Consider the following 56054-nt stretch of genomic DNA (forward strand, 5'->3'; position numbering starts at 1 on the left):
TCTCCACCAGCTCCCGCAGCACCGCCCCGTACCCCAAGTGCGTGAACAGCCACATCGTCAGCGTGAAGTACACCACCAGATGCGACGGCAGCGCCTTCGTGCGCTCCTCCCGTACACCGGTCTCCTCAATCGCCAGATGTACCAGCTCCGGCGTGAAGGTCCGCGACAGCAGCCCCATCCGCGTCCGCTCGGGATACGTCTCACCAGCTATGTGCCCGCTCGCCACAAGATCAGGACCCTACCCGACCAAGATCACACTACGGAAGCGACGTTGGGCGGCGAGACGGTCGTACTCTCGACGTGCCTCGGTCGCCTTGACACGGTGATACTCAGCCTGCCGGTTGTGGTCCCCGATCGACTTCTCAAGTCGGGTGAGCTCGCAACGGAGGCTGTGCTCTTTGTCGCCCCAGTAGATCTCGCGTACGGCGGCCGTCAGTTCCGATTGATGCATCATCAGCCACTCACTGGGGATCCTGGCCTGGATCTTGGGCATCATGCTGTGCTTTTCGAGCTGGAGCACGATCTCGCCGTCGCCTTTCATGGACGGCCTCGCGAACGCAACACTTGGTGAGCCGAGGAACGGCTTGAGCCGCTGGGGCACGGTCTCGGCGGGGAACTTCGCGAGCACGCGCGAAATCAGGCCCACCATCTCGTCGAGTTCGGCGAACAGCTGGATCGTGGCGTCGACGATCTCTGTGGTCTTGGGCTTCATCACTTCTGGTCCTTGACACTCGGGGAACCGGGATAGGACCGTCCCACCCCGATTGGCCTCCCCCTCATGACGTAGAGGAAGGCGCTGCCCTCGACGCAGAGGATGGAGGCGCTCTGTTCCTTCATGTCCATGGCTAGACCCGTCGTCAGGGCGCGCTCATGGAAGGCCGTTAAGGGTCTGGTTGGAGGCCGATGCATGTCTCGGCTGGTGCATTGACGGGTCTCATCGGTGTCTTGCTCGGGGCTTCGGCGATCAGCGTCGTTTTCGCGTCCGGCCGGTGGCAGCAAAACGTCTCCTCGGGGACACCACCGGAGCCCGGGGATGTCCATGACGGGACGCCGACTTATCAACGGGGAACAGGCCGATGCATGAACAGCCGACCCGTTCCGGTATCGATCCCGCACCCGGGTCGGCTATGCCGACCCAGACACCCAGAGGCCAGCGCCCTGTCAACGACCATGTCGTTCCCCGTAGACGGCCAGGAGTTCACCCCACTGCACAGTCAGCGCCCGGAGGGCGCGAAGCCGAGAGGGTCACCCTGTCACCCGTCGGAACGTGACGCGAAGCGATTGTTCCACCGGAGGGCGGTGATCTTCTTCAGCTTCGTTGGTAGATGCGCCGACTACTCGAAGGGCACGACCAAGCCCTCGGCCTCGTCGCCGAACCGGTCGGCGTTGACCAGGGTCGGCGGGAACCACTTCACCTTCTTGAGCGCCTTGGCGACCCCGTACAGGACGATGTGCGGGTGGCCGCGCCGGACATGCGGGATCACCGTCTTGCCCGTGCTTGCCCCGGCCCGGCGCAGGCGCTCGATGCCTGCATTGAAGCGGCGGATCGCCGGCCCCAGGTGCCAGCCCAGGCGCAGCACTGTCGTCTGCCGCTTCGGCCGGCCGCCCTTCTTGGCCCGAGTCGCCTGCGCAGGCGCGGAGGCTTCCTTGACGTCAGGGTTGGCGCAGCAGGCATACAGCATGTGCGGCACTGCGAGCAGCGCCATCTCGTACATGAAGGTTTTCAGCGAGCCGTCGTTGTTCGGGGTCACGTAGCCGTCGCCGGTTCCGTAGGACACCCGGACCTCGTCGATGATCTTCCGCACCGTCGTGCTGCCGCTCCCACGAGGGATCAGCAACTCCACGAAGGCGCGTTCCTTGACCTTTCCGGACTTCGGCAGTAGATCCAGGATCATCACGACCCGATACGATGTGTCGTCATCATCCTCTCCTACGTCCATGGTGCTGACGACGAGGTTCGGGCGCGGCTGACAGGTGACGAGGAACCCGCGTACGGCGACTTCCCCACCCCCGTCAGAGGGCGCCTTGCAGATGCGCGGCTCTCGGAAGACGAACACCGGGTCCGGGTGAGGGAGGTGCTTGAGTACCTCATTCGGAAACTCCGTGTCCAGTTCCATGTCCACGAGGCTGGTTGCGAAGTCGGGGTTGACGTCGTAGACGATCCTCGTGCGCTTCCACACCTTCACGGAGCCGACCATGCTGGCTGAGGCCAGCAGCGACTCGAACTCGTCCATGTCCTTTGCCTTCGGCGGGAGCTTGGACTCGTCGACATCCTGCCCCAGTACCACGCTGACCAGCGCGCTCGCACCTAGCCGGCGCAAGCGGCCACCCATGTACTGGTCGACAGAGTCGACCAAGCCCTCCCCGATCGCGACGCCAGACATCCAACTCGGCATGCGCACGTCAGTAGAACTCATTGCTCTCTCCTCTCAGCTTTTAGACCCGCTCGGAAGCCCAGAGGTCGTTGAGGTCCTCGCGGATCTCTTCCTCCAGGGCGGCGAGAAGTGCCTGCTCGGCGTTGAAGTCCCCGGAGACGGCCTCGATGAGGTCGTCCTGGACCTGCTGCTTGCCAGCGAGCACCGAGGGCATCCGCTCGTCCTGCGTGCCCTTGGCGATGAGCCGATGGACGGTCACCGGCTTCGTCTGGCCCGTGCGGAAGAGTCGGCCGTTGGTCTGCAGGTAGTGCTCGAGCGAGAAGGGCAGCGTGTACCAGATCATCGTCGAGCCGCCGTGCTGCAGGTTCAGGCCGTGCCCCGCGGCGGCAGGGTGTAGCAGCATCACCGGGATCTGCTTGGCATTCCACCGGCGGACCATGTCGCGCGAGCCGTCGAAGGCATGCGCGTCGATGCCGGCCTTCCGGAGCCGCGTGAGCAGCTGCTCCTTGTCGGACTTGAAGTGATAGGAGATGAGGACGGGTTCGCCGCCATTGTTCCGCACCAGGTACTCGGTCATCTCGATCTTCTTGTCGTGGATGACCTCGTACCGGCCCTTCGTGGCCGGGTCGTCAGGATCCGCGGTGTAGAGCGTGCCCGAGGCGAACTGCATCAGCTTGCTCGCCAGCACCGCCTGGTTCGCGGCAACGATCGATTCGACGCTCTGCGTCAGCTTCCCGTCGTCGTCGGTGTAGGTCTGCACGATGTCCAAGACCAGGTCGCGCTTGAAGTCCTTGTAGGCCTGGAGCAGGTCCGGCGGGAGCGTGACATTGACGTCCTGGATGCTGAGCGCCGGGAGCTGCAGGCTCGTGTTCTGCGCGCTCATCACCAGGTGCGAGACGGCCTGATGGATCTCAGCCTCGGCGTTCGCCGTGGGGATCCACTTCGCCGGCGTCGTCATGCCGGGCACCATCTTCGGCGTGAACCACCGGTTGCGGAACGCGGTGATGTTCTGCCCCAGCGTCTGGCCCTGGTCGAGCAGGTAGACCTGGCTCCACAAGTCGTGCAATCCGTTCGGGCTCGGTGTTCCCGTCAGCTCGATGAGCCGGGTCATGGCCGGCCGCACCGTCGCCAGGGCCAGGAAGCGCTGCGAGTCGTGCGACTTGAAACCCTGGGACTCATCGATGATGACCGTCTGGAACGGCCAGATGATGGTCCTTCGCCCGCTGATGTTCTGGATGGGTAACTGGTCGATCAGACCGAACCGGCATTCGGGGCAGCCGTCACCGGAACACGTTCGGCAGCCATAGACTTCCCACGTCACCAGGGCCGATTTGAGCAACTCCTGAATCCAGGCGCGGATATTGGCCTTGGCGGGGACCGGGTTGTTGGCGATGCCGGTGACCAGAGCACGGTACTCGTCGATCAGCTCGTCTCGGCCCAGTGGCCCCCGTGCCTGGAGCAGACCCAGGATCGCCGTCGCCTCCGGTGAGACGGTCGGGGCAGGCACTGCGCCCGGCACCGGCGTGATCAACTTCGTCTCCTGGGACGGCTGAGTCAGCAGCTCCTGGTTGATGAAGTACATCGTCGGCGGATCGGTGAAGACTTCCTGGAAGCGCTTCAGACGCTTGGCCTTGGAAAGCTTCCTGTCGTTCTCGTCGACAATGAGCGACTTCGTCCGGATGGGGAAGCCCCACTTCTCGATCTCGTCGATCCAGGTGGAGCGGGCGATCGCCACGGGCGCTATGACGAGGATGTGACCCATCGGGCGGACCGTCTGCAGGACACTGAGGGTCGTGAGCGTCTTGCCGGCCCCGACGCCGAGCCACGCGCCGGCGAAGGGGTGGTCAACGAGGAAGTCGTGGATCTGCTGCTGATGCGGCATCAGCGAGATCGAGGATGGAGCAGTAGCCGTAGTCACGTCGCTGGTCATCCCTTCTCTTCGAGTGAGTAGTCAGGCATGGAATGCCTCTTGAATAAGGGCGAGTCGGGCTGGGCCTCGTCAGCTCTCTGTCCTTGCTGCGCGACCTCGGTCCCCAACTCGGCGCCCCTCGCTTCGAGCTGCGTGACGCGCGGGTCGGGTCCGAGGGCTTGTCGCACGCGTTGCAGCACTGCCACCGGGCCGTCAGGCTGCTCGGCTGCGCCAACCGGTGTTGCCTGGTGCGTGGGTGCCGGCAAGTCGTGCTTCGCTTTCTGCGGAATCTCGCGAGTGATGTCGGAGTCGGTTCTGGTTGCGGGGACCGACGCGGCACGATCGCGGTGGACTCGCCGATGCGAGCCCAGAGCAGCCACAGTGCTGAAGGGCTGCCGGCAGACCTCGTATCTGAACCCCCGCGCCCGGGGCGTGGATTTGGCCTCGGTCTCGGCTTCAGCCCCTCTCTGTCAGCCTGTGGTGAGACGCCCCGCTCCGGCGGGTTAGCCTGAGAGGGCACGACAGGAGAACCACCCCCTCATGACCAGCACCAAGCCCGCCGGATCCGGCCCGGCTCCCCGGCCGAAGCGCCGCACTTTCAGCCCCGAGTACAAGCTGAGGATCGTGGCCGAGTACGACGCCGCACCGAAGAACGAGAAGGGCGCGATCCTGCGCCGCGAGCGGCTGTACCACTCGCACGTGAAGGAGTGGCGGGCCGCGCGGGATGCCGGGGCCCTGGAGAAGCTGGTCGACAAGCGCACCAGCCCGGTTCGGCCGAAGAAGTCGGCCGCCGAGGCGGAGAACGAGAAACTGCGCCGCCAGGTGGAACGGCTGGAGAAGGAACTGGCCCGGAACAAGGCCGCGTTGGAGGTAATGGGAAAAGCCTCCGCGCTCTTGGAAATGATCTCCGAGGGCGCGGACTGAAGGCTGCTGTCGGCGTACACCCGAACGTGCACCGGTCGGTACAGCCCAAAGCGCACCACTTTCCCAGAGCTTCGAGCCGGTGGGGGCGCCGGGGCCACCCTCCTCGTCAGGATGCGGGACAGAAACCGCCGTCAAGGGCGCCCTACGGGCGTCGCCATGCGATGGGGGCTTCGCCCCACCCTTGACCGCGTCCCCTGTCCCGAAGGCGGCTGGCTATCGGGTGGCCCCGGCGCTCTGGAGTACGGCGCGTTGTGCACGTTCGCGTGTACCGGGCGGTGCACTTACAAGTGAACGCCGACAGCTGCCGCCGACCCGGTGGTCGATGACGCATTCACCGGCGTCGAGGGCGAGCTGGGCATTACGGCCGCGTGCCGGCTGACCGGCCGCTCCCGGGCGACCCACTACCGCCGGATGCGGCCGGCACCACCGCCAAGGCCCCGCTCGCCGCAGGTTCAGCCCTCGGCTCTGACGGCCGAAGAGCGGGCTGCGGTACTGGAGTTGATGAACTGCGACGAGTACGCCGAGCTCCCGCCCGCACAGATCTGGGCCCGCGAGCTGGATGCCGGGCGCTACCACTGCTCCGTCTCCACGATGTACCGGATCCTGCGCGAGAAAGGGCAGAACGGCGAGCGCCGAAGACAGGCCACTCACCCCGCCAGGACGGTGCCCGAGCTGGTCGCCACCGCCCCGTCGCAGGTGTTCACCTGGGACATTACCAAGGCGGCCGGACCGGCCAAGGGCGTCTGGTACCACGCCTACGTCATCATCGACATCTTCAGCCGCTACATCGTCGGCCACACCGTCGAGGCCGCCGAGTCCGCCGAGCGGGCCGAGGAGCTGATCCGCGAGACCATCGCCCGCAACGGGACCGTGCCCGAGACCGTGCACGCGGACCGCGGCACCTCGATGACGAGCAAGAAGGTCTCCCAGCTGCTGATCGATCTCGGGGTGACGAGATCGCACTCCCGGCCGAAGGTCTCCAACGACAACCCCTACAGCGAGGCCCAGTTCAAGACCACCAAGTACATGTCGGACTACCCCGAACGGTTCGACTCCCTGGCCCACGCCCGCGAGTGGTTCGACGCCTTCATCGCGTACTACAACCACGAACACCGGCACTCGGGCATCGGCTGGCACACACCCGCCTCCGTCCACTTCGGCACCGCCGAGGAGGTCCGCGACCAGCGGGCCGTCACCCTCGCCGAGGCATACACCCGCCACCCCGAACGCTTCGGCCGACGCCCCCGACCACCCGAGATACCCCAGCAGGCGTGGATCAACAACCCTGCCAAGCGCAGGGAACCCGCACCACAAACCTCATAGCATCACAACCGTCTCATTGGACTTGAAATCTTCCGGCCGCGCGTATGACCTCGAATAGCGGCTGATCGGACTCGGCGAAGGTCACCTTCAGCGGCGTATCCGTAGGAAGGCTGCCTTCTTGGGTGTCGAACCAGGCGGTGAAGGCTGTGCTGTGCTGGATGAACGCCTGGGCCACCGTGATCTCTTGGGCCGGTCTGGGTTCCTGAGCGGAGTCCGACGATGGAACCTCAGCATGGTCCTCGGCCATGAGTCGGCGCATGTCGAGACCGGCGTTCTGCGCCGTGCGGTTCTGCGAGGTCAGGTTGGGCGGCTATGGGTCATGGTGCTGCTCTCTGCTGGTCGGATGAGGTCTTGAGGAGGTTCGCGATGAAGATGTCGACGCTCGGCTTGTCGTCGACGACGTGAACCTCGGCCCCGTGGCGGCGCAGCTTGGCGTGCGTGAGCTGTTGCAGCTTCCGCAGCTGGCCGCCGGGGCGTTTGACCTCGACGAACACGGTGCCGCAGGGGGCGACGACGATCCGGTCGGGCACTCCCCCGCGGGCTGGTGAGACGAATTTCAGGCACAGGAAGCCGTGCGCCCGGCACTGGCTGAGGAGGTAGTCCTCGATGGTGCTCTCGCGCGTGCGAGCCATCAGCGCTGTGCCGTCTCGTCCGAGGAGACCGTCGGCACGCCGTACTTCAGCTCACCGGGCTCGACGAGGCGGAAGCCCGTGGAATGCTTGTGCATCCGGGAGACGCTGATGGTCGAGCGCCTCGTGCCGTAGTGGGCCCGGACTCGGGCCCTGCCGTTTTTGACGAACTCGACGACGACGCGACGCTGGTCCTGCCGGGTGTCGAGGTCCTCCCAGATCTGGCCCCGGCGGACCAGGATGCCCTCGCGGGTTGTGTTCTTCTCCTGCTTGGCCTGGGCGTCGTCGTCCTGGGCGGAGGTGTCGGTCGGCACGGCATCGGACACGAGCTCGTACTTCTTCAGGAACGAGTCCAGCTCGGTGACCGTTCGACGCCGCGCCCGGTGCTGGACCGAGCGCCGGAACCGCAAGGGCGAATCCACGTGAATGACCGTGGTCAGGATCCTGTCGCTTTTGCGCCGCCAGCGCTGACCGGGCTGGACCGTCTGGCCTGTGCTCCCGGTTCCTCCGGTGGCGGCGCTCACAGCTCGTCCTCGTCAGCGTCTTCGAAGTAGGCGAAGGCGGCATCGTCGGCTTCGACGGCAACCCACCACTTGGCCGTGTTGCCGAAACGGGAGACGCCCTTTTCGGAGTCCTCGGTGGCGAGGCCGGTGTTGCCGGGCTCCTTGAGCCGGGTGCGGATGCCGGATTCGGAAGCACAGGGTGCGTCCGGGTTCATGACGATGCGGGTGTGGTACGCGGCGATGAGCTCGTCGTGAGTGAGCGGGCCGGACTCGCTGAGCACCTCCGGGACGACGGGGCGGACGCGGGACGCGCCCGACACTGCCTTCAGGGCGGCCTCGCAGGAGGTGACGGGGTCGTCGGTGCGGACGGAAAGTGCGGTCTGGGACATGACACCTCTAACTCTCTTGTCGCGACGAGCCAGACTCGACTTTCGCCGCAATTACGACTTAAAGTGAATTACTTGCGAGGATTCATTTGGGAATAGTCATGGAAAGCCGCAATGTACCGGGTTGCGTCATATCGACCCGGCTCGGCACCTTGCAGTCCGGCGGTGGTGCAGGCGCTGATCAGGCGGCGTTTCTCCAGTTCTTGGTGAACGTCTCGTCGAGCATCCGGGTGTAGATGACGAGATCGATCGCCCCAATGAGCTGCTCGATTCGGGCGGCCGGCAGCGCGCGGAGGTCGTCGTTGACGACGATCACCGACCAGTGCGGGTCGATGCCGTTGATCCGGCGGATCACGACGTCCTGGTCATCGGGCAGCAGCGTGAGGCCGTCGGAGGTGCTGGCCTCGCTGCGGTTCTTCGCCCACCCGTGGTGGCGCAGGATCTCCAGCGCGATCGGGTCACGTCGCACCCCGGCCCTGCCGGACTCGCGCCGCTTGTTCTGGCTGGCCGGGCTCACCTTCCATGCGCCGGCGTTGTGCAAACTCACGGCACCATCGGTGCCGTCGTGGACGATGAAAACCCGGTTGACCATCTGCAGGGCCCGCGGGTTCACCAGCTGCGCATCGGAGTCCTCGTTGTCGTCACGGTCGGGTCCGGCGCTGACCGGGTCGGCGGCGAACGGGTAGGTGATTGATCCACGCGAGGCGGCGAGGACGTTCTGGAACAGCAGCAGCGTCCGCACGGGATCGACCGGGTCTATCGCCTCCTCGATCATCTTCCGGCCCAGCACGGGATCGAACGGCTCGGCGAGAGCCTCCTCTCCCCTGTTGGCGACGGTCTGCAGGTAGCGGGCCAGAGCGAAGTCGATCACGGCCGGGTGGGCCAGCGACTTCGTCGGGGTAGGACCCGCGTGGCAGGCCAGCGTCCCGCCGGAGGCAGTGATGATCGGGCTGTCGGCGACGCTCCGGTCCTCACTGGGCGACTCCAGCTCGAGCCGGTTGTTCGAGTCCTTGCTGATGAGGAACATCAGCTCCGGTTCGATGTCGATGCCGATGGCGGACTGTTGCTCGGCGAGCACCCGGTTGTTGGTGGTCTCATCGAAGCCGTTCTCACCGCCGACGACGGAGTAGAGGCCGTCGGTGTTCGTCGAGATGATCCGCGCGCCAGCCAGCGTCTGGGCCTGCCCGATCCGCCAGCTGAACAGCTGGCCGATGATCCGCATCGAAATGGTGCGGTTGTTCATCCTGATCGGGGTCCGGTGCGCGGCGTCAGCAGCTCCAGAGGCCGAGTTGAGGATCAGCTTCGTGCCGTTGCGCAAGGTCGTGAGCCGGGCCTTCTCCTCGGCGGAGATCCCCGGTTTCTTCATCTCGAAGCCCAGGCGCTCCTTCTCGAAGAAGATCGTCGTGTAGCGGTCCTCGCCCAGCTCGGGATTGTAGAACGCCCTCATGTTGCGCAGCAGGTTCGGGTAGTAGCTCGTGAAGTCCTCGTGGACGACGAGGCCTGCCGAGGTCCGTGCGAACCTCGGGTGCAGCTTGGTGGACTTGTCGGCCTTCGCAGTGAACAGCGCGGGTGCCTTCTTCGCCGGCTCATCGCGATAGACGGCCTTGATTGCCGAGGTGACGGCCAGGACGACCTTGCCGTCGAGCACGGTCCCGTCGGCCAGGCGCACATGCATCGCCTCGGTGTCCGGGCGCTGAGTGTCCAGCAGCTGGGCCGGATCCGGCACTTGGGCCTGCGCACGCGCGAGCTTCTCGGCCTGGTCCGGGTCGTCCTTCTTCGGCTTGCGGTACTTCACCTTTTTCGGGTCCGAGCCCAGCAGCACGAGCCGCTTGTCGACGGTCGTGCCGTCGGGCAGCGCGAGCAGGTTGTGCTGGCGCTTGGCCTCGGCGACGAAGTCCTTCGCGTCCGGGTAGAAGAGCTTGGCGAGGCCGATCATGGCTGCCTGTTCTCGGTGCTCGAAGGAGTCGGCGTAGAAGACTGTCATGTCCGCTTCCGCGCCGTGGATGCCGCCTGTGCTGAACGTGGCGAAGCACGACGACGGGGAGGCGTCACGGTGGAAGTAGGGCACGTTGTTCGGCGTCTTCGGCAGCTCACGCAAGGACTTGGCCGGGAGGTCGAACAGGTCGCGGTACTCCTCGGAGTCGTTGAAGTTCTGCCCCTCGATCGAGCGGTAGTAGTTGACGACCTGCATGAACTGGCGGTGCGCCTTCGCCTGTGCCGGCGTCGTGGCTGGGCCCTTGGCAGGGTCGGAGGCCACGTTCTCCTCGAAGAAGCGCACGCACTCGTCGAGCACGTTGACCTGGGAGATGCCCTGCTCCTCGGCCACCTCCTTGGCCGGATAGAGGAACGACACGGCCTCGATGTCGTTCAGCGAGGTGTACGGCGCGAGGATGCGGCCGACGAACTTCGCCGAGGACGAGTCGACGGTCAGGCGGTCCCGGCGCACCGAGCCGTTCTTGGCGTAGACGGTCTCGGAGTACTGCGCCAGCAGACCGGCCTTGAGGTCGAAGTTGCTGGCGTAGGCCGGGTGCTGGAAGAGCTGGGCCAGGCCCAGGCAGTCGGAGACGTTGTAGGCCAGCAGCTCGTAGAGATCCTCGATCGCGGCGATCGAGGTGTCGTGGCTGAGCTTTTCGGACTCCTTGATCTGGCGGCCGAGCATCCCGAGCAGGCGCTTGAGGCTCACCTTGGTTTGCAGCTCGTTGAGACGGGCGACGTCCAGGTGCCGACCCGAGTGCATCATGGCGCGGCGGATCTTGGCAGCCGGGCCGTCCCAGCCGAGGTAGCCGGGCATGTACTCGATGTGCTCGTTGAACAGCTTGTCGTTGTGCTCGCGCATCTCGCGCGCGGTGGTCGGCTGGACAAGACGACCGGAGTGCGGAGCCGGGAAGGTCTCCATCAGGTACAGCGCGAGCATGGTCATGTCGTAGTTCAGTGAGTTGTACCCGGCCAGGAACGGGTGCTTCAGCGGGTCGTACTCGGGATCCGTGTCGCAGACCGGGCGCAGGCTCGCCGGATAGGACGAGACCTCGCTGCGGTCGTTGACCTGGTCCGCGTTCGAGAGGCCCATCAGCTCGGCGAGGCGGAGGTTGCCCCGCTCGCCGTGCAGGTTCCACAGCTGGACGCTCACCGCGGGCAGGCCCGGGTTGGAGCGCACCACGGCTTCATAGAGCGCCTGCGGGTCCACGGCGTCGGAGAGCTGATGGTCGTCGGCGAGGAAGAAGATTTCCAGGTCGTCGACGGCTCTGTCGGGCCGCGGGGTGTAGGCGCACAGAGTGAAGACGTCCGACAACGACTCGATGTCGTAGAAGGTGAAGCGCGCCTTCGATGCCGTGACGGGTGTTCGCTGTGTGGTCATGATGGGGATCTCTTTTCGTCGGTCCGACCATCACGGCCGGTGTCTGGGGAGGAGGCGCGCGTGGCCTCAGAGGGAGTCGTGAGGAGAGCGCCGGCGCGGGGTATCCATGCGCCGGGACGCCTCACTCATGAGCCGGGCCTTCTCCACGGGATCTGCCGTGACCTGCGAGCGGACGATGAGGTTGGTGATCCGCTGCTCGCGCGCGACGTCGTACATCGCCGTGATCAGGCGGCCGTGGCCGCGGGCGAGTTCGAGTACGGCCTGAGTGAGTTCGCCGAATGCGCCAGCAGTTTTAGCCATGGGTGCATCAGTCCTGTTCGCCAGTGGTGTCGTCGGTCGGGGCGGATGCGCCCGTGTGCCGGAGCAGTCCGCGGTAGTTGGCCTGCAGCGTCGGCTGGGATTTCTTCTTCGGGTCGCTGCCGGTGTAGCTCGGGTGCATCCACTTCTTCAGCTCGTACTCGGCGATGAGCACTTCGGGGGTGTGCATCATCTGGCCGGGCCGGATCTTGCGGTTCTTGTCTGGGCAGTGCCACAGGGCATCCGGCCGGACGATCGCCACAAGGTCGGTGATGAACTGCTTGTTGCTCACCGGGGAGCCCGACGGCGAGACATCGGCGAACCAGGCCTTGTACAGGTCGTAGAGGAACGTGAACGGTGCCAGGTCCCAGACCAGCCGCCCGCGGAACTCTTCCCAGAAGGCGCGCACGGGGTCGTTGGCCTCCTTGTACTCGGCCAGGACTTCCTTGGTGGCCACCGGCTCTGAGAGCTGGTAGTAGTCACCCGGACATGAAGCGCCGGCGCGGTTGATCGCGTACCAGAAGACGTACTCCAGGACCTCGCGGCGCTGGAGGTAGTCGTCCTTGATGTACTTCTTCTCGGCTCCGGTGAAGCTCTTGGTGAAGGGCACGAAGAGCTGCCGGCGGTAGAACGACTCGGACTTGTCCTTCACACGCGGGAACTCGTTCAGGCACTGGACCATGAAGCCGAAGAACTGGTAGGCGATCGGCATCCGGTACTTGCGGTTGATCTGGATGACGTCGTTGGTGACGATCGCCTTCAGGTTGGCGGCCTTGTCGATGAAGGTGCCGACGTCGTTCTCGTCGACGATGATCGCGTTGGCGCGCACCAGCGGTTCGAGCGCGAAGTCCTTGCCGAAGTCCGAGAGCGGAATCGAGGTATGCGCGCCGCTGCCAACGAGGTTGCGCATGAGCGCGCAGAGCGTGCCCTTACCGTTGTTGCCCTGCTCGGAGTAGAACCAGGCGGTCTTGCCCCAGCGCACGTGCGGCCGGATGATCGCGCCGATGATCTCCCAGATCAGGTCGGCGAGGCCCTCGTCACCAGGCTGGTCGAAGAGCTCGTCGATCCAGGCGACGACTTCCCAGTCTCCGTCCTTGGGGTGCGTGATGACCTGCTGCGGGGCGTCGTCCACGTAGTCGACGTCGTTCTTGGTCAGCAGCACGATGGCGGGGTCGAAGGGGTGGACCTGCTTGGGCTCGAAGTGGAAGTCCTTGCCTAAGATCGTGACGTCCAGCGGCTCGGTGCCGTAGAAGACGATGCCGTTGCGCGCGGCGATGAAGTCGCGGTTCGTGCTCTGGTGCCGACGCGGGCTGTCCTCGCGCAAAACGGCCAGGACCTCGGCGAACTCCTTGAGGGTCAGCTGGGTGTTGTACATGCGCGCCGTGGTGCGGATGTCGTCCTCGCTGGTGGTGTACGTCCCGCGCGCGCGGGACGTGGCCTGGTACATCGCCAGCAGGTCGTACTCGCGGTCGGTGTCCTTGGCGTTGGGCGCGATGCGGATGACGTGGTGCAGACGCAGGAGGATCTGCGCGACCTGCCAGTACGTCAGATATCTCGGCAGGGGGTACTTCTCGGCGGCCACGGCAGCCTTGAAGTTCTCGGCCTTGATGACGCCGCCCACGATCGCCAGCAGCTCCTTCTCCAGCACGCGAGGTGTCGGAGGATCGGTCGGGTCGATCTGGTCGAGGTAGGCGGCGGTGACGTAGGTGACGATCTCGTTCTGCGGAGCCATGTCGTCGCGGTTCGAGAAGTACCCCATGACACTGGCCAGGACGTCGGCGACGGGGTTGGTGCGCGGTCCGGCGCTGGAACCGGCGGCAGGTACGGATGTGGGGGCATCAGGAGGCGTCATGTTGCTGCTTTCTCGATCGTGATCGAGCTCCTGCCGGCGATGAGTGGGAAGCCGATTGAACTCGTAATCGAATGGAACGCGATCTTGACTCTATGTCATCAGAGCAGCCTTTCGCAACGATTGAGCCACCAGTCAACAAGAGGGGCGACTGAGGTCATGGATGGTTACTAAAGGGGTCACGAAAGGGTCGTCGACAGGGGCTAGAGAGGGCGCGCGCGACCACCACGGCCATGCCACACGCGTTGCAAGCCTGGATGAGATGCGAGAAGCCGGTGACTCCGTCGGGTGCATGCCCCACGGAGTCACCGGCTTCTCGTGCTCGACCACACACCCGCGGGCGGCGTGAGCCGCCCGGCCTGTGGTCGAGGTTCGGAGGAGTTCTTCTGACCGGCCGAGCCCGCCGTCACCAAAGCATCGGCTGGACGCCCTCCAGGAGGGCCCCGAGGGCCACATACCCTCTAGGGGTATCTGAGCCTGTACCACTTGACGTGGTACATCTGTTTCCCCAGGTCAGAGCAGGAATTTCAGGAGTTCAAGAGGAAGGTGTACCACGTAGCATTTTCTACGTGGTACAGGTGTTTTCCCAGCTCAGGCAGGTTTTATATACCCCCCGTACCACTTGTACCAGGAAATAGAGCCTAGATACACGCGCAGGGGGGATATGCGAGCAGACTGGCGAGCTGGGGCTGGAGCTGTCTGGATCGCTCCCGAACGCGTCCCCTATGTAAACGGTCAAAAAGACGTGGTACTCGTGGTACATGGGCGGGAAACACTGGTTGACCAGACAAAACGTCGTACCACGTCGGCGCTCTCACGTGGTACACCCGATGCGGAAAAGAGCCTCGCGGTACAAATATTCGCCCAGGTCAGACGCGGTTTTCAGGGGTGTACCACGTCTCGTGGTACAGCTAGCAGCTCGATGCGCCCCCTGGCTGTCCTGCGCTACTGAATCTTGACCGTTTGCCACCGAAGTCTGACCGGTGCCGTCAGCCAGCTCGGAGGGCTTCGTTACGCAGGGCGCGCAGCAAGGTCAACGCGTCCTGGTTGTCCGCGTCGGTGAAGGCGTGGATCGCGAGCAGGATGGATCCGCCGATCCGTTTGGCGGTGACGAGGTCGTCGCCAGCGAGGACGGCCTGGTGGTGCAGGGAGTCGGTCAGGAGGAAGACGATGCGCGCCATGGGATCGCCGTTGAGCTCCGCGAGGCGCTGGCCGGTCTCGTCGTGGGTCATGGTGGCCTCAATGCCAAACGCGGCGAGCAGGACACGGTGAAGCGTGTGCTGTCCGTACGCGGCGAGCAGGGCCGCCAGCGGGCGCTCGTGCGCGCCACCCGCCAGGACCTCCAGGGCGCCGTCGTTGTTCTGGACAACGGCCTCCAGCGCGGCCAGGGCCCGAAGATGGTCGTCGTTGGTCAGCTCATCATCCATGGCACCGAAGAGTAGGTCGATGCCTGGAGTGCGCGGTGATGCTCGGCAAGAAACCACCCGCCACTGTCTTGGTAGTGGGCTGCCACCGGTCAAAGTCCGGTGGCAAACGATCAAGATTCAGTGGTGTCCCGTCTCCCCGGATCTGGTCTCTGTCTCGGACGATCTGGTTCCGCTGGCCGGGTTGGTTGAGACGCCCTGGCCGGCAGCCAGGCGCACGCGGCGCATTCGCAGCTCCGAGACCAGATCGTTTGAGATTCTCGCGCCGCTTCCGTCTCCAATGATCTGGTCGCCGCAGGTCACAGCCACGGCCACGACCCAGATCGTTTGAGACGGGACAAGTGGCACCGGACACTGGCGACCAAGTCGAGGCAGACTTCCACGCTGTCCCGTCTCAACGAACCGAGTCGAACGTCGATCCGTCTCATCGAAACCAGTCGTCGCAGGTCGCCTGGTCGGGGCGACGATGACGTCCCAAGGAGCGGAGTCGCAACGAAGTTAGTCCGCCCTGGTCAGCGGCTTGGAGGCGACTGGGTTCGTTGAGAACGGACACACGCCGAGCCGCCGTGCGGCTCCCAGGCGGTGCGGCCGAGCCTCAGCGGGACTGGAAGCCGCATGGAACATCCTCGGCGCCCTGAGGCTCACAGAAGGCTCCTGACGCATCCTCCGGGCGCGAGTCAGAACTCTGTCCGAGTCGTTCACTCATAAGGCTCCACTCGGCAAGAGAGGACATTGGACTAACATTCGCTACTCATTGCGAGTGGCCCACGACAGCTGCTATCGTTGACGCCAGGTGATCGATGTTGCACTGGAACGCGAGAACAGAGAGGCCGGATAGCATCCCCGTGGGAAGGGAGCTCTCCGGCCTCTCTGCATGTGCTGATGAGTGCGAGGCGTGAATGGCGCGAATCACTCAGGGGTGACTGTGCTTCAGCCTCGCTGGTGTCCCGCATTGGGGGACTCGGGACTGCGGCTACGGGATCGCTCGTCTGCTTCGACGACGTAGAGGATCTCGTAGGAAATCGTGGTGTTGAGGTTGAGCCGGTTCTTGCTCTGGTTTCTCTTCATCGTGATTTCGCGGAAGCCGCGAACGGCCTCAGCGCGATCGAAGAACCGGCGCAGCCTCGCGTTCACTCGCTCACGGGCCTGTTCGGCCGTGACGCCCATGTCGGAGACGACGAAGACGTGCGTGTGACCGCGATCGAAGGTGGGCTTCTCACCAGTGAGCCTTTGCCAACTTGCTGGGTGAGCAGGTCGGTTGGTTCGACAGATGAGTGAAGCCCCTGGTAGACGGGTTCACGACCAAGATCACCCGGTACCCACCAGAGGCTTCACGTGCTTGTCTACCCGTGCGGGCTGGACGTGTCCAGTCGGTCCCTGTCCTTCCTCGCCGCTCGCCTGCGAGAACACCGTCGTCGGATCAAATGCCGCTGGCGCCGGCTCCCGGCCGGCCGTCAAGCCCTGCTGGTGTTGGCGCATCTGCGGAACGGAACCACATACGCCCAGCTCGCAGCTGGTTTCGGGGTGGGGACGAGCACGGTATACCGCTACATCAGCGAGGCCGTCGACCTCCTGGCCGCACTCGCACCGACCCTCGATGAGGCCGTCCGGGCTGCTTCGACGAAGGCGTACGTCCTGCTCGACGGGACGCTCCTGCCCATCGACCGGATCGCCGCCGACCGGCCCTTCTACTCCGGGAAGCATAAGAAGCACGGCATGAACGTGCAGGTCATCGCCGATCCGTTCGGCCGACTGCTGTGGGCCTCGCCCGCGCTGCCAGGGGCCGTTCACGATATTCGAGCGGCCCGCGAACACGGCATCATCGACGCCCTCGACCAGGCCCACATCCCTTGCTGGGCGGACAAGGGCTACCAGGGTGCCCGCGGCACGGTCCGGGTTCCGTTCCGCGGCCGATGGGAAACGCTGTCCGCAGGTCAGCAGGCGGTGAACCGATCCCAGGCCAAGATCCGGGCCCTCGTCGAACAAGCCATGGCCATCCTCAAGAACTGGCGACTCCTCCGCAAACTCCGCTGCTCGACCACCCGGATCACGTCCCTCGTTCAGGCCGTCCTTACCCTGCATCACGCCAGCTCAACCGCAGGTTGAAAAGGCCTCAGTGTCGAGGTCCAGGCGGATCTTCGCACGGCTGATGTCGAGCGTGTCGGGACGGACGAGCTGTCCTCGTGAGTCATACGTGCAGGTGCCGACGATAGCCATGATGAGATCCTCTCCTCTCCTGATGAGTATGACTGAACAATTACTTTCAGTCACACCCCGGTGACCGGAACACCCCGGTCACCACGAGCATGCCCTCCGCACGAGGGACCGGCGGCTGAAAGGCCGCCGGTCCCGCAGGGAGGGCACCATCGCTTTTCAGAAGAGGCTGAGTACCTCGATCACTGCATCGCGGACTCGCCTCCCGCGCCCTGGACTGCGCTTGGCGCAGTCCCGTCGGCGACCCGCCGGTAGAGCCCCAAGGCACAACCAGCAAAGGCCAGGCACAGGAACACCGCGGAGACGGCGTTCGCCGGAGCGCCGAGCGCCTGCGCCGGGGCGAGAGCCGCGGCGAGGTTGAAGCCCAGATGCAGGAGCACGCACGGCCACAGCGCGCGCGTGTGCTCGTAGACCAGGGCCAGGAGCACCGCCAACGGCAGGGTCGAGGCGAACTGCACGGCATTACCGTGCACCAGGCCGAACACCACGGCGGTGACCAGCGTTGAGACGAGGATGCTCACCCGCTTGCGCAGCAACGGGTAGATCAGCCCTCGGAACAGGAACTCCTCCCCCGCGGGAGCCGCGACCAGGGTGAGCAGCAGGGTCGTCAGGGCTCCAGCCGCGTGCCGGGTCTGGTTCGAGGCGTCGAAGCCGGCGGACCCGACCGTGACATAGATCCACAAGGCCAGCGACTGCCCGGCGAGGAAGGCCAGGACCGCGCAGCAGAGGACGATCCACCCGAAGCGTGGGATCTCCGACCCCGGCTGCGGGGCCGGCGCATGCGCGAGCCACCGGGGCCGCTGGATCCTCATCGAACCGACCAGGACGACGACAAGCATGCCCAGGACGGCGGTCGCGACGATCGGCTCTCCGATGAGGAGGACTGCGAAGGCGCCGAGGCCGAGGTAGACCGCGACGGCGGCGAACGGCACGAGGACGCACCACCCGATGCTGAGCAGACGCGAGGTGATCGGTGAAGTCGTCAAGGTCTCCTCCTCTACGGGGCTCAAGCAGCCGTGGTGATCTGTTCGTTGATGATGGCCTGGACGCGGGTGTCGCCGCGGAAGGTGTTCAGCTGCAGCGTCGCCGTGAAGCGCAGCGTGCCGAGTTCGGTGCGGCTGGCGCGCTGCACGAAGCCCCGGAGCATGTCGAACTTCTCCTCGGCGACGTTCCACCACAGGCAGGACAGGCCGGACCGGGTGACCAGGCGCAGGTGCTGCGATTCGGATCCGATCCGGTCCACGCGCAGGCCCAGGGGCTCGATCGCGATCTCGACGACCGGAGCGGTGAAGCCGTGCCCGAAGGGCTTGAGTCCCTCGGTACGGCGCACCAGCTCGAACAACGGCTGCAGGTCCTCGAGGCTGGCGTCGCAGTCGGCGTCCGGGCCTAGCACGAGATCACTGTTCGGTCCGTCGGTGCTGACGGCGAGCAGGGCGACCTGGGTGGCCTCCTGCAGCACGGCGACGAGGTCGCCGAGCTTCTCGGCCTTCGCGACGCGGACGCCGCAGGCCTGCTGGTGCCCGATGGCACTGAGACCGTCGTGCGGCTCCAGGCTGGTGATGATGTCGAACCAGCCCGGCGCGCGACCGGAACCGCTGACGAAATCGTCGGGACTGGTGGGGCGGTTGAGAACGACGACCGGGTGACCGTTGAGCTCCAGCATCCGGCTGGCCAGCAGCCCGTGCATGCCGGGGTAGGTGTCCGAGAAGTACACCCACGGGGCCAAGGGCTGGTCCCCGGTGGTGAGTTCTTCCATGTGTTCGATGACCAGCTGCTTGCGCAGCTCGTTGCTCTCGATCACCTGGTGGGCGGCCTTGAGCTTGACGTCAGCACCGGCGGCCGTGAACACCGCGAAGCACGGCTCAAGCGAGGCCCCCGTGCGCCGGGGGCTGTTCATCGCCGGGGCGAGGTAGAAGCCGAAGAAGCCCTCGTCGAGGTCGTCGACGTCGCGGATCTTGCTGATCTGCGCGAAGGCCTTGAGCACGATTGCGAAGCCCTCGAAGGCCCGGAGGAAGACCGGGTGGTGCGGCTCGGTGCGCAACAGCTGCATCAGGATCGACTGCTCGATGTCGATGGCATCGGGGTCAGCGTCGAACCCACCCCAAGGATTGGGGATCGTCTTCGGCGCGGCGACGCGCAGCAGGCGGGCAATCGAGATCGCATCGCGCACCAGCTGGCGGTTCTCGTACAGAACGGGCATGACGTCGGAGACGGTGCCGAGGCCGGCGAACAGGCGCAGCAGGTGGATCTCCCAGAGCTTCTCGGGCCGGTGCACGCGGGTGTAGGCCTCGATCACCTGGTAGAGCACGTGGGCACCGCAGATCCCGGTGTGGGCGTAGGTCTCGTCGATCCGGCACGGGTCGACGGTGATGTCCGCGGTAGAGCCCGGCGCGAGCTCCTCGTGGTGATCGGTCACCAGCGTCGTCCAGCCCAGGGCACGCGCGGCGGCGATACCGCGGTGGGAGTTCACTCCCCCGTCGCAGGTGAGCAGGACCCGCGTGTCGGGCCACTTCGCGTGGATCTCGGCGATGTCCTCGGGCGTGAGCTCGTGACCGCGGCGGTCGTCGGGCAGGTGCAGCTCGACGTCGAAGCCGAGCTCGGACAGGCCGGCGTAGCCGAGGACACCGGAGGAGATGCCATCCATGTCGAAGTCGGGGGCGATGGTGATCTTCTTGCCCGTGGTCCGGGCGTCATGAAGGGCCTCGACCATCTCGGCCAGGTCCAGGAGCTCGTCGTGCTCGGTGGACTCGATCTCCTTCAGGTACTGATCCGACCACCCCCTGCGCTGGCACAGCAGCTCGAAGAGGTCGGTGTCCTCGTCGGTGAGCGAATGGTCGTCGACGGTATGGAGCGTGGACATGGTGGAGGCCTCTCGATCGGGGGCGTTGGTCGGTGGAGAAGGGGGTATGCGGCACCCCTCACATCGCTGCGATTTTAGCAGTAGCATTCACCTCTTCTGCTTATTTCGCAGTGCTTCCAAGTCTCATTCGGGCTCTAAATAGCACACTTATCTCGAATGCCTGCGACAGACTTTCCAAGGTCCTTGCGTATCGGCTACTCTCGCCGGTATGGCCATTCGAAGCATTGTCGAGTCAGATCTCAGTGGTAAGCCGGATGCGGCTACAGCTACGTTCGGCTTGGGTGACACCTGGTACGAGGTCGACCTCACCGCTGAGGAGCAGAAGAAGCTTGAGGAAGCGCTGAAGCCGTACCTGAAGGTCAGCCGGAAAGCCGGGAAGCCGGCATCCAAGAAGCGAGTCGTGCCCGAGACGACTGCCGAGGAGCGCGACAAGATCCGTGAGTGGGCCAAGAAGGAGGGCTATGAGTTCGCGGAACGGGGACGTATCCCTAAGACGGTCATGAAGGCCTATGACGAGGCGCACGGCATCGATCGGAGCAAGTAGCGCTGAGTCTGGTGTTCGCCTCCCGGCCGACTCATCCCATCCGTCCTTGAAGGGCCCTGCAGTACACTGCGGGGCCCTTCGTGCGTCTTCAGAACGGCGGCAGCGACGGATGGAGCACGGTGGCCGTCTCGATCCCCGCGGCTCGCGCGCGAGCCCTGCAGTGGATCGTGCCGTGCGAGAAGTGCCCCGGCGTATGCGGCATGAGCTGCTCCTGATCTCGCTGCGGGCATCCGGGCTTCCGGCAGAGGTCGAGGAAGGCCGTGCACAGCACCTGAGCCCCGGCCTCGCGGAAGACCTGGGCGGCGTCGACCATCTCCTGGTTGCGCTGGAAGCCGGCCCGCTTCCCATGAGCCGACCAGGCGGCGGGGAAGGTGCGGATCTCGAAGCCGACGGCCCGCCACAGGCGCTCGGCCATGGTGTCGGCACCCTCGGGGCAATGCCCCGAGATGAGTACCGGCCGGGTGACGTTCTCCGCTCCCCAGTCGCGCCAGGCGTCGTTGAACGACGAGCGCATGCTCCGCTCGTCGTTCCAGCTGCGGGAACCGGTGACGAGGACGACATGCGAGAACGATTCTGGAATCATTTCAGCAATCATTCAAGTCTCCTCTCCTTGTGACTCGGCGGTCTCCACAGCTGGAGTCGAGAGCTGTGGCCACGATGTCTGGACAGGCGCGGCGGCCTGCATGTCGCTGGCTCATACCGGCCGGCTGGTACTGGGCTCGATGACGGCCAGGTCCTTCCCCCAGTGGAGCTCGACGCGGATCTGATCGTCATCACACATCGGCATGAGGTGGACGGTGTACATCCCGTCATCGCTGCGGGAGACGTGCATCGCCGTTGGTGAAGTCGACGTTGCCGGTGTCCCCGGCTTCGCCGGAGCGCATCACCTCGGCGACGGCTTCGCTGTTCGGTTGCCACAACTTCGGCTCGTAGCGGGCTCCGGTGTCGGCGGGCGAGATTTCGGGCTGGGACTGCGTCATGGTGGCGCCTCTTCGTGGACTCGGGTGCGGGTGGCGACCAACGAGTGCGGACCCCGGTGGGGTCCGTGTGATCTCGATGTTCGACCCAGCTCCCGTGCCAGCTCTGCTGGCTGACGACTCGGAAGATCTTGCTGGCGTGATCTGCTCCGGACGGTTCGCGTACCGAGCCGTCGCACGGGTCGTCACTTCTCGCCTGAGCCAGGCGCGCAGCGCCAGGCGATCCACCACTGCTGCCCCCTTTGCTGCTGTCCACATCTATGGACAACTGCAGCGGGGCAGTGGTGGGGCTTCCTTTCTCAAGCGCAGCGCTGGGCATAGCCGGAGGGAGCGCCAGCGACCGACGGACCGGCGAGCGAAGCGAGCGGTGGAACCCGTCGGCTATGCCGACTAACACGTCCTCGGAGCGCAGCGGAGAGGACGAGCGAAGCGAGGGTCCGCAGGACACGTGTTATCAGGTTCCCTTATGCCCTTTGCTTCCTTGTCGTCGTCCTCGCTGTTCCACGGCTGGAGCGTTAGCGGAAGCCTGGAACATCAGGGGAAACGGTCCGTACCCTCTTGACCCGTACCCCTCCCCCTTTTCCGCGTAGCGGGGGTACGGGTCTGGCTGTTTCGCCTGGTCATCGCACCTTTTGGGTGTACTGCTGTTTCGACGTCCGTGATACGGCCGTACCCCCATGCTGATCCGTCCTCGCGAGGCACGAGCGAGGCCGGGGGTACGGGTCTGCTCCTGACGGGGCGCAGCCCCGGTTCATCGTCCTGCTGCCGTCGGCGGCACAGCCTTCGCCGCGCAGCGGATCCGTCCTCTTGCGACACCGTCGCTTCGGCTGTGGACAACGCTCTGCTCCACCGCTCACTGTGGCGGCGCAGCCGGCCTCGTCCCGTCGCGTTGTGCTGGCTGCACCGACGTGGATTCGCCTCGCTCCGGTCGTTGCTCCGGTGCTGCCGCGGCAGCGTGCCAGCACTTTATGCACCGCGTCCGAGGCGGGCGTTCTGCACTGTGTCGACGACGCCCGTTCCGGCCCCGGGCTGTGCTCCGTCTCGCGCTTGCGCGGCGAGCCCGGGGTGATTCTTCGTGGACGCATCAGAAGAAGAGAGGCCCGACTGCTGCGACCAGCTGCCCATCGGGCACAGCGAGCAGCTCCAGCGTCATCGGGCCGTTGTCGTCTTCCTCCAGGGGCTGCTTCCGCAGCAGAGGCCTCTGCTCTTCTACCCCACGGGCCTTTGCTGCGGAAGCAAGTCGTTCCTCGCACGCTCGCTGTGTGCGGGGGCCTGCTCCCCCTTTGCTCCTTCTCCCTCCCTCTCCTCTCCGCGACCATGACGGCCCGATGACGCCCCTGTACCGACCGTCGCAGCAGCGCTGTGCCAGCACTGTGCTGACGGCTCGCCGGCGGCTGTGCTGACTCGCTCCGCCGGCGCTTCGCGGCTGTCTCAACGTGCCCGCCAGCGGGCTTCGGCAAGGGGCACAGACAGGCTTCTCGGCTCCGTGAAACAGCGGTGAAACACCGTCCCTCTCGTGTCTCAGAGGTGACCCATATGGACATGTACGAGACGCGACTGGGACCCACATAGGACGCCGACCGATGCCGGTATACCTCTTGGATTTCTGCGCACGTCCTCACGGTGTCTCGCGCGCGCCCCGACAGTGCCGCACTGGCGTCGCACACAGAGCCTTCGGAGGACTCACCTGTGCAGGGATGCCGGGTGGCGTCTCGCAGGAGACACGACCGGGACGCCAATGGGGCCTCATCCGTACTCCAATGCAGCTCCTCGGGATCAGTGCTGTGACCGCGGGTGTCTCGCAGGTGTCCCGCGTGAGCACTTGCCGCGTCGCAGGTGGGGCGCAAAGGCGCACGGTGCCGGCGGCCTGCGTGCGGTCGTCCCTGGTGGAGGCACGGGGGTGTCTCACAAGTGTCCCTGCCGGTACTCGACAGAGACTCGGACAGCGCCTCTCTTGCGTATCGAATGGGACTTGCATAGGACTCAATAGGGGCACTAGAGTGGGCTCGCGTTGATTCGCATTCGAGAGGAAACGCGAAGGGCGGTGAGTCCATATGGCAGAGCGAGAGACATCCGGCGAACGACCGGATGAAGCGCAGGTGAGAGTGGCGGGGCGAGGTGAGTGCAATGGCGAATCAGCCGGGTGAACCTCGCAAGGTCCGCTGGACCGTGCCCGCTGCCGACACCTCGGTGATCGAGTGGCTCGATCAGCAGGAGAACATCTCGCAGTCGCTGCGACTGCTCATTCGGGAGTCCATTCAGCGCGACGGGTACATCGACGTCTTCTACAAGCCCGTCGATCAGCTGCCGCGTCGCGGCCGGCCGCCACTGGAGAGCATCGAGCAGCGCGAGGACGACGAGGCGGTCACCGAGCGCCGTCCGGCCGCCAGGCCGGTTCAGCCACAGCCCGCAGTCGCCGACGAGGCCGAGGTCGCCCCGGACACCGTCGTCGAGAAGACAGCACCAGCGCCGGTAGCCCAGCCCGAGCCAGTTCCCGCACCGGTTGAGACGGCCGAGGAGCCCGCGGCAAACGCCCCCAGCCCAGCGTCGGAACCGCCGAAGCAGGCATCCATCGACGAAATCATGGCGAGCACTCGGCGCTGAGTAACGCGGTGAATTTCATTTTCCAGGCAGACAACACAGACACCGAGGAATCGAATTCATGAGCGCCAACAGCAACGACATCATCACTCTCACCGGCGGCATCGACGTCGGCAACGGCTACGTCAAGGGCGTCATCCAGAACACGAAGCAGGGGACTTTCGACGAGATCGATTTGCCCAGCGCGGTCGTCTCGACTTCCCGCACCTCGCCGAAGGTGCCGCTCCCCGACGCGGATGCGGCCTCCATGCTGGCCGGCGATTTCTACAACCAGATCGACTGCTCGCTCACCACTTCCCTGGTGGCGGCGTCGGACCGCCGGATCTTCGGCCGCGCAGCGCTGTCTGTGCGCGGCTCGAAGTTCACCGAGTTCGAGGTGCTGGGCAAGCACTCCAAGGCCGATCAGGAGCTGAGCAAGGTTCTGGTCCTGGGTGTCTTCGCCGCGAAGGCCCTGCGCGACTACGTCCGCGAGAACGGCGCGCTGCCCGATCACGAGCTGCGCGTGCAGGTGCGCGCCGGCCTGGCACTGCCGATCTCCGAGTTCGTCGCGCGCCGCCACGCCTACGCCGCCGAGTTCATCGGCCTGCTGGGCAGCTCCGACCCCGCGGTGCACCTGGTGACGATCAAGAACTTCAGCACCCCGGTCTCGGTACGCCTGCAGTTCGTCGACGTCCAGGTGATGGCCGAGGGGGCCTCCGCGCAGTTCGCCATCACCGACAAGGGCGAGCCGCTGGCCCAGGCTCTTCTCGATGATCTGCGCACTCGCGACGCCTCCCTCGTGGAGGGCGTCTCGGCCTCCGATCTGGTGGCGGTGCAGAACACCATCGGCGTCGATGTCGGCGAAGGCACCGTGAACTTCCCGGTCTTCACCGACGGCCGGTTCAACCCTGAGGCGGCTGCCACGCTCGACGAGGGCTACGGCACCGCGCTGATGAACGCCATGGAGCGCATGAGCGAGTCGGACGCCACGCTGCAGTTCTCCTCGCGCAAGCAACTGGCCGACTTCCTCCACGCAGAGCCGTCGGTGCTGGTGAAGAACCGTCACCAGCGCGCCGCCGGCTTCGTCGAGGACGAGGCTAGCTACCTGGTCGACGAGATCGTCTCCTCCTTCGGTGACGTCCTCTCCCAGGCCGGCGCGACGACCGAGGTCGTCTACGTCTACGGCGGCGGCTCGGGCCCGATCAAGCACCTGCTGCACCCGGCGCTGCTGAAGGCCGCGGGCGATGTGCCCGTGCTCTACCTCGACTCGAGCTACTCGCGGCACCTGAACCGCGAGGGCCTGTACATCGCGGCTCGCCACGTCGAGCAGCAGGCCCTCGCCGCGAAGCCCGCGGGCAAGCGCAGTAAGGAGGTGGTGTGATGAGCGAGGCACTGGATGCGACCTCGACGGCCGAGGTCGAAGAGATCAGCAGCCGCATCGAGTTGTCAGACGAGATCATGCTCGCGTTCATCCCCGATGGGGCGCTGGTTCTGCTTCGCGAGCAGGCCCGGCGGAAGCTGCTTGGGTCGGATGAGGATCTTCCGGGCTCCGCCGCGGTCCTCACGGTCGGCTCGAAGAGCAGCATCGAGCCGAGCGCATGAGCGGCTATCGCGAGATCGTGAAGCTGCTGGCGGCGAACACCGGCGCGAAGCGGATGAGCGAAGTCTTCGACAACTTCGTCGAGATGGCGGCGCTGGCTCTGCGCAACGCCGTGGACGTCTGCGGGAGCGAGTCCTGGGAAGCGCGCGAAGGGCAGTACCTCCAGATCGCCGGCCGCTACAGCAGAACAGAGCTGGACCGCTTCGCGCACGCCCTGGCGCTGGTGACCGCGGAGATGGAGCGCGAGCCCTGCGACGTACTCGGCCGCCTCTACATGGAGTTGGAGCTCGGCAACGAGCGGCTCGGCCAGTACTACACGCCCTACGACATCGCCCAGCTGATGGCCGAGATGCAGATCGACTCGGTGGTCGAGCAGGTGCAGAGGGGCGGCTTCGCCAATGTGTATGAACCCAGCTGCGGCGCGGGCGCGTTCATGGTTGCTCTGTCGCAGGCGATGCTCGAGCACGGCCTGAACCCACAGACGCAGCTGCATGTGACGGCAGAGGACATAGCGCCGCAGGCCATGCACATGATCTACGTCCAACTGACGCTGCTGCACATCCCCGCGGTGGTGCGCCGTCGCGACGTCCTCACGCTGGAGACCTTCGAGTCGTGGCCCGCTCTCGCTCATGTCTTGGGCGGTTGGGGCCGGAAGCTCAGGCTGGCCCGGGCGGTCAATGGATCACGGCGGCTGATCATCGTGTCACCTCAGGAGACCACCGAAAAGCCCGCTGCTGCTCTGGAGGTGCAGCGATGACGATCACGCAGGAACGAACCGATCTCTCTGACGCCGAGAGCGACGACGCTCCGGCCTGGCGCGGGTCGGCGGTCTCCGCGCCGGTCATCGTGCACGCCCACGGCACGGCTGACGGCCGGAAGCTCATTCGGCACTGTGCGCGCGAGGTGGCCGCCCTGCTTGCCGAGCAGGAGACGGCTGAGGCGGCGCGCGTCGTGGAGTGCGAGCGGATCGCGTCCCTGTCGGGGCGTGAGCTGGCCGAGGAGCAGCGGGAACAGGCGGCCGTGTCCCGCTACACCGACGGCGACACCGGGCAGCCGGAGGCGGCGGCCGGTGACGACGTCGCTGCCGCCCAGCTCTCGGCCGCGCTGGAAGAGGGCGAGTCGATCGCGGCCGTGTCGTTCCTGGACGGGCGGGAGCCCGCCTCCGGCTGGGTGCTGACGACGGCGACCGGGCACGCGTTCCGGATGCGGCCCGTCACCCACTGCCGTCCGGAAGAGGACCAGTGGGAGGCCGGACACGACGCTGACGGCTCGTACTGGTGGCCCGCCAACATCGAGAACAGCCCCCTTACCAACGTGCTCACCCGGATCCGTGAGGACTCCGCCACCCGTACCCGATTCGCCGCCCTGTGGGCGAAGTACGGGCAGTACACGGCGCAGGCCCCGGCGTTCGCGTGCGCGCCGGAGCGTGTGGAGCTTGAGCGCGGAGTGTTCCTGATCCGCCGCTTCGGCGCCGTGGGCCTGGTCGCCGAATGCCGTTGGGGGTTCGAGCACCTGACCGACGCCGACGGCAACCAGGGCTGCACGGATGAGGACTGGGCGCGCAAGGGGCCCGACAACCGACGGTACGTCGCCGAGTGGAAGGTGTGGAGTCTCGCCCTGGAAGGTGTGGCGAACTCCCGCCTCCGTGTGGTCTCCGTGTGTGCCGACGACGACACGGCGGCCGACGCCGACGCGTACTGTGCGATGTCCGCGCCCTACGTCGGCAAGTGCAGCGCGAAGCGCTCCGGTGCCCGCTACTGGGTGTCTGTGGTCACCGATCAGGACTGCGAACTCGGCCGGTTCGTCGCCTGCGCCCGCTGCCTGGCCGGCCGGATCCTCGACGATGCCCATGGGGGCGGCCGGTTCTCCGGGCGGGAAGTGGTCGGCCTCGCCCGCGACTTGGCCATGGGCGACCCCAAGACGTGCACCCTGCACTGGCAGCAGTGGGGCGATCGTGCGGCCGAACTGTGCGGGCAACTGCTCACTGAGGCTCTGGAGAACGGCGAGCGGGCGCCGTGGCCGTCCAAGGCGCTGGCCGATGCGCTCATCGTCCAGGGCGCGGCCGACGGCGACGACCGTGCGAAGCGGGAAGCCCGCGCGGCTGTGCGCGAGCGGGGCGGCGACAAGAAGGCGCAGGACGGGGCCGCCGCACTGGCCGCCGACATGCGCGCCGACCGGGCCGCCCTGGTCGCCTCGGTCCGGGCGAGCAGGGCCGCGTTCTGCGCCCGGCTCGATGCCGAGTCCGCCGCCAAGGACGCGGAGCGCTCCGCCGAGGCCGGCGACCGCCAGGCCGCCGAGGAATACGCGGGGCTCGCGTCCGACCACGCGGCGGCAGCCATCGAAGCCGCCACCGTGGCGGACGCCGCCGGGTACGGTCCGGCCGCAGCCGACGCCGCCGAAGAGGCGGAGCGGGCGAACGAGGACGCCCGTAAGGCTGTCGCTGCCCTCGCCGAACTCGCCGGCTCGGGGGTGGCGGAGAGCGACGCGGGCCCAGATGCGGGTGCCCCCGCCCGGCTGGCTCTGCCTGCTGGGGGGCAGGTGGCGGCGCCGTACGACGCGGCCCACACCATGGCCGCTCTCGGCTGGTGCGCTGCGTTCGTGGCGACGGTCCGCCTGGCCGCAGCCGGTGGCCTGAAGGCCGACGGTTCCGGGTTCCGCGCGGTGGATGCGGACGGCCGTACGGGGCGGCGGGTCAAGGGTGAGCGGGTGCGGCTGCTCGCCCGCTGCGGATACCTCGCGCGTCACTCCTCGGGCTTGGTCGTGGCGACGGAGGACGGACACAAGGCGCTCAGGCTTGCCGAGGCTGCCGGGCCGGGCGTGTTGCGCGATGAGGCCGACGTGATGGCGTCCGTTCGCAAGGCCCGCCGCGCCCGCCAGTGGGACAGCCACGCCGGGCAGGACGCGCACGCCTTGCCGGTGCTCCCCGGGGGCGGTGAGGAACGCCGCCGCCTGGCCATCGCCCGAAAGGGCGCGGAGCGGGCGGCCGTCGAGGCAGAGAAGACGCGCAAGCGCACCGAGGCGCTGATGCGGCGGGCGCGGATCCGGGACCGCCGGGAGGCCCGCCGTGAGGCGGCCCGGGAGGCCGAGCGTGCCGCGCCGCGCCGGTGCTGCCGGGGGGTGTGGCCGATGGAGTGGCGGTGCGGGGAGTGCCGGGAGCTGGCAGCGCGGGGGATCGAGGACTTCCCCGCTCTCCCGGCAGGCAGCACGAACACACAGCAGAACAGCAGCGACACAGAAAGGCTCGGGGGCATGGCGGGTAAGCGGCGGATCACGGTGAAGCGGATCACTGACGGCCTGTGGCACGCGATCACGCGCGGCGAGGTGTACACGGTGGTTCATGAGGATCGCGCGGTGTGGCCGTGGGTGATCGTCGCCCCGAACGGCGACCGGATCGGGAGCCCGTCCGTGATCGACGGCGAGTTCGTCGTTGAAGACGTCCGGGACATCGTCCGCAGGCACGCCGACGGTGAGCCGGTGGCCGCCCCGGTCGCTACCTCCACCCCCGAGCCGGCCGCGACCGACGACGGTAACGACTCCGAGCCGATGGCCGTTGGTGAGGCGTATACCGGTGAGGCGTTCGCCCGAGCCGCCGCGTTCGACCTGGCGGAGACCCGTTGGGGTGTCGAGTGCACCCGACACGCCCCCGTGACTGTGTGGGTGGACAAGTTCGGCGACGGAACCGAGTACGAGCGCGCGGCCATGCAGTTCGACAACCGGGCCGACGCCGAGCACGCCGCCCAGCTGCACGCCGACGACCACGCGCGCCGTGATGAGGGCGTGGTCACACCGGCCGAGATCGAGCAGGCCGCCGCCGCGAGCTTCTCCCGCGCCCAGTGGCGGGCGCTGGGCTGGATCCGTGAGGGCAAGGTCAGGGAGACGCGCGGGGGGTTCAAGGCGTACGACGCCAGCCCGGACCGTGACGACGTGTCGGCCCGTATCAAGCGGGACCGTGTCCCGGCGCTGTGGTCGGCCGGGTACGTGAAGGTGTTCGCCGAGGCGCCGGGCGTGCGCGCCTTCGGCCTCACGGAGGACGGGGAGCGGGCTTACCGCCTGTGGTCCCGGGTAATGAAGGCCGAGGCCGTCACCGAGCCGGAGACCGACACCGCCCACGATGACGTGAAGGGGCAGAAGTACCGGCTGCTGTCCGCTCGTCAGTACTGGCCGGGGGAAACCCCGGTGGACGAGGAGGCCGAGAAGGCCGAGAAGGCAGCGGCCGAGGAGAAGGCGGCCCGCCTCGATGAGGAGTCCAAGCGGCTCCCGGCGGAAGCGGTCACGCTGATCTCCCAGGCCGAGAAGTCCGGCCGGTGGACGTCACGCACCCTGGTCCATCCCGCGAGTGCAGCCGTGGTGCAAGTCCACGACGTGAACGAGGAACGCGGCCGGGTCGTGCGGATGCTGTGGAAGTGGACACCGGACGGCTGGGACTTCTCCACGGGCGGCACGCTCGACGGAAAGGGGGACCGAACCGAACTCAAGGCGATGTCCGAGGCCCGCGCGTGGGTACTCGACGCTGTGATGTTCGCGGGCGACGACGTCACCCCCGACGAGGACAACGACCAGGCCGACGGCGGCGAACCCCTCCATGTCTCCCGCGAGTTCATACCCACCGCCACCCCTGGCACTGATGCCGAGATCATCGAGATTGCCGCCGCTGGTCTGCTGTGGCAGCGCGACGGCGACAAGTTCGCGCACGCCGGACGCATGGTCAGCCCCGCGCGGGTGCTGCCGCTGATCGAGGCCGGGACGCTCTACCGCTCCGCTGATGGGCGCGTATACCCCGTCAAGGACAACCAGGTCGAAGAGGCCGAGCGCCCCGGCAGGGCCGCCCAGGTCGAGGACCATGCGGAGGAGAAGGTAGAGAACTGAGCATGGAAATCAGCAAGCTCACATCCGCGGCCGTTGAAGCCCTCCAGCACCGTGAATCCACCGGCAAGGCCGTCACCTCCGTCACGGTCGAACCGACCAGGGACGACTCGGGCTGGATCAGCTACGAGGACACCGCCCTCGTCACCCACCACAACGGCGAGACCCAGACCCTCAACATCCGCGACACCGCGCTCTCCGCCGCCCTGGAGCAGCACGCGAACGACGAAGCCGAACTCGGGTCCGTGCCGACCGTGGTCATCTCGGTCCCGCTCCCCGAGGTCACCCCGAACAACCGGGTCCGCTGTGAGGAACACCCCGGCGTGCACATCGAGACCGTCCTGTGCCGGTGGCCGCACAACGTCACCGCCGACGGGGACTGGCCGCAGGTGGGCCACCCCTACCGCGTCACCGGCTAACTACCGCCGACACGATCCAATTCACGACCCACGCCCAGGAGAAGAGACGTGACCACGGAACCCGCCCTTGACGAACTGGGCACGGATGAGCTGCACGCCTTGATGACCGAGGCCATCCGCGAACTGCCCGAAGCGAACCCGGTGCGCAGGCTCTGGGAGCGGCTGGACGAGATCCTTATCGCCGGCGGCATCGAGTGCTTGCCGGCTCCCTGGGACGGGTATAGCGAACCGGAACGCGAGGAGCGTGATCCCGCTACCAAGGACGGCTGTCTCCGCTCTGCTCGATGATCTCCAGAACCCCGCGGCCCCTGCGCGCGGGGACCTGGCGCTCCCCCGCCCGGAAAGCCGGTGCACACACGCACACAGTCCTGGGATCCTCGATCACACAGCGCCGAGAGACCGGGAGCCCATCGATTCGGGGCTGGGGCCCATCGTCCAGTCGACCATCCGCACCACGTACTCGCGCTGCCGGTCGTACGTCCCGTGCTCGTCGGTCGCCTCGTCGCACCACAGGATCTGTTCTCCGATCCGTGGCACTGCAGGCAGATCGACGTCCATCTGTTCCTTCAGCCCGGCTGCCAGGTTGTCCCCGAGTTCGAGCGTCACCTTCATGTCCACCCCACCTTGAGGTCGGGCGCCCAGAGCCCTGCGGCCTGCGCGATCTCTACGACGTTCATCGTCGGCTGGAGCGCCGACGGCTTCCAGCCCGTCGCTTCCTGAACGAATCCGCCCTTGCGGCTGCCCGTACCGTTCCATGCCTTGTCGACGACCGGCAGCCGCAGCCAGTTCAGCGGCTCCATGGTGTCGGAATGGATCGGACGCGTATACCAGGTAAGAAAGTCCTCCCGCTCCCCGCCGGCGAAGGGCAGTGCCCCCGGAAGGTCGCGCGGATCCCGGGTGTGTGGCGCCAGCTCCCAGATCCCTGAAAGGGCCGGGGTGGTCACTGTCCACACGATGGGGATCTCACCTGGCCGGAAGCGCTCGGGCCACCGCTTGTGGTAGCTGTTGCAGTCCTTTGCCCAGAGCCGCCACAGCTCCGCAGCGCTGATCTCCTCGGGCAGGTAGTCGTCGGACATGGCGCTGTTGGCCGGCTCCGGATACAGGACCAGTTCCTCAGTCTGCGAGTGGCCGGCGCGTCCCTTGAAGAACCATCGGGTGCCGGGCGGGTAGGACTGCACAGTCTGCATGCGGGCAGTCTCCCAATCCGTCGTCCCCGGCGTGGCCGAATCCAGAACTCTCAACCCACTCGGCGCGCCAGCGGTGTTCGAGAGGCTCGGCCTCTTCACCGCCGAGGCGGAAACGGAAGAAACTGGCGGAGCCGAGCCGATGGCCTTGTTCCGAGCCGGGCGGTCAGTGCGCGGGCCGCCACTCAGCCAGCGGATCGAATCCGAGCAGCTCGACCTTCCGCGCCCTCGTCGATTCCTTCGGCTCCCACGCCAAGTACTGCGGATACGGCAGCGCCAGGTACGCGGCAGGGGGGTTGCTCATGTAGTCGGCTTTCGGGCAGGCGTCCACGTGCGGGCACTCCTCCACGGTCCGGTTGCACAGCTTGCACAGGAGACCACGCACCATGCCCGTGGAGTAGTCGTGGTCCACCATGGCCCCAGGCAGGGCGCCGCATAGGTGGCAGTCCTCCCCGAGGGCCTCGACAAGGGCCGTGCGCAGCCGTCGGACCACAGCAGTCTTGGCCGGGGGCGGTGGCCAGAAGTGGAAGACCCCGTAAGTGCCGTACTGGCAGCGCTGTTCCGGCGGCACCGAAGACGGGGGCACGCCCTCAGCCACGGGTTGCACGAACCACACCTGCTCGACCGACCCGTACGTCCCGCCGGCTCGGTAGCCGTCGACCAGCACTCCGGCGATCTCCGTCCACGAGCAGGACTGCACGTGCTTCCAGCCCTGCTCGGCGCGGCCCTTCGCGCAGATCATCCGGCCATCGCTCATCAGGTGGTACCGGCCGTCACCGCCCAGCACCGCGACCCGCGGCGAGGAGGGCTTTGCCGTGCCGGACAGATGGCACGGCTTCCCGGCCCGCTCCCAGATCATGTCGTTGATTCCGTCCACGCCGAAATGGGCGAAGTCCCACAGCAGCTTCGCTCGCCGGTACGGGGGGAGGTCATCCAAAGTCGGCATGATCGCATCGTGCCGGACAGCACTGACAAGGAGAGGCCGACGGTCTTCGCCTTCGGTGTCATGGGTGTCTCGGTGCTGTCCTTGCTGCTCGGCGCACTGCTCATGGGGCAGATCGTTTTACCGCCGTTCATGGGACTCAGGCCGAAGGCACACGCAGGGCCGAGGAAAAAGAGACCCCACCGTCGGAGCAAGTGCTCCGGGCGGTGGGGTCTTCGCTGCACTGTCTGCAGCATCAGGGCGGGAAGTGAAAAAGGAAGCCCTCCCGCAGCGGAGCATGACGCTCTGCCGGGGAGGGCTTCCGGTGTGACAACTGACCGTCATCTGTGGTGTGCGCGAATGGCCATCAGCAACTCGCCGAGCATGTTCGTGCCTGGGATCTGCTCGTGCTTCGGACAGAAGCACGAGCCCCAGAACTGGTCATGCCAGTGATTCGTCTCGACGAGCATCAGGTCACCGGTGGCGACGAGCCGCTGGCTCAGGCAGGGGACAGCGAACTTGGCCATGAGCACACGCTGCATGGCCCAGACGCGCATTCCGGTGTTCCAGCCGGGGCGCAGCGTCACCCGGCGACCCCGCCCCTTGCTTTCGCCGGGAGTCGGAGCACTGAGCACGTGGTTCTGCTCAGCGGGATCGAGGGTCTTCAGCGCGTTGAATGCGTGTTCACCGGAGGCAGCTTCGCGTCCCAGCGGCGGGACGAAGAAGGGCGTCTCATCGAAATTCGAGAGGAATCCGAGGGTGTCGGTGAACATGGGCATCTGACTGTATTGGGCCACGGTGGTCACTCCTGACGTCTCATGGGCTCATACTTGCGAGTCGTCTCCCGGATCAGCTGTGCTGATTACAGACCGACAGCCGCTCGGCGATCCGCCGCCTGACCGGCAGCGGGTCCCACGGCGACTGGTTCACGAACTGCTGCAGGGCCTGCATGTTCCCGTCCGGCAGACGCTCGGCCATCGGCTGGATCGACTTGCGCCGGCCATCCAGCATCAGGCCCCGCACATAACACTCACCCCACCGCCGCTGATCCCGCCGCAGCACCGAGGCGAACACATCGGCAACGAACTCCGACAACTCACCCCGGAGCCGTTCCACCTCCCCCAGCCTCATACCGGAGAAGCTGCCCACCACCAGGCGAGATCACTCAACGTAACGAAGCACTACTAGTGAACCGATCACGGACAGGGGGACGTCGTGACGTGCACGAACGACACGAGCACGTACCAGTGGCCGTGCGGTGCGGGCGGCACGGACTCTGCTGCCCCGAACCTGTGGCTCGCCGGCCACGGGTGGGAGCTGTGTAGGTACGCCGCGCCGGCGGCACGTGGCAGGATGAAATGCCGGACCTGCTGATCCCACCGGGCGAGGTGGTGGACTACGACGGCGAGCAGATGCGGGGCGAGGCGGTCTCGCCTACACCGTGACGCTGGTCGCCGTACATGCTTCCGGCCCCCTCGACATCAATGTCGCGGGGGCTGGTGCGTTGGTAGCGGCTGCCGTCGGCCCCAAGTGCAGGGGCGCTCAAGCGGCGGTGAAGGCGATGTAGGTCCCGACGGTGAGGCCGGAGAAGGTGATGAGCTGGCGGGGCTTGAGGCAGGTAAACGCGGCGTGCATCCCGATCCCGACGACGACGGCATACGGCATCGTCTGCTCGATGAGCAGCGCGGGCGGAAGCGCGATCTCCGCCGCGATGACGCAGGCCGCGGCCGCTCGCCAGAGACGGACGTCCTGGTCGGTGAGGTTGCCCGCGTTGCGGCGGACGAAGCCGGGGACGGCGAACTGGCGCCGGTAGGGCAGCCGGTCCCTGACCTGGCTGTAGGTGTGCACCCACTGTGCGAGGTAGAGCCCGCTGCGGAACTGGGACGAGCGGAGCTTCTGCCAGGCGCTGTTCCAGTAGATGTCCGTGGTGATCAGCACGAGGAGGCACTGTGCCCAGGTGTTCGCCGTGCTCGCGCCGTGCTCGACGACGAGGCCGTGGCCGAGGTCTCCTGCGAGTAGCAAGGCGGTTCCGGTCAGCAGGGTATAGCGGACAGCGTTGGGGCTTCTGAGGTACAGCAGTTCCATCGCGGCGCCTGCCAGGACCACCAGCAGCGCGAGCCTGGGCACGAGACCGAGTGCCAGGACCAGGGCCGCGGCCGTACGGACGATCAGCACGGGCCGGTACGCGCTGGCGAGGAGTCGGGCCCGGCGGGGTCCGAAGCGCTGTTCGGTGAGGTGGAGGCTGAGTGAGCCGGTGGTGAGGCGGTCCCAGCCGCCCTGGCCGAGGGCGAGGGCGAACCGGGCGGTGAGCACGGTGCCGAAGATGATCCGGAACCACTGGACCCGGCCCGGTTCGGTGGGGTGGGTGAAGCCGGAGGCGAGCGCGTCAAAGAACCACACGGCTGGCCACCACCTTCACGGGCTGCTCGCCACGACTGGTGAGGACGCGGCCGGTGCCGTCGATCCGGTCGTACAGGCCGCTCGTGGTGAGGTGGTCGAGGATCGCCTGGAGCTGGGGCGGGCCGAGGATGAAGGAGCCGGGCGAGAGGTGGTCGTAGACGTTGACCTGCTCGGCGTGGCCGTCCTTGGTGCCGGTGAGCGTGACGATGGTGAAGGTGGCCCGGCAGAACATCTTCCACCGCAGCCAGCGGCCGGGCAGAGGGGTGAAGCCGGTGATCATCCACGCCACGAGGGCGAGGGTGATCACGATCTGGGCAGCGGACAGCACGGATTCGCGCATGGGTGAGGACCTCCGTGTCGGGAGGGTGAAGGCAAGGTGCGGCAGGCCCCGTGGCTGGGGTGCCGCGGGGGTCAGCGCTCGGGCTTGGGGGGCCGCTGCATCAGCGCGGCCGCGGCTTGATCGAGCGTGACCTTCTCGTGCAGCAGGTCGGAGACGATCTCGGTGATCGGCATCTCGACGTCGTGGGCGCCGGCCAGGGCGAGGATCGCCTCGGCGCTCTTGACGCCTTCGGTGGTCTGCCTGGTCGCGGCCGTGGCCTCGGCCATAGTCAGGCCGTGGCCGAGGTGGGTGCCGAAGGTCCTGTTACGAGAAAGTGGCGAGGAGCAGGTGGCGACCAAGTCGCCCAGACCGGCGAGCCCGGCGAGGGTAGCCGGGTGGGCGCCCATCGCAGTGGCCAGTCGGGTGGTCTCCGCGAGTCCCCGGGTGATGAGCATGGCCTGGGAGTTGTGGCCCATGCCCATCCCGGAGGCGATGCCGACCGCAAGGGCGATGCAGTTCTTGACCGCGCCACCGAGCTCGCACCCGGTGACGTCGGTGGAGGTGTAGGGCCGGAAGTATGGGGTGTGGCACGCGCGCTGGACGCGGTGGGCGGCGTCCTCGTCGGGGCAGGCGATGGTGGCGGCGGCGGGCTGGCCAGCCATGATCTCCCCGGCCAGGTTCGGTCCGGACAGCACCGCGACCCGGTATGCAGGGATGCCGGTCACCTCGGTGATGACCTGGCTTGCCCGCAGCCCGCTGCCGATCTCGATGCCCTTCATCAGCGACACGATCACGGTGTCGGGGCCGATGTGCGGAGCCCAGGCGGCGAGGCTTTCCCGCAGGGACTGCGCGGGGATGGACAGCACGAGGAAGTCCGCGCCGTCCAGCGCGGCGGCCGGGTCGGTGGTGGCCGCCAGCGTGCGGGGGAGCTCGACGTCTGGGAAGTATCCGGGGTTGCGGTGCCGGGTGTTGATCGCGTCGGCGATCTCGGAACGCCGGGCGTGCATGATCACGCTGGTGCCGGCGTCGGCCAAGATCTTGCCCACGGCAGTGCCCCAGGAACCGGCCGAAAACACCGCCGCCCGGACGTGGTGCTGGTTCACTGCGGGGTCCTCTCGCCGGGCGCGTGCCCGTCGCCGGTCTGGCGGTCGGGCCCAGCCATCCTATCGACCGCCTCCGGTGCAGCCGGGTCTTCCGGCAGGCGCCGCAGGGTCAGCAGGACAGCCCGCCGCCCGCGCAGGGTGGGGAGCATCTGGTGCGCCTCGCGGAGCATGCTTTCGGCCGGGGCCTCACCGAGCTCGTGCCTCAGCTGATCGGCGTGGGCGACCCACAACCCGTAGACCCGCTCCCACATCGCGGGCTCGCCGGGTCGCTCGTCCACATGCTCCTGCGTCAACCCGGCGGCGGCGACCGCCTTGTGCCACGCCGGGTCCGCACCGCGTCGGAGCGCGCGGGTCATCACCAGTCGGCCACCCGGGGCCAGGACCCGTCCGAGCTCGCGCAGCGCCGCCCCACGGTCGGTGGCACGCCCGAAAGCGTCCACGCATACGATCCCGTGGGCGCAGCCGTCGGGGAGGCTGGTGCTCTCCAGCTCCGCGACACGGAAGACGGCGCGGTCGGCGGACGGGCCGAGGAAGTGGGCACGCCGGGCGGTGGCCTGGGCGGCGGCGACGGGTGAGAGGTCGAAGCCGTCCAGGTGGACGGCGATGGCGCGGGCCAGCCACAGGCCGATGCCGCCGGCACCGCATCCGGCGTCCACGAGGAGCTGGCCGGGGCGCATCCGCAGCCGCGCCACCAGGAGCCCGAGCAGGGGCCAGTCGCAAGAGCTCGAGGCCGCGACCTCTACTGGGTAGTTCTCGCCCATCGCCTCGGCGTACAGGCGGGCGACCAGATCGGTTCGGGCGCGGGCGGCGTGGAAGGCGTCGTACTGTGCCGAGCGGCCTTGCTCAGGTGCGGGGGTCGTGCTGGATGTGGTGTTCATCGGGGCATTGACCTTCTGATCCGTGAGCGGGTGCCGGGGCAGACGACCTGCACGGCGTGGACGGGGCAGTCGGGGGCGGACAGGTCCAGTGCTACCGGCTCGTGGGTGGTGATGTTCTGGACGCGGCGGGCGATGTCCTGGACCTGGTCAGCAAAACCGCCGGCGGCCGGGGGGAAGCGGGCTGCCGCCTCCGGCCAGGGCGTGAGCTTCGCGGTCCGGGCGGGACGGAAGGGTGAGGTGTCGAAGTTGCCGACGTCGGTGGGGAGGTCGTCGCGGGTTCCAGCGATGGCGGCGAGGCGGGATTGCGCGGCCTCGGTCACCGCTCGCGTGAGGGCGATGCCCGGGTGGCTGTGACAGCCGCCGCCTGCGAAGTGGACCGGGTAGTCCTCCGACCACAGGTAGGCGACGCACACCGGCAGCCCGTACGGGCCGTCCACCAGCGCGGTCTCCAGGTTCATACCCGCAGCCGCAAGCTGGGCGATCACCTCTCGACCGAGCGGGTCGTCGACCGTGCGGGGGTCGATGAGCGTGCGCCGTCGGCCGCCCGTCTGCGCGTCCCCATACAGCACGTCGCGCTCCACCACCTCGAACAGGGCGTGCACCGTCGCTTCGTCGCGGGTGTTGCCGCACGCGAGGCCGGTGCTTGTCGCGCGCCACACATCCGGGGTCCACGGGGGACGCTGGCTGCGACGGCGGACCAGGTCGACCGGCAGCAGTGCCTTAGCCCCGCTCACCAGTCCGGTGCCAGCCACCCACTCGCACACCATCCGGGCTAGGGCTTGCTCGGGGTACGGGGCGGTCGTCGGAAGCGCGATCACGGGGCAGTCGGGGGCGACCGTAGCAGCCGGGCCCATCGCGGCAACGCACAGCGGCTGCTCAACGTGCCACAGCTCGATCGCCTCCATCACCGCCGACAGCTTCGCCAGCAGCGCGGTGGCGCCTTTGCCCTGCGACGTGGACAAGGTCCGCGACGCGGGCCGAATCGCCGTCCACACTGGAAGCCCGACGCAGTCCAGGCCGGTCAGGTCCGCGACCCGGGTGATGCCGAACTCCCCAAGGCGCCCGGCCAACTTCCCCCATGTTTCCTCGGGCGTGCGGGCTCGCACCGTGCCCGGCAGCTCCACCAGTTCACCCGACACGGGTCACCTCTGTCCTCTCGATCTCTTCCAGAAACCCAGGTACAAGCCGCTTGCTCGCCTGAACCGCACGCGCCCCGCAGGCCAACCCCCGCGCGGACGCCTCGTTGTCGAACTCCCGCTCAGGACACCGCCACACCCGCAGTAAGAAGCTGCGGGTCGCCTCGTCGCGGACTGCCGCCGTCGAGAAGCCCGGCCGGCTGCGGCAGGCCCGGGCAAGGGCATCGGCGTACCGGTCAACTGCCTGCCGGTCGTACGCCGTCTCACCGGCAAGCAGCAGCGCCACCGTCCGCTCGTCGCGCAGGTCGAGTGCCGGGCGGAAGGCGCGGTCGGCTGGCAGGTCTCCGCCGCACGCCCGGACCAGCCGCTCTGCCAGCGCCATTCCCGGCCCGCCGTCGGACGGGTGCAATGAGAGGTGTTCGAGGTAGGCCGCCCACCTCTCGCGGAACGCGGGGTCGAACACCTGCTGGTAGACGACGCGATCCTCGGTGAACAGCTCCAAGCCGTCCACCCGTTCCCTCACGGCGGCGTTGGACCAGCGGAGGAAGTAGGCCGTCTCCCACCACGGGGGTGAGGCGGGAGAGTCGCTTGTCGCCGCGGCACCGTCGAGCGCAGCACGTACGGCGGCGATCGCGTCGGCGCGCTTAAGGTCACCGAAGTACCGGTCCCGCTTGCGCTGCTCGGTAAGCCACCCGACGAACTCCGTCTCGCCCTGGCTGCGGCACACGGCCCGTACGGCGGCCCAGGTTCGCTGCGGGTAGTAGACCGCGCGCAACGCCGCCAGCAAGCGGGCGGCCCGCTCGGCGTTCATCACCCCGGCCAGGACGGCCAGCTGCAGGACATGCCGCAGGTTGACGAGCGGCCAGGTGAGCGCGCCGAACTCCCCATCCGGGGCCTGCCCGACCGCGACCTCATCGTCACCGTCGATCTCTCCCGAGGCGTAGGCGGAGTAGATGCTGCCAACGCCGAGCATCCCGTACGGCGCCAGTTCGGCGGCCCGTAGCGCGCCGATGCTCGCCGCCCCAATCACCCGGACACCTCGCCCCATCGAGGCAAGAATCTCCTTGTGCCGCAGCGCCGGCGCCTGGTGGTACACCCCGTCGATGAGCACTAGCGTGTCGCCGCTGCCGATCGCGGTGTCGAACAGGTCGCCGTGCCGTGCCGGCGGAAGCACCCGCAGGCCCGGCACGGCGAGTACGGGCTCGGACGCCGGCAGCGTCGGCCCGACGTACACGTGAATCACTGCACCCTCCGGTGAAGCGCAAGGGGCGCCCCTGCCCCGGGCTGCGGGCCCGGGGCAGGGGCGCCCAGGTCAGGACGCGGACGTACAGGAGAGGACTACTCCTCGTCCTCCACGTCGACAGCGACCACCACGGTGCTGGTGATCTCCTCGGTCCCCTCCACGGACGCCGAGGTGTTGGCGGCCGCGATACCGGACTTGGACTGCTCCATATCCTTCTCCTCTTGTCGATTAACAACGATGCGAGCCGTTTGCCCGCATCCGTTGGCGCTGCGGGCCAAAAGCCCGCCTGCCCGCCCCAGGCCGGGGCGGGAAGCTTGTGGTTCAGCCCTGAGAGAGGGCGTGATGGTCGACGACGAAAGCCTTGGCGAGGGCATCAGTGATGCACGTGCTTTCCTCGTGATCACAGTGGAAGGGCAGGAGCCGCCGCTTAGTGAGTCTCACTGCAGCCGCACTCATGGCAGGTGCGTGAGAATCTTGCGGGAGTAGATGCCCGAGGCGTTCGACTCCATCGCTTCGCCATCGTTGGAGCAGGTGAGCACGGCAGTTCCCAGACGTGACCACGATGTCTCCATCGCCAGTCCCGGATCAGCTCCGCTGATCCTGTCTTTCGCTCCCTTTACGGAACCAGCAGCGCAGAGCCAAAAGCGATGCCCGAGGGAAGAGTGCGCACCACGGCTCTGCGGAAGCTGGGGCCACGGAGGTTGGGCACATACTCGACGACAGACGCGGGGCGTCGCAGCGGCCCGAACGGCTACCGGTGAGTTCTCCAGTGATGCCGGAGGCAGGAATGGCTGCAGCACCCTCTCTCTGCGGCTGCAGTGGAGCAGGTTGGGGCGAAGGCTACCGGTTAGCAAGAGAAGAACCCCGACCTGGTGCTGGCCGTACCGGAACATCAAGTCGAGGTCCTCGTAGAGATTCGTGTCAGCAGGTCCTCTGGGGCAGTCGCAGCCCGTCCATGCCCAGAGCATCCGAGTGGAAGCTGACTTCCATGGCGACCAGCCCGTCGACGACCTGCTGGGCCGCTTCGCCGAGCTCGCGCACGGCGTCGCGGTTGTTCTTCCCGAGGATCTGCTCTACGCCATGCGACTGCGTGATCTGCAGGTTCAGACGCACGCGGCCGTCTGCTTCGCAGACCGCGGCGAACACATCCAGCTCCAGCTCGCCGGCGTACCCGCCGATGCAGTTGTTGAGCATCGCACCCCAGCGGGAGAGCGTCTCGGCATCACGGGCGACGACGAGGCTCAGACCGGGGGCTGCTTCCCGACCATCCAGCAGTGCGGCCGTCTGCAGTGCCCATTGGTGGCGCTGGGCCTGCTTCGCGATCCGCTCGATGCGGCGGGCCTCCTCGCGTTCGTAGCGCTCATGATCGCGGGCAGCCATCAGCTCGCGCCGACGGTCCTCGATCAGACCCAACGCCTGTACGCGGAACGCCTCGTCCTTCCAGAGGTCCCAGTCAGCGACCTGGGCCGTGCCCTCGGGAAGCAGCCGGATCTCGCGGTTGTAGTGCTCCATCTCGCGAAGGGCGTAGATCTCTTCCTGCATGACGCGTTGGGCCGTGCGGCCCCGGGGGTCGTGCCAGCGCTCGATTGCGGGCAGGTCCCGGACCAGGTGCTCGAGGTCACGGGAGCCGCGGACTCGGCGCTGCCCGCGGGCAGCGATGATCTCCGGAAGGAGGTCGAGGTCACGGGTGACGGCCAAACGGTGAGCCGTGCAGTCGGCCGCATCGGCCAGCGTGCGCCGCGCCTGGTGGACGGGCTCCTTGAGGATCCGTCGCAGCACCGGCTGCGGAGTCCGGCGCAGGATCGAGCGGATGCCTCGCCACTGCAGGGATGTGAGCGACCACTCGCGCATCAGGCTGCGGCCGCTGGCTGTTTTCGTGGTGCGCATTGCGTCGATGAGCCAGTCCACGGGCACCAGCCCGCGGAACATGGCGAACCAGCTCAGGGTGCTGATGTCCAGACGCCCCACCTCGCGGGCCAGCGGCCGACGATAGGCGCGCACGCCGAAGAGGTTCTTCGCGACCTGCGCATGGTCGTAGGCATCGAGATAGGGCAGGTAGGCCGAGGCCGGACGATGCTGCCAGTCGTCCTTGAGCAGTGGGAAGCGGTCGTTCCAGTTCGGCAGCTCGCCGATGTGTTCGCGGATCGCAGCGACCGCCTGGTCCACGGCGTTGTCGACTCCCTCGGGCTCCGGTCCTTCGAGCCGGCGGGCCTGCGGGTTGCTGCGCATCCACCACTGCAGCGTCCCGGACAGCCCGTGGATCCAGGACTCGACCATGGTCTCGGAGAAGACATGGCGGGTGGTGGATTTACCGGTGCGGCGGTCGATCTCGCGCAGGACGACGAGGTCCTTCTTCGTGCGAGCCATCGACGTGAGCTTCTCGGAGGTCCAGTAGTGGAATGCCTTGCCCGAGGCGCGCATGCGGTGCACGCGCCTGTAGAGCGAGACGGCGACGGACGTCCGGCCGTCAGGCAGAGCCCGCGCCAGGATCCTCAGGCTGATGCCGGAGATCGCGCCTTCGACTGCGGCGACACCCTGCTCGGCAAGGGCGTCGTCGACATACTTGATGTAGAGCAGGGCGTGCTCGGTGCGCTCGGGCATGGCGGTCTCCCCCGGGAAGACGTGATGGATTCGACAGTGAGACCCCCGGCGCTGCCTTGCAGCGCAATGCCCGTGTCTCTTCCGATTCCCTCTCCCCCAACTCGTCCCCCTGTCAGGCCATTCGCGATCGCCTGTCGATTCGAGGCCATGCCATCCGAAAGACCTTTCGATAAGGATTGCGCAGCCCGACTGACTCGGAGTGAGAAGCCGGGGCTGAGCGTGTGAAAGAAGAAGACCCCCGCCGACGGTCCCTGCGGGGGTCTTGGCTGTGCTGTTCATCAGGCGACGCTCTCGATGCGTGTGGCTCCGGAGTCGTCCTGGAGCCCGGTGGCCAGGTCGTACCAGGAACCGCTGCCCAGCCGGACCAAGGTCTTCACCTCGCGACCTTCCCAGTCGGGAATGGAGGGAACGTCGCGTCGGTCGAGGACGGTGGTCGTGCAGATGGTCTCTCCGGTGTTCTCATCGAGGCTGCTCTTGACGACGACCTTGTCACCGACCTGAAGCTTCGCAAGATCATTCGTGCTGATGGTGCTGGTGCTCATGGCGCTGTGCTTCTTTCGGATCGGATCTGGACTGCGGTTTCTGGGTCGCGCTCATGAGCGCCTTCCTCGCGCGGCGCTTCTCGGCAAGAGCCCGAAGGGTACGCAGGAGGATCCACCAGCACACGCCGCTGAAGGCGATGCTGACGATGATCGGCGTGTACTGGCCGGTCATGACGCAGAAGACCGCAGCCGGCGCGAGGACGATCACGTTCGTCGCGATCATGAGGGTGAGCAGCACCCGGCCGATCATCTTGACGGCGCGGTCGCGCCACGTCGAACCCGCGGTGCTGCTGGTGGCGTTCATGCGCTGGGTCCTTCCTCGATGATGTAGATCTTCTCGGCGACGTAGGCGTCGTCCTGCTCCTCGGCTGTGCTCTCGACTTCATGGGAGATCTGGCTGATCACGGGGATCAGCGTCAGCCGGTCGATCGGGTAGGCCGTGCGAATGGTGATCACGGCGGTGGTGAGGCCTGCAGCAGACGGGAACGTCACGCCGTCGAGCTCCGCGTGTGCTCCACGGATGCTGTAGCTCGCCGCAATGGGCACCGTGTGCCGCAGCAGCTCCGGCATCTGTTCTGCGCGTGCGTGCCAAGCGGCGCTCACTGCGCCATGAACATCAGCGAACTCGCTGGCGTGCAGGACCACCGGCGCAGCGTGCTCATAGCCCGCCGCCACCTCGAAGGCGACCTTGGTTGCCTCGACGGCGCGCGTCGGACAGTGCGGTCCCGGGTAGACCTCGTCTCGCCCCGTCATCTCGGAGCACAGGTGGCAGTGCGCGGGCCCCAGGTCCGGAACGCAGTTGCAGCGCATGTGCTCCGTCTGTCGGGGACCAGTGGGTTCGAGGGGCTGGCTCATGGCTGTACTCCTGGCGCTGGACGTGATCTTTCGAAGACCAGACCGGATCAGCTCCGCTGATCAGACAAAGAGAGACCCCCGCCCAGCGAGCGTGATGCTCAGCAGGCGGGGGTTCTACGGAGTTCAAGGAACCGGCGGGCGGCTGGCCGTTCGGGTCGGCCTGGACCGGCGGGGGCGGGCGTTACAGCGCTGTCCTTGCGGCTCGGTGCGCCCCGGCGTGGCGCACCGAGCCCGTCCTGCGAGAGCAGGCCAACGCCCCGCCCCCGCCGGTCGGCGCACGCCGTGGGGCGGGGTTCAGCGCAGGCCCATGCTGGCCTCGATCGCGTCGCCCTCCTCCTGCTGGTCCTGCCAGCAGGGCTCGCATGGGTCGCTCTCCGAGCACTCCGGGCGGGGCTGGCCGTTGGGGCACAACTCACCGGCGGCCCCGGCGGGCTGGGCGGGGGTTCCGCCGGTACCGCACTCGCACTTGTGGGCGCAGTCGCCGCAGTCCTCGCAGACCTGGTGCGGGCAGCAGCCGCACGGCAGGCGGCGGGTGGGCGGCAACGTGCAGCGGTGGGCGTCCTCAGCGGCGGCCGCGGCCTCGGCTTCCTTGCGGGCGAGCGCCTTCACGCAGGTCTGGCACGACACTTCGGTGTCGGGGTCCTCGAGGCTGCTCACCGTGTCCCGCGGGAAGTACATGCCGCACGCGCCGGCGTCGCCGATGCCGCCGTCCATCTGCCTGGTGGCGTGTACGGCGTAGCCGCGGTTCGCCTTCTTCCGGCTCGGGTAGCCGTCACGCCCGGCATCCCGCTCCAGCTTGGCCAAGGCCTGGCGTACGGCGTCGGCGTCGGCGTCGGTGCGGATCCCGACGGCGCGCAGCGACTTGCACGGCCACGGCACCTGACCGCCGATCGTGTGCTTGCTGCTCCGGCACTCCGGCCGGTGCGTCCCCTTGCAGACCTTCGGCGTCGCGCAGCACCCGTGCCGGGGGTTGGCCGTCTTCGGGTGCAGGGCGAGCATCGCGCCCTGGAGGCGGAGCGCGCCCACCGCGGCGGCGGCCCGGACCGCGTCCTCGTGGGCGTCGAGGAGCGCATTCGCCTCCTCGTGGAACATGGGCCCGCCGGCCTCGGGGGCGACGAGTTGGTTGAAGATCGGGCGCCGGGTCCCGTTCACGGTCGGATCCGGGGCCTGCTCGCCCAGCTCGTCGGCCTGGTCGTCCAGCCGCAGAGCGGAGATGAGGATGGCGTCGTGGGTCGCGTCAGCCAGGTTCCGGGCGGCCAGGGCGGCCGTGATGCTCGCGGGCAGGGTGGTCATAGGGTTGTCCTCGTCTCTCTGTCTCGATGGGAGATGGCTGGCCGGTTGCCTTCTGGGGAGTTGGAACCGGCCCCGGGTTGTGCATGTCCCGGGGCCGCATGGCGTGTCAGGTGGGGAGCTTGGCCAGGGCCGCGCGGTTCAGGCGCGGGTGACGCGTGCCAGGCCCCCGCTGTACTGGGTGGCGCGGGTGAAGCGGGCGGCGCTGACCGCGCGCCGCATGCTGGCAACCGGCCGCGCGCCGCGGTGATCGTGGCAGTCATGGTGCCGCCCCTCAGTAGCCCTTGCGGGCCGCCGCGCGGGACTGTGCTTCGGCGTCACGGTCGGGGATGGTGGCGAGGAGTTCGCCGGGGCTCGCGGCCCTGGCGAGGGACTTGGTACGGGCCGGGTCGGCGTACAGGGTCCACACGTCGCCGCCCATCCGGGGCCAGTAGGAGAGCTGCCAGAACCGGCGGTTGGCGTAGCTGATCTGCCAGGAACGCGGGCCGGACGGGTGCGCGCTCACACCGGCGGGAAGGTCCGGCAGTTCCGGCGCGGGACCGTACGCGCGGTCTATGTAGGCGAGGTGTTCGGCGGTCGGCACGATGGCGACGCGCACCGTGTGCGGCCACCGGTGCCCGTCGGGCAGTATCGGCGCCCACTCCTTCCATTGCGCCTCGCTGCTCGCGCTGCCGGTGTACGGCGCCCAGGCCGTGCCGCGCGCGTAGTTGAAGCCAAGCCGCATCAGGTGCCACCCGGCGGCGATCTTCAGTCCTTCCGTGTTCGCGCCGTCGGTGATGGCGTCCAGGTAGATCCCGGCCGGGTCGTTCTCCCGACCGGCTGGGCCGCGCTCCGTGAGCGGGATCATGTGGCGTTCCGCCGTGCTGCCCTCGGCGGTCATCAGCCGCAGCGTGGCGCCCCCGCCAGCGAGCGGGTACGCCATCCGGATTTCCGCTACGGCCGGCAGGGCGGCGAGTTGGCCCGCACGCATCCGCTCTATCCGCTCGTCCATCGTGGCCGCCACCTGGGTGCCCTGGTCGCGAGTTGCCGGCGCGGATGTCACGGTTGCGACCGTCTTCTCCCGCTCGTGGGCAACCGCGCCGACCGCCAGCGCGAGCGCGCCCTTACGGGTGGTGCTGTGGCTGCCGACCTGCCGCCGCTCGCCACCGACTTCGCGCACCATCCAAACCAACTCCGCGTTCCTGGTCACCTGGTACGCCGCATAGGTGCGCTGCGGGAACCGGCGGCCGTTGAGCGTCTCGCCGGGCAGGTCGAACAGCCAGCCGTCTACGCCGTACTCGGTTCCCTCCGGCGCACGGCCGTTGGTCGGGGTGTACCGGCGGTACGAGCGGGTGACGATCTCCCGGACGGTGCTGCGGGCCTGCGTGGTCATGCTGGGGGTTCCTCTCGGGTTGCTGCCGTGGTCGGGTTCGTGCTGAGTGCCCCCGGCCGGTCTCGAACCGGCCGACCCGCCCGCACTCGTCGCAGGGTCGGGGGCGCCATGAGGGTTAGAACGGGGGACAGCACAGGGGGCCGGTGCACTCGTGCGCGGCGGCCTGCGCCTGCGCGGCCTGGCGCTCGCGCTCGGCCTGATCGCTGCGCATGATGCGCCGGGCGACACACGGCGCGTTGTCGCACGTGGTGTGCCCCTTCAGGGCGTCGGTGGAGTCGTCGAAGATCTCGATAAGCCCGTAGTCCTCGCACCAGCCGCACAGCGGCTCCGGGGCGTGCAGGCTCTCGCCGCTGACGCACTCGATCCAGCTGGACGAGTCGTACCAAGCGCCCTGCCCGTCGGCCTCGATCCACTCGATAACGCGCGCGCAGTGCAGACAGGTGTACTTCGGCTGCGGCAGCGTCAGCCCGAAGTGGTCGGCCACGGCGGCAGCGCACTGCCCAGCCTGCATGCCCGCGCTCGCCGTGGGCTTGTGCTCGCCATCAAACCCGTTGAACACGAACCGGGTTGACTCGTCGTCGGTGACCGCGGCGGCCACGGCCCACAGTGCGGCCGTGGGCAGGTCGTAGTGATCGGCGAACCGGCGCCCCTCCTGGGTGCGGACAGACGGGTCGGCCACACAGTGAATCCACACCCGCGCACGTCCCGGCACGCTGCACACTACGTACTCCGTGGGCAGGCCGCGCCACGGCTTGTCGACGTGGTGCACGATCCCGAGTGCTTCGAGCGCGTCACGGAGCATGGCGCCGGTGTGGCTGTCGTACGCGGGGCGCGTCTTGGTGAGGCTGGGGCGTGCGGTGAACGTGGACATGCGGGGTTCTCCTCGGGTTGGTTCGGGTTCCGTGGCCGTGGACGCCCCGCCCAGGTGCAGTGCGCCGTAAGGGGGTTTGGGGTGTCAGGCGCCCTGGCCGGTCAGGCCGCGCGCGGTGCGATATGCGGGGATCAGGTCCCAGGTGGAGCCGAGCCGGGACCACCAGAAGAGTTCAGGAGCTGGTGCCCGTGTGGTGTTCGCGGCGGGCGCGCAAGTTCGCGGCGTGCAGCTCGGCTGCGTAGCGACAGATCATCACCCACGTTGCCCGGTTTCCGTTGACGAGTGTGTCGCGGAAGTGGTCGGCGGCAAGCCATGCCTGACGGTCCGCCCAGTCGGCTGCCGAGCCGTCGTCCCTTCGGACGGCGAAGTCGAGGTGCCGGGCGGCGTTCATGACCGCCATGTGGCCTTCGGGGCACAGGTCGGGCAGGCTGGTTGCGGGGTCGCGGGCGAACATGTCCCCGGCGGGCGGGTTCGGATCGAACGAGATGTCACGGTCGACGGCGTAGAAGCGCGAGCGGATCTCGACGAGGTAGCGGGTGACGAGATCCCACGTGAGTTCGCTGCCGTCGCCGACGCGAGCCTTGAATGTGGCGGCGGCATGGCGGGTGAGGTGCGCGGCTGGGGCGAGGTGCTGCCGGTCCCGGTGGCGGCGGAAGTCCTCCAGCCGTACGGCCGCTTCGAAGAGCATCATGTGCCCCGAGTAGGCGTGTTCCTTCAGTGACGCTCCGGGGCGTGTCTGGGCCGGGGGCGTAGGCGGCTCGGGCAGCTCCGTGTCTGCCGCCTCTCCGTCGCTGCCGGCAGTTGCCTGTGCGGCGTGGGCGGCCGGGAGCGCGGGACGAGTGCCGGGCTTCCAGACGATCACGCCCAGGCCGGTCTTGTGGCCGTCCTCCACGTGCCAGCCGACTTCGCGGAAGCGGTCGGCGTAGATCTTCTTCTCGACCGTCCATGTGTCCTCCTGGACCTGGGCGGCGCTCTTCGTCGCGTGCGGGTAGCGGTGCGCGTAGCGGATGTACTGACCAGCGAGGAGGATGTAGATCTTCACCATGCCCGGCATCTCGCCGGGCACTACCCAGGCGCCGCGGGCCTCGTCCACGTCGAACGTGGAGGGGTCGTCTGCGTCGTACTCGTCCCGCAGGAGTGCCACCTTCAGCCGCATGTGGTGCTTCTCGGTGCCCGCGAGCACCTGGAGCGCGGCCTTCACGTCCTCGTGTTCGGAGTCCTTGGGCAGGCTGCCTTTCGTGCCGTTCGCGAACCGGCCGACCACCACCCCCTCAACCGCGTCGCTCCGGCGCCACGCCTCGTCCTGGGCGCCCTGGTCGGTAGGGCGCAGGTGGGGCAGGACGTTCGCCTGTGGTGCCGGGACCGGCCGCACCTCGACGTCGGCGACCACGGCCGGCTCGGCCTGGGAGGACGACGCGAGTGGGGATGGCCCGGTGACGTCCGGAGCGGCTAGCGCGGTGTCGCTCGTGCCGGAGCCCTCCCCGGCCGTTGCCTGCTGCTCGTTCGCGGTTTCGCGGTCGATGGCGTCCATCGCGGCGAAGGCGGACGTGTCGCGGCCGGTGGTGATGGTGCCCTCGATCTGCTTGTCGCTGTAGTAGTCGAACGACTGCCACCGGGTGGGGGTGATCCGGGAGACGCGGACCGAGCGTCTGACGGATTTTCCGTCGGCGTCGGTGTACTGGTGGCCGAAGACGTAGCCGTTGCGGTCTTTGCGGTACTTGGGCCGGATGCGTTCGGTGCTCATGATCTTCTCTGGGTTCCTTGTCTGATGTGATGGGTGTGTGGGAGGCGACCGACAGCCAGTGGGGCGGCCGGTAGCGGGTTCAGCGGGTCTCGGCGGTGAGGTCGGCCACGCGCCGCTGGTAGGCGCCCCAGACGCTTGCGGTGTCCAGGCTGGGGCCGGTGGTGTAGCCGGTGGGGGAGGATGCGTGCGCCCACGTGCCGTGTGCGGTGACGACTTCCCGGTATTCGGTGCGGCTGGCCGGGTGGGATGCGATGGTGACCCACTGCGCGCCGGTCAGGGACGGATAGGCCGCCAGGTGGGCGGCAACGGCCGATGCCATGGCGTCGGCGGCGGCCGCCGGGTCGGTGATGTCGGCGGGCGCCTCGGTGAAGTCGCCGTGCACGTGACGAGTGTTGAAATCGTCGGTGATCACAGCACTGATGCCGAACAGTCCGGCCAGCGGCACGTCATAGCCGGACACGGCGCGGCGGTCGGTGTAGGAGTGCGCGTCGATCCACACGCCCGGCTGGCCCGCAGCGGTGGTCACCAGGGAGGCGCCGGGCAGGGAACGCCAGGGCTTGACCACGCGGAAGGTGACACCGTGCGCCGTCAGCGCGGCCGTGAGGATCGCGCCGGTGCGCTCGGCGGCGGCGGGGGCGGTCTTGCTCAGGTCGTGGGGCCAGGAAGTCATGGTGTACCTCTCAGTGCGACCTGAAAGCCGCACAACCGAGTAAGCGTAGGGATGGAGATATCGACGCTTTCGACCTGTGACCAACTGGTCGATTCCCCAGCCAGCGTGCGGAGGAAGTAATTCCTCGGTGCGGAGCCTGGCCAGCAGACCGAAGGCCGAGACGACCACTGAATCGGTACGGGTCGGGGAAAGTCCGGACGGATGAACACAAGTGAACCCTTGACGAGGACTCGTAAACACCAGCCGTCTCAGTGGGAGTTGTCGAGGCGGTACAGGAGCTACCGGGTGAGAACCCCTGCGCGACTCTGGCTGACATCTGAAGTAACCGGAGTAGGTCACCGCGGCTCCCGGGTTAGAGAGGGCATCCACCCCGGACGTATCTCGTGTGTGTGGAACAGGGAAACCCCGTAGAGGTCCCTATGGGTAGGCCGGAGGCAACGAAGGCTGAACTCCTCTGTGGGAAAAGGATGGTCCGAGAAGCGAATGCCGCCACGCCGAAAGGAAAGAGGAAAGGTCGGACGCAGGGGCTCCACCCTCCGGCCATAACTCGGCGGATACCGGACTGATGCCCGGGTCCGAAAGGACGCCCAAGCGGACCGGGTGGGTCTTTGAAGTACTGATGACGAATCGAGTTCACGACAGTGCAAGTTGGACAGGGAGGGTGCGTGGACCAGAACAACGGGCAGGTTTCCTTCTGGAACGGAGCTGTCGACGACGCCGAAGCCTGGCACCAGATCGACTGGGGCCGGGTCGACCGCGAAGTAACGAGATTGCGACAGAGGATCTTCAAGGCCGCCCAGGCTGGTGACATGAAGAAGGTCCGAAACCTCCAGAAGCTCATGATGCGGTCGGCCGCGAACACGCTGCTGAGCGTGCGGCGGGTGACGCAGGTGAGCCGGGGACGGAAGACCTCTGGGGTAGACGGGGAAACGGCGCTGAACCCGAAGTTGCGGGGTCGGCTGGCCCGTCATCTCCTGCGGGACGGGGCCACCCGGCCCCGCCCGGTCAAGCGAGTACAGATTCCGAAGGCGAATGGGAAAATGCGCCCACTCGGTATCCCGGTCATCCGGGACCGGGTCCACCAGGCCAGGGTGAAAAACGCCCTGGAACCTGAGTGGGAGGCGCGTTTCGAGGCGCGAAGCTACGGCTTCCGTCCCGGCCGGGGATGTCACGACGCCCTGGCGGCCATCTTCCAGGTGGTGGGCAAGCCCGCCAGCAATCGGAGATGGGTGCTGGACGCCGACCTGTCGGCGGCGTTCGACCGGATCGACCATGCGCACCTGATGCGGTCCATCGGCAGTTTCCCCGCCAGGGATGCGATCGAGGGATGGCTGAAAGCCGGAGTGATGGACAGGGGAGTCTTCGCGCCGACGGTGGAAGGCACCCCGCAAGGAGGGGTCATCAGTCCGCTCCTGCTCAACATTGCTCTGCACGGAATGGAGGAAGCAGCCGGGGTCTCCTGGAAGAAGCAGCGGGGTTCCCGCATTCTCAAGGAGGATTCTCCAGCACTTGTGCGGTATGCGGACGACTTCGTGGTCATCTGTCACACGGAGCAAGCCGCGCACGAGGCACACCGGCGGCTGAAGGAATGGTTTGCGCCCAGAGGACTGGCCTTCAATGAGGAAAAGACGAAAGTCCGGCACCTCACGGACGGCTTTGACTTCCTCGGGTGCGCTATCCGGACCTATGCCAACGGCTACACCCTCGTGACACCCAGCAAGAACGCGGTGATGAAGGCCAGGGAACGTATCCGGGACATCACCCGGACGCATCGGGGCAGTCCAGCGGATCGCCTGATCCGCGCGATGAACTCGTTCGTCCGGGGCTGGACCATGTATTACCGCCCCTGGAGCTCCAAGAAGGCTTTCAACGAACTCGATCGGATCATGTTCACCCAGTTGTGGAACTGGGCGAGCAGGCAGCATCGGCGGAAGGGAAAGCAGTGGATCGCGGCCCGGTACTGGGACAAGCGGATTCCCGGGAGTGAGAACCGCTGGATCTTCGGAGAAGGTCCGGTACATATCAAGCCCGCCGCGATGACCAGGATCGTCCGGCACGTGTTGGTCCTTGGAACCCATTCCAAGGACGATCCGGCGCTGGTCGGCTACTGGGCCGAACGTGCGGCCAAGCGGACAAAGCTGAGGCTGGAGAACAAGTTCGTCCAGACCCTTGCCGTCCGACAGAAGGGCCGATGCGCACGGTGCGGCCTCGATCTCATCGAAGGAGCTGAGTTTGAACCGGACAACGTCCACGACTGGGTGTCCTGGTTCGATGCTGTCCGCCGGACGCTGAACGTGCACCACATCGTGCACCGAAAGCACGGCGGCGGGAACGACCTGAAGAACCTCGAACTCCTGCACTCGCAATGTCACCAGCAGCATCACGCGCTCGAAGGTGCGGATGCGGGCAGGCCCATGTGACCTGCTTGAGCCGTGGTGCGGTGAAAGCCGCATGCCCGGTTCTGAGGGGGCCGGGGTCCCAGCAATGGGCCCCGGCTACCCGACTATCGATGGGGTGTGGGTGGGGCTGAGTGCGTGCGGCCCGGCTCGACCGGGCAACCGGCCTACCGGGCGGCGCGGGTGGATCAGAGGAGCGGTGGGTCCTGGTCCGTGCGGAGGGGCGGGGACCAGACCGGCGCTGATCGCCATACGGCGCTCGGGGCTCACCCGCCACTGAGGGGCACGCGGGGGCCGTGCCTCTGGGGCCGGTCGGCCCGACCGGCCCCAGCCTCCGCCGTGGCCTCCGTGCGCGCGGTCTCGACCGTCTCCTGCTTCTGAGTGGCCTCCGCCTCGCACGGCGCGGCCTCCGTCTGCCCGAGGGTGCCGCCCGCGCCGTTGCGGTACTCCGCCGGGGCCGGAGCCTCGGGGGCGTTGCCGTCGTGCAGCTCGGCGGCCGCCACGATGCGGGCCGCCTTGCCGCTCGCCGTGCACGGGTCCTCATGCCCTGATCAGGCAGAAAAAGAGAGACCCCCGCCCGGCGAGCATCATGCTCAGTCGACGGGGGCTCCGCGGAATTCACCTGCCGACGCCCAGAGGTGAGCCCCAGTCGGCTACGGCTGAATGCCGCCGTCCGGCACGAGGATCGTGATCCGGTCCTGGCACAGCTGCTGGCCGCCGTTCGAGAAGAGACCACTCAGGCTTCCTGCGTCCGTGCCTTCCTGGTCGGGCCCGATCTTCAGCCGACTCCTGTCGCGCGGGTCGCCGGTGTAGCTCGGCTTCGACGCATCGACGGGCTCGACCGTGCAGCGCAGCCGCTCGACGCGCGGCGTCTGGTCTGCTTCGTGTGGATCGATGACTCGGACCGTGATGTCGTTGATGAACGTCGAGCGGTGCCACAGGAACGACGGCTGAGCTCTGCGCTCCTCTACCGACACGCTTCTGGGCACGACGACGTTGTGGTCTTCGATGGTCGTGTAGTCGTAGCTGATGTCGGACGAATGCTCCGAGGCGGTCGTGGCCCTGTAGTAGCTGCCGTCGGTGCGCTTGACGAGCTTCTGCACGGGGTCCGCGACGTAGACGATCTTCGTGTTGGCCATGGCGGCGCGGCCCTGGGCTTCCTGGCTTCTCATCTGGTTGCCCCAGATGACCAGGCTTGCGACCAGGGCGGCGATGGCCGCGATCGCGATCGCCCAGCCGCGAAGGAGCGAGCGCCTGCGGAAGGGGCCGTTGTACATGGTGGTGGTCTCTCTCTTTCTGCTGGTGCTCAGGCGGTTCCGAGGTCGCTGCGCATGCGCAGCCGCTTGGCGAAGAAGCCGGCCTCGATCTCGAAGTGGCCCTGGTGCAGCTCGTAGAGCGCAGGGCAGACGGGCCCGGAGGCCCAGGCCTGGATGGCTTCCGGGAAGAGGGCTCTGCCCTCCCAGGCGAGGTGCCAGGCCTGGCAGTAGTAGACGAGCTTCTGGAGCTTCCTCGCGGTCATCGCCGGCCGGTCGGGCTCGGCCGCGGCGCGCTTCTGCAGGATGTACTCGGCGACGTCGAAGACGGATGTCTGGGACTCGGCCACCGCTTCAGCTGTCATCTCGCTCTGGTCACCACCAGTGCCGGAACAGGTAGTCGCCGCGCGGCAGCACGCCGCGGCGGATGAGGTCGGCGAGGACCAGCCTCAGCGACGGCGAGAAGGCGCGATCGGCGAAGAACCGGCCCTCGAACACGGCCTTCTCAAGGTCTTGCGTCGCCGGCGGGTTCGCCCCGACGGTGGCTGGTGTGTTCTCGTCGGCGACGCGGATGCTCAGCCAGTAGTCCAGCTCCGTCATGCCGGTCTTGAAGGCGCTCTCGCCGGTGCGGGAGTCCCAGCCGAGGCAGATCTCGGCGCCGTCGAGGTCGCCGAGTGCCTGCAGGTAGTCCCCATCGGAGGTGAGTTCGTAGAGCTTCACGCTGTCATTGCCGATGTGCTCGTCGTCCCGCTGGCATCCGCGCAGCGAGCTGTACGGCTTGCCGTAGACGCGCTCGACGATGGCCTCGATCGGAATGTATCCGTTCTCGGCGGTCACAAGATCAGCGTGCGGTTCCAGCGTGTAGATGCTGCGGGGCGTGTATTCGGGCGCATCGGGCATGACGGAGCCTCCTATGGGTGGTTCGGTGGTGGTTGCGGGGACGAGCGCGTGCGGCTCAGTACTCGCCCCGCAGGAGGTCCGCCAGAGCCTGGGCATGGGCGTTCTTCGCCAATTCGACGGCTGCCTGCTCCTGGAGGGAGTGGATCTTCTCCCCGGCCTGGATGCGTTCCTCCACGGCGTCCATGGTGAGAATGGCGGCAGCGAGCTCGAGCCGGGCGTCCGCCACGCGGCGCTTCAGCTCGGGGTGCCGCTCGGACATCACGCTCAGCCGGTGGACGGCGGCGACCTTCTGCTCTTCGCTGACGGTCATGGTGCTACGCCTCCTTGAGGCTCTCCCAGATCTCCCTGTACTCCGGGCGGACCGGGTACTTTTCCGGGTTCTTCGACGGGGCCCGCTTCTTGCCGCAGAGGGCGAAGACGGGCTCGCTCGTCGTGGAGGAGCGGACGATGTCCTCCTTGCTGACGTAGTGGCTCAGGCGGTTGTGGTCACCAGCGCCGTCGTCCTTCACCCGCTCCTCGTTCTCGACGATCGCGTCGAAGAGGGCGTCGGTGTCCGTGTTGGTGCCGGGGTGGTCGAGGGTCGTGCTCATGCTGCGGGCTCGGCGAGCTCGATCTTCCGGCCGCGGGCCAGCTCGGCGGCCGGGACGATGATGCGGTAGCCGCCGACCGGGTAGCTCGGGTGGTCGGAGTACACGACGGCGCAGGTCCAGGAGCCGGAGTGGCGCTTGCGCGGCACGGGCTCTTCCTCGACGCCGTCGGGCAGAGCGTCCTTCCGGAACTCGATCGGCACCACGACGACGCGGTAGGACTGGTCCGTGCGCGGCGGCTCCCAGGGCAGCTCGACGAGCAGGTCCTTGGGCCACTCTTCGATGGTCACGGGAAGGGTGGACAGGTAGTGGTTCAGAGAGCCTTCGGGGGCCTGGGCCAGCCGGGTCCGCTCCTGCTCTTCGGTCTCGATGAAGCCGATGCGGCTGAGGAAACTCATGATGGTCAGTGCTGGGTCAGTGGGCGGTGCTGGGCCCTGGCGGCCGGCGCGTGTTCGAAGAAGGCGAGCTCGTCGAACTCACAGCGCACGCCGTAGATGCGTGCGGCCTCCAAGGCGGCGAGGTCCTGGTGCACGAGGTCGTCCGGCTTCGTCAGCCAGTGGACGAACACCCCGGTGTCGTCGATGCCGTTCAGGGAATGCCGGACGACGATGCCGATGCTGCCGGGGACCGCGCCGAACTCGTACTCGAGGTATCCGCTGGCCTCGGCGAGGAGGACGTAGCTGCCGACGGCGGGCCGGACTCGATGGCCGGGCCTGCCGTCGTGGTCCTTGGCCTTCGGCCTCCGTCCGATCATGTC

56 protein-coding genes and 1 pseudogene (1 of these 57 running past the window's edge) are annotated in these 56054 nt (G+C 67.4%); 12 read left to right on the top strand and 45 right to left on the bottom strand.

What is annotated here, in order from left to right; translation table 11 throughout:
• The 4 genes from ACIF9R_RS12210 to ACIF9R_RS12225 form a co-directional block, all read right to left on the bottom strand.
• Positions 1–226, bottom strand: a 226-nt coding sequence (locus ACIF9R_RS12210; RefSeq protein ID WP_399977935.1) for a transposase domain-containing protein, incomplete at its 3' end; no start/stop codon positions are given.
• Between the two features lie 12 nt (positions 227–238).
• On the bottom strand, positions 239–712 hold the full coding sequence (locus tag ACIF9R_RS12215) for a hypothetical protein (protein ID WP_399977938.1): 474 nt from the start codon (positions 710–712) through the stop codon (positions 239–241).
• Between the two features lie 622 nt (positions 713–1334).
• Positions 1335–2402 (bottom strand): hypothetical protein, encoded by a 1068-nt coding sequence (locus tag ACIF9R_RS12220; RefSeq protein ID WP_399977940.1) that lies wholly within the window; start codon positions 2400–2402, stop codon positions 1335–1337.
• A gap of 34 nt (positions 2403–2436) precedes the next feature.
• Complete coding sequence (locus ACIF9R_RS12225; RefSeq protein WP_399977942.1) at positions 2437–4305, bottom strand: SNF2-related protein; 1869 nt, start codon at positions 4303–4305, stop codon at positions 2437–2439.
• A gap of 519 nt (positions 4306–4824) precedes the next feature.
• Here ACIF9R_RS12225 and ACIF9R_RS12230 point away from each other — a divergent pair.
• Positions 4825–5208: a hypothetical protein gene (locus tag ACIF9R_RS12230; RefSeq protein WP_399977944.1), complete on the top strand. Its 384-nt coding sequence runs from the start codon at positions 4825–4827 to the stop codon at positions 5206–5208.
• 315 nt (positions 5209–5523) lie between these two features.
• The gene (locus tag ACIF9R_RS12235) at positions 5524–6531 is read left to right on the top strand and encodes an IS3 family transposase (RefSeq protein ID WP_399977947.1); all 1008 of its coding nucleotides are present in this window, start codon (positions 5524–5526) and stop codon (positions 6529–6531) included.
• A 13-nt stretch (positions 6532–6544) separates the two neighbouring features.
• Here the strand turns inward: ACIF9R_RS12235 and ACIF9R_RS12240 are convergent, their stop codons facing one another.
• The 9 genes from ACIF9R_RS12240 to ACIF9R_RS12280 form a co-directional block, all read right to left on the bottom strand.
• Entirely contained in the window at positions 6545–6778 is a 234-nt protein-coding gene (locus tag ACIF9R_RS12240; RefSeq protein WP_399977949.1) for a hypothetical protein, read from the bottom strand.
• A gap of 70 nt (positions 6779–6848) precedes the next feature.
• On the bottom strand, positions 6849–7163 hold the full coding sequence (locus ACIF9R_RS12245; protein WP_399977952.1) for a VRR-NUC domain-containing protein: 315 nt from the start codon (positions 7161–7163) through the stop codon (positions 6849–6851).
• Positions 7163–7582 (bottom strand): hypothetical protein, encoded by a 420-nt coding sequence (locus ACIF9R_RS12250; protein ID WP_399977954.1) that lies wholly within the window; start codon positions 7580–7582, stop codon positions 7163–7165. The genes ACIF9R_RS12245 and ACIF9R_RS12250 overlap by 1 nt, the downstream gene beginning before the upstream one ends.
• 98 nt (positions 7583–7680) lie before the next feature.
• Positions 7681–8052, bottom strand: a complete 372-nt coding sequence (locus ACIF9R_RS12255; RefSeq protein ID WP_399977957.1) for a hypothetical protein — start codon at positions 8050–8052, stop codon at positions 7681–7683.
• Positions 8053–8230: 178 nt separating this feature from the next.
• Positions 8231–11404 (bottom strand): hypothetical protein, encoded by a 3174-nt coding sequence (locus ACIF9R_RS12260; protein WP_399977959.1) that lies wholly within the window; start codon positions 11402–11404, stop codon positions 8231–8233.
• Positions 11405–11470: 66 nt separating this feature from the next.
• Complete coding sequence (locus ACIF9R_RS12265) at positions 11471–11704, bottom strand: hypothetical protein (protein WP_399977962.1); 234 nt, start codon at positions 11702–11704, stop codon at positions 11471–11473.
• 7 nt (positions 11705–11711) lie between these two features.
• Positions 11712–13553 carry a phage/plasmid primase, P4 family gene (locus ACIF9R_RS12270; RefSeq protein ID WP_399977964.1) on the bottom strand — a complete coding sequence of 614 codons (1842 nt, stop codon included), beginning with the start codon at positions 13551–13553 and terminating at the stop codon, positions 11712–11714.
• 986 nt (positions 13554–14539) lie between these two features.
• Positions 14540–14977: a hypothetical protein gene (locus ACIF9R_RS12275; protein ID WP_399977967.1), complete on the bottom strand. Its 438-nt coding sequence runs from the start codon at positions 14975–14977 to the stop codon at positions 14540–14542.
• Between the two features lie 927 nt (positions 14978–15904).
• Complete coding sequence (locus ACIF9R_RS12280) at positions 15905–16141, bottom strand: hypothetical protein (RefSeq protein ID WP_399977969.1); 237 nt, start codon at positions 16139–16141, stop codon at positions 15905–15907.
• 168 nt (positions 16142–16309) lie between these two features.
• On the opposite strand from ACIF9R_RS12280, the gene ACIF9R_RS12285 reads away from it, so the two are divergent.
• Positions 16310–17080: a transposase family protein gene (locus tag ACIF9R_RS12285; protein WP_399977972.1), complete on the top strand. Its 771-nt coding sequence runs from the start codon at positions 16310–16312 to the stop codon at positions 17078–17080.
• A 290-nt stretch (positions 17081–17370) separates the two neighbouring features.
• Here ACIF9R_RS12285 and ACIF9R_RS12290 read toward each other — a convergent pair whose 3' ends face one another.
• Both ACIF9R_RS12290 and ACIF9R_RS12295 read right to left on the bottom strand, forming a co-directional pair.
• Positions 17371–18174 (bottom strand): lysostaphin resistance A-like protein, encoded by an 804-nt coding sequence (locus ACIF9R_RS12290; RefSeq protein WP_399977974.1) that lies wholly within the window; start codon positions 18172–18174, stop codon positions 17371–17373.
• A gap of 20 nt (positions 18175–18194) precedes the next feature.
• Positions 18195–20048, bottom strand: a complete 1854-nt coding sequence (locus ACIF9R_RS12295; RefSeq protein WP_399977977.1) for a DHH family phosphoesterase — start codon at positions 20046–20048, stop codon at positions 18195–18197.
• Positions 20049–20256: 208 nt separating this feature from the next.
• Between ACIF9R_RS12295 and ACIF9R_RS12300 the strand changes: the two genes are divergently transcribed.
• Positions 20257–20592, top strand: a complete 336-nt coding sequence (locus ACIF9R_RS12300; RefSeq protein ID WP_399977978.1) for an Lsr2 family protein — start codon at positions 20257–20259, stop codon at positions 20590–20592.
• Between the two features lie 88 nt (positions 20593–20680).
• On the opposite strand, the gene ACIF9R_RS12305 is transcribed toward ACIF9R_RS12300, so the two are convergent.
• Positions 20681–21187 (bottom strand): SLOG family protein, encoded by a 507-nt coding sequence (locus ACIF9R_RS12305; protein ID WP_399977980.1) that lies wholly within the window; start codon positions 21185–21187, stop codon positions 20681–20683.
• 214 nt (positions 21188–21401) lie between these two features.
• Complete coding sequence (locus tag ACIF9R_RS12310) at positions 21402–21572, bottom strand: hypothetical protein (protein WP_399977982.1); 171 nt, start codon at positions 21570–21572, stop codon at positions 21402–21404.
• Positions 21573–23696: 2124 nt separating this feature from the next.
• On the opposite strand from ACIF9R_RS12310, the gene ACIF9R_RS12315 reads away from it, so the two are divergent.
• Genes ACIF9R_RS12315 through ACIF9R_RS12345 form a run of 7 tightly spaced genes read left to right on the top strand, consistent with a single transcriptional unit; the run spans position 23697 to position 31319 of the window.
• On the top strand, positions 23697–24173 hold the full coding sequence (locus ACIF9R_RS12315) for a hypothetical protein (protein WP_399977985.1): 477 nt from the start codon (positions 23697–23699) through the stop codon (positions 24171–24173).
• Between the two features lie 58 nt (positions 24174–24231).
• Positions 24232–25530 (top strand): hypothetical protein, encoded by a 1299-nt coding sequence (locus ACIF9R_RS12320; RefSeq protein WP_399977988.1) that lies wholly within the window; start codon positions 24232–24234, stop codon positions 25528–25530.
• On the top strand, positions 25530–25751 hold the full coding sequence (locus tag ACIF9R_RS12325; RefSeq protein ID WP_399977989.1) for a hypothetical protein: 222 nt from the start codon (positions 25530–25532) through the stop codon (positions 25749–25751). Before ACIF9R_RS12320 ends, ACIF9R_RS12325 begins: the two co-directional genes overlap by 1 nt.
• Complete coding sequence (locus ACIF9R_RS12330) at positions 25748–26506, top strand: N-6 DNA methylase (RefSeq protein ID WP_399977992.1); 759 nt, start codon at positions 25748–25750, stop codon at positions 26504–26506. Before ACIF9R_RS12325 ends, ACIF9R_RS12330 begins: the two co-directional genes overlap by 4 nt.
• The gene (locus ACIF9R_RS12335) at positions 26503–30615 is read left to right on the top strand and encodes a hypothetical protein (RefSeq protein WP_399977994.1); all 4113 of its coding nucleotides are present in this window, start codon (positions 26503–26505) and stop codon (positions 30613–30615) included. The genes ACIF9R_RS12330 and ACIF9R_RS12335 overlap by 4 nt, the downstream gene beginning before the upstream one ends.
• Positions 30616–30617: 2 nt before the next feature.
• Entirely contained in the window at positions 30618–31031 is a 414-nt protein-coding gene (locus tag ACIF9R_RS12340; RefSeq protein ID WP_399977997.1) for a hypothetical protein, read from the top strand.
• A gap of 48 nt (positions 31032–31079) precedes the next feature.
• A complete protein-coding gene (locus tag ACIF9R_RS12345; RefSeq protein WP_399977999.1) occupies positions 31080–31319 on the top strand; it encodes a hypothetical protein in 240 nt (79 codons plus the stop codon).
• 93 nt (positions 31320–31412) lie between these two features.
• Here ACIF9R_RS12345 and ACIF9R_RS12350 read toward each other — a convergent pair whose 3' ends face one another.
• The 20 genes and pseudogenes from ACIF9R_RS12350 to ACIF9R_RS12445 all read right to left on the bottom strand — a co-directional run bounded on the left by ACIF9R_RS12350 (position 31413) and on the right by ACIF9R_RS12445 (position 50161).
• On the bottom strand, positions 31413–31643 hold the full coding sequence (locus ACIF9R_RS12350) for a hypothetical protein (RefSeq protein ID WP_399978001.1): 231 nt from the start codon (positions 31641–31643) through the stop codon (positions 31413–31415).
• Complete coding sequence (locus tag ACIF9R_RS12355) at positions 31640–32218, bottom strand: hypothetical protein (RefSeq protein ID WP_399978004.1); 579 nt, start codon at positions 32216–32218, stop codon at positions 31640–31642. The genes ACIF9R_RS12350 and ACIF9R_RS12355 overlap by 4 nt, the downstream gene beginning before the upstream one ends.
• Positions 32219–32381: 163 nt before the next feature.
• Positions 32382–33161, bottom strand: coding sequence for an endonuclease domain-containing protein (locus ACIF9R_RS12360; protein WP_399978007.1), 780 nt, complete (start codon positions 33159–33161; stop codon positions 32382–32384).
• Positions 33162–33478: 317 nt separating this feature from the next.
• Positions 33479–33910: an NADAR family protein gene (locus tag ACIF9R_RS12365; protein WP_399978010.1), complete on the bottom strand. Its 432-nt coding sequence runs from the start codon at positions 33908–33910 to the stop codon at positions 33479–33481.
• A 100-nt stretch (positions 33911–34010) separates the two neighbouring features.
• Positions 34011–34268, bottom strand: a pseudogene (locus tag ACIF9R_RS12370) (transposase); the annotation flags it as partial.
• 411 nt (positions 34269–34679) lie between these two features.
• Complete coding sequence (locus ACIF9R_RS12375) at positions 34680–35537, bottom strand: hypothetical protein (protein ID WP_399978013.1); 858 nt, start codon at positions 35535–35537, stop codon at positions 34680–34682.
• Positions 35524–35877 (bottom strand): hypothetical protein, encoded by a 354-nt coding sequence (locus ACIF9R_RS12380; RefSeq protein ID WP_399978015.1) that lies wholly within the window; start codon positions 35875–35877, stop codon positions 35524–35526. Before ACIF9R_RS12380 ends, ACIF9R_RS12375 begins: the two co-directional genes overlap by 14 nt.
• A gap of 71 nt (positions 35878–35948) precedes the next feature.
• A complete protein-coding gene (locus ACIF9R_RS12385; RefSeq protein WP_399978017.1) occupies positions 35949–36959 on the bottom strand; it encodes an NAD(P)H-dependent glycerol-3-phosphate dehydrogenase in 1011 nt (336 codons plus the stop codon).
• Entirely contained in the window at positions 36956–37837 is an 882-nt protein-coding gene (locus ACIF9R_RS12390; RefSeq protein WP_399978019.1) for a class I SAM-dependent methyltransferase, read from the bottom strand. Before ACIF9R_RS12390 ends, ACIF9R_RS12385 begins: the two co-directional genes overlap by 4 nt.
• The gene (locus ACIF9R_RS12395; protein WP_399978545.1) at positions 37834–38961 is read right to left on the bottom strand and encodes a YcaO-like family protein; all 1128 of its coding nucleotides are present in this window, start codon (positions 38959–38961) and stop codon (positions 37834–37836) included. The genes ACIF9R_RS12390 and ACIF9R_RS12395 overlap by 4 nt, the downstream gene beginning before the upstream one ends.
• Before the next feature lie 4 nt (positions 38962–38965).
• A complete protein-coding gene (locus ACIF9R_RS12400) occupies positions 38966–40216 on the bottom strand; it encodes a TfuA-like protein (RefSeq protein ID WP_399978022.1) in 1251 nt (416 codons plus the stop codon).
• Between the two features lie 921 nt (positions 40217–41137).
• Positions 41138–42817 carry a hypothetical protein gene (locus ACIF9R_RS12405; RefSeq protein ID WP_399978024.1) on the bottom strand — a complete coding sequence of 560 codons (1680 nt, stop codon included), beginning with the start codon at positions 42815–42817 and terminating at the stop codon, positions 41138–41140.
• A 278-nt stretch (positions 42818–43095) separates the two neighbouring features.
• Positions 43096–43359: a hypothetical protein gene (locus tag ACIF9R_RS12410; protein WP_399978027.1), complete on the bottom strand. Its 264-nt coding sequence runs from the start codon at positions 43357–43359 to the stop codon at positions 43096–43098.
• Complete coding sequence (locus tag ACIF9R_RS12415; RefSeq protein WP_399978030.1) at positions 43331–43663, bottom strand: hypothetical protein; 333 nt, start codon at positions 43661–43663, stop codon at positions 43331–43333. Before ACIF9R_RS12415 ends, ACIF9R_RS12410 begins: the two co-directional genes overlap by 29 nt.
• Positions 43660–44214 carry a hypothetical protein gene (locus ACIF9R_RS12420; RefSeq protein WP_399978033.1) on the bottom strand — a complete coding sequence of 185 codons (555 nt, stop codon included), beginning with the start codon at positions 44212–44214 and terminating at the stop codon, positions 43660–43662. The genes ACIF9R_RS12415 and ACIF9R_RS12420 overlap by 4 nt, the downstream gene beginning before the upstream one ends.
• Positions 44215–44508: 294 nt before the next feature.
• On the bottom strand, positions 44509–45507 hold the full coding sequence (locus ACIF9R_RS12425) for a hypothetical protein (protein ID WP_399978035.1): 999 nt from the start codon (positions 45505–45507) through the stop codon (positions 44509–44511).
• 271 nt (positions 45508–45778) lie between these two features.
• Positions 45779–46876 carry a hypothetical protein gene (locus ACIF9R_RS12430; RefSeq protein ID WP_399978038.1) on the bottom strand — a complete coding sequence of 366 codons (1098 nt, stop codon included), beginning with the start codon at positions 46874–46876 and terminating at the stop codon, positions 45779–45781.
• Between the two features lie 115 nt (positions 46877–46991).
• Positions 46992–47747: a hypothetical protein gene (locus ACIF9R_RS12435; RefSeq protein ID WP_399978041.1), complete on the bottom strand. Its 756-nt coding sequence runs from the start codon at positions 47745–47747 to the stop codon at positions 46992–46994.
• Between the two features lie 172 nt (positions 47748–47919).
• On the bottom strand, positions 47920–49491 hold the full coding sequence (locus ACIF9R_RS12440) for a hypothetical protein (protein WP_399978042.1): 1572 nt from the start codon (positions 49489–49491) through the stop codon (positions 47920–47922).
• A 79-nt stretch (positions 49492–49570) separates the two neighbouring features.
• On the bottom strand, positions 49571–50161 hold the full coding sequence (locus ACIF9R_RS12445; protein ID WP_399978044.1) for a hypothetical protein: 591 nt from the start codon (positions 50159–50161) through the stop codon (positions 49571–49573).
• Between the two features lie 665 nt (positions 50162–50826).
• On the opposite strand from ACIF9R_RS12445, the gene ltrA reads away from it, so the two are divergent.
• The gene (gene ltrA, locus ACIF9R_RS12450) at positions 50827–52581 is read left to right on the top strand and encodes a group II intron reverse transcriptase/maturase (RefSeq protein ID WP_334538705.1); all 1755 of its coding nucleotides are present in this window, start codon (positions 50827–50829) and stop codon (positions 52579–52581) included.
• A gap of 242 nt (positions 52582–52823) precedes the next feature.
• Here ltrA and ACIF9R_RS12455 read toward each other — a convergent pair whose 3' ends face one another.
• The 8 genes from ACIF9R_RS12455 to ACIF9R_RS12490 all read right to left on the bottom strand — a co-directional run.
• Complete coding sequence (locus ACIF9R_RS12455; protein ID WP_399978048.1) at positions 52824–53060, bottom strand: hypothetical protein; 237 nt, start codon at positions 53058–53060, stop codon at positions 52824–52826.
• A gap of 150 nt (positions 53061–53210) precedes the next feature.
• A complete protein-coding gene (locus tag ACIF9R_RS12460; protein ID WP_399978051.1) occupies positions 53211–53834 on the bottom strand; it encodes a hypothetical protein in 624 nt (207 codons plus the stop codon).
• A gap of 29 nt (positions 53835–53863) precedes the next feature.
• The gene (locus tag ACIF9R_RS12465) at positions 53864–54175 is read right to left on the bottom strand and encodes a Panacea domain-containing protein (protein ID WP_399978053.1); all 312 of its coding nucleotides are present in this window, start codon (positions 54173–54175) and stop codon (positions 53864–53866) included.
• Between the two features lie 10 nt (positions 54176–54185).
• Complete coding sequence (locus ACIF9R_RS12470) at positions 54186–54710, bottom strand: hypothetical protein (protein ID WP_399978056.1); 525 nt, start codon at positions 54708–54710, stop codon at positions 54186–54188.
• Positions 54711–54765: 55 nt separating this feature from the next.
• Positions 54766–55020 carry a hypothetical protein gene (locus tag ACIF9R_RS12475; protein ID WP_399978059.1) on the bottom strand — a complete coding sequence of 85 codons (255 nt, stop codon included), beginning with the start codon at positions 55018–55020 and terminating at the stop codon, positions 54766–54768.
• Positions 55021–55024: 4 nt separating this feature from the next.
• Positions 55025–55300 carry a DUF3039 domain-containing protein gene (locus tag ACIF9R_RS12480; RefSeq protein ID WP_399978060.1) on the bottom strand — a complete coding sequence of 92 codons (276 nt, stop codon included), beginning with the start codon at positions 55298–55300 and terminating at the stop codon, positions 55025–55027.
• Positions 55297–55695 (bottom strand): hypothetical protein, encoded by a 399-nt coding sequence (locus tag ACIF9R_RS12485; RefSeq protein WP_399978063.1) that lies wholly within the window; start codon positions 55693–55695, stop codon positions 55297–55299. Before ACIF9R_RS12485 ends, ACIF9R_RS12480 begins: the two co-directional genes overlap by 4 nt.
• A 5-nt stretch (positions 55696–55700) precedes the next feature.
• Positions 55701–56054, bottom strand: partial view of a hypothetical protein gene (locus ACIF9R_RS12490; protein ID WP_399978066.1) — the 3' portion only. Its footprint extends 93 nt past the window's final position; only the last 354 of its 447 coding nucleotides appear in the window; the start codon falls outside the window, past its right edge; its stop codon occupies positions 55701–55703.

The organism is Streptomyces sp. NPDC086080, from assembly GCF_044540255.1.
GTDB lineage: Bacteria > Actinomycetota > Actinomycetes > Streptomycetales > Streptomycetaceae > Streptomyces.

Coding starts and splice junctions, on each gene's coding strand:
- ACIF9R_RS12215 (WP_399977938.1), bottom strand. CDS start 712: ATGAAGCCCAAGACCACAGAGATCGTCGACGCCACGATCCAGCTGTTC.
- ACIF9R_RS12225 (WP_399977942.1), bottom strand. CDS start 4,305: ATGACCAGCGACGTGACTACGGCTACTGCTCCATCCTCGATCTCGCTG.
- ACIF9R_RS12230 (WP_399977944.1), top strand. CDS start 4,825: ATGACCAGCACCAAGCCCGCCGGATCCGGCCCGGCTCCCCGGCCGAAG.
- ACIF9R_RS12240 (WP_399977949.1), bottom strand. CDS start 6,778: ATGGCCGAGGACCATGCTGAGGTTCCATCGTCGGACTCCGCTCAGGAA.
- ACIF9R_RS12245 (WP_399977952.1), bottom strand. CDS start 7,163: ATGGCTCGCACGCGCGAGAGCACCATCGAGGACTACCTCCTCAGCCAG.
- ACIF9R_RS12255 (WP_399977957.1), bottom strand. CDS start 8,052: ATGTCCCAGACCGCACTTTCCGTCCGCACCGACGACCCCGTCACCTCC.
- ACIF9R_RS12260 (WP_399977959.1), bottom strand. CDS start 11,404: ATGACCACACAGCGAACACCCGTCACGGCATCGAAGGCGCGCTTCACC.
- ACIF9R_RS12265 (WP_399977962.1), bottom strand. CDS start 11,704: ATGGCTAAAACTGCTGGCGCATTCGGCGAACTCACTCAGGCCGTACTC.
- ACIF9R_RS12270 (WP_399977964.1), bottom strand. CDS start 13,553: ATGACGCCTCCTGATGCCCCCACATCCGTACCTGCCGCCGGTTCCAGC.
- ACIF9R_RS12275 (WP_399977967.1), bottom strand. CDS start 14,977: ATGGATGATGAGCTGACCAACGACGACCATCTTCGGGCCCTGGCCGCG.
- ACIF9R_RS12280 (WP_399977969.1), bottom strand. CDS start 16,141: ATGGGCGTCACGGCCGAACAGGCCCGTGAGCGAGTGAACGCGAGGCTG.
- ACIF9R_RS12295 (WP_399977977.1), bottom strand. CDS start 20,048: ATGTCCACGCTCCATACCGTCGACGACCATTCGCTCACCGACGAGGAC.
- ACIF9R_RS12300 (WP_399977978.1), top strand. CDS start 20,257: ATGGCCATTCGAAGCATTGTCGAGTCAGATCTCAGTGGTAAGCCGGAT.
- ACIF9R_RS12305 (WP_399977980.1), bottom strand. CDS start 21,187: ATGATTGCTGAAATGATTCCAGAATCGTTCTCGCATGTCGTCCTCGTC.
- ACIF9R_RS12310 (WP_399977982.1), bottom strand. CDS start 21,572: ATGACGCAGTCCCAGCCCGAAATCTCGCCCGCCGACACCGGAGCCCGC.
- ACIF9R_RS12315 (WP_399977985.1), top strand. CDS start 23,697: ATGGCGAATCAGCCGGGTGAACCTCGCAAGGTCCGCTGGACCGTGCCC.
- ACIF9R_RS12320 (WP_399977988.1), top strand. CDS start 24,232: ATGAGCGCCAACAGCAACGACATCATCACTCTCACCGGCGGCATCGAC.
- ACIF9R_RS12325 (WP_399977989.1), top strand. CDS start 25,530: ATGAGCGAGGCACTGGATGCGACCTCGACGGCCGAGGTCGAAGAGATC.
- ACIF9R_RS12330 (WP_399977992.1), top strand. CDS start 25,748: ATGAGCGGCTATCGCGAGATCGTGAAGCTGCTGGCGGCGAACACCGGC.
- ACIF9R_RS12335 (WP_399977994.1), top strand. CDS start 26,503: ATGACGATCACGCAGGAACGAACCGATCTCTCTGACGCCGAGAGCGAC.
- ACIF9R_RS12340 (WP_399977997.1), top strand. CDS start 30,618: ATGGAAATCAGCAAGCTCACATCCGCGGCCGTTGAAGCCCTCCAGCAC.
- ACIF9R_RS12350 (WP_399978001.1), bottom strand. CDS start 31,643: ATGAAGGTGACGCTCGAACTCGGGGACAACCTGGCAGCCGGGCTGAAG.
- ACIF9R_RS12355 (WP_399978004.1), bottom strand. CDS start 32,218: ATGCAGACTGTGCAGTCCTACCCGCCCGGCACCCGATGGTTCTTCAAG.
- ACIF9R_RS12360 (WP_399978007.1), bottom strand. CDS start 33,161: ATGCCGACTTTGGATGACCTCCCCCCGTACCGGCGAGCGAAGCTGCTG.
- ACIF9R_RS12365 (WP_399978010.1), bottom strand. CDS start 33,910: ATGTTCACCGACACCCTCGGATTCCTCTCGAATTTCGATGAGACGCCC.
- ACIF9R_RS12380 (WP_399978015.1), bottom strand. CDS start 35,877: ATGCGCGAATCCGTGCTGTCCGCTGCCCAGATCGTGATCACCCTCGCC.
- ACIF9R_RS12390 (WP_399978019.1), bottom strand. CDS start 37,837: ATGAACACCACATCCAGCACGACCCCCGCACCTGAGCAAGGCCGCTCG.
- ACIF9R_RS12405 (WP_399978024.1), bottom strand. CDS start 42,817: ATGCCCGAGCGCACCGAGCACGCCCTGCTCTACATCAAGTATGTCGAC.
- ACIF9R_RS12410 (WP_399978027.1), bottom strand. CDS start 43,359: ATGAGCACCAGCACCATCAGCACGAATGATCTTGCGAAGCTTCAGGTC.
- ACIF9R_RS12415 (WP_399978030.1), bottom strand. CDS start 43,663: ATGAACGCCACCAGCAGCACCGCGGGTTCGACGTGGCGCGACCGCGCC.
- ACIF9R_RS12420 (WP_399978033.1), bottom strand. CDS start 44,214: ATGAGCCAGCCCCTCGAACCCACTGGTCCCCGACAGACGGAGCACATG.
- ACIF9R_RS12425 (WP_399978035.1), bottom strand. CDS start 45,507: ATGACCACCCTGCCCGCGAGCATCACGGCCGCCCTGGCCGCCCGGAAC.
- ACIF9R_RS12430 (WP_399978038.1), bottom strand. CDS start 46,876: ATGACCACGCAGGCCCGCAGCACCGTCCGGGAGATCGTCACCCGCTCG.
- ACIF9R_RS12435 (WP_399978041.1), bottom strand. CDS start 47,747: ATGTCCACGTTCACCGCACGCCCCAGCCTCACCAAGACGCGCCCCGCG.
- ACIF9R_RS12440 (WP_399978042.1), bottom strand. CDS start 49,491: ATGAGCACCGAACGCATCCGGCCCAAGTACCGCAAAGACCGCAACGGC.
- ACIF9R_RS12445 (WP_399978044.1), bottom strand. CDS start 50,161: ATGACTTCCTGGCCCCACGACCTGAGCAAGACCGCCCCCGCCGCCGCC.
- ACIF9R_RS12460 (WP_399978051.1), bottom strand. CDS start 53,834: ATGTACAACGGCCCCTTCCGCAGGCGCTCGCTCCTTCGCGGCTGGGCG.
- ACIF9R_RS12465 (WP_399978053.1), bottom strand. CDS start 54,175: ATGACAGCTGAAGCGGTGGCCGAGTCCCAGACATCCGTCTTCGACGTC.
- ACIF9R_RS12470 (WP_399978056.1), bottom strand. CDS start 54,710: ATGCCCGATGCGCCCGAATACACGCCCCGCAGCATCTACACGCTGGAA.
- ACIF9R_RS12475 (WP_399978059.1), bottom strand. CDS start 55,020: ATGACCGTCAGCGAAGAGCAGAAGGTCGCCGCCGTCCACCGGCTGAGC.
- ACIF9R_RS12480 (WP_399978060.1), bottom strand. CDS start 55,300: ATGAGCACGACCCTCGACCACCCCGGCACCAACACGGACACCGACGCC.
- ACIF9R_RS12485 (WP_399978063.1), bottom strand. CDS start 55,695: ATGAGTTTCCTCAGCCGCATCGGCTTCATCGAGACCGAAGAGCAGGAG.